Source organism: Pseudomonas sp. Pseusp21, from assembly GCF_059492145.1.
This window is the reverse complement of record NZ_CP168520.1, coordinates 690434-747057: the sequence shown is the minus strand read 5'-3', so window position 1 is coordinate 747057 and position 56624 is coordinate 690434. Positions and strand designations below refer to the sequence as shown.

51 protein-coding genes (2 of these 51 running past the window's edge) are annotated in these 56624 nt (G+C 61.9%); 12 read left to right on the top strand and 39 right to left on the bottom strand.

What is annotated here, in order from left to right; genetic code table 11:
* Positions 1-291, top strand: partial view of an NAD(+) diphosphatase gene (nudC, locus tag ACEN93_RS03220; RefSeq protein ID WP_074690499.1) — the final stretch only. The gene continues 540 nt to the left of window position 1, outside the view; the window shows 291 of its 831 coding nt (coding positions 541-831); the start codon falls outside the window, past its left edge; it ends in the stop codon at positions 289-291.
* Here nudC and ACEN93_RS03215 read toward each other — a convergent pair.
* Positions 259-1038 (bottom strand): TSUP family transporter, encoded by a 780-nt coding sequence (locus ACEN93_RS03215; protein WP_027611974.1) that lies wholly within the window; start codon positions 1036-1038, stop codon positions 259-261. The two genes, nudC and ACEN93_RS03215, sit on opposite strands and share 33 nt — an antisense overlap.
* A 334-nt stretch (positions 1039-1372) precedes the next feature.
* Between ACEN93_RS03215 and sfnG the strand changes: the two genes are divergently transcribed.
* The gene (gene sfnG, locus ACEN93_RS03210; protein ID WP_495611045.1) at positions 1373-2467 is read left to right on the top strand and encodes a dimethylsulfone monooxygenase SfnG; all 1095 of its coding nucleotides are present in this window, start codon (positions 1373-1375) and stop codon (positions 2465-2467) included.
* Positions 2468-2509: 42 nt separating this feature from the next.
* Here the strand turns inward: sfnG and ACEN93_RS03205 are convergent, their stop codons facing one another.
* Both ACEN93_RS03205 and ACEN93_RS03200 read right to left on the bottom strand, forming a co-directional pair.
* Positions 2510-2989, bottom strand: a complete 480-nt coding sequence (locus ACEN93_RS03205; RefSeq protein WP_039768666.1) for a nuclear transport factor 2 family protein — start codon at positions 2987-2989, stop codon at positions 2510-2512.
* A 53-nt stretch (positions 2990-3042) separates the two neighbouring features.
* Positions 3043-3609: a TetR/AcrR family transcriptional regulator gene (locus ACEN93_RS03200; protein WP_103385206.1), complete on the bottom strand. Its 567-nt coding sequence runs from the start codon at positions 3607-3609 to the stop codon at positions 3043-3045.
* A gap of 257 nt (positions 3610-3866) precedes the next feature.
* On the opposite strand from ACEN93_RS03200, the gene pssA reads away from it, so the two are divergent.
* On the top strand, positions 3867-5210 hold the full coding sequence (gene pssA / locus ACEN93_RS03195) for a CDP-diacylglycerol--serine O-phosphatidyltransferase (RefSeq protein WP_039768662.1): 1344 nt from the start codon (positions 3867-3869) through the stop codon (positions 5208-5210).
* Positions 5211-5273: 63 nt separating this feature from the next.
* On the opposite strand, the gene efeO (ACEN93_RS03190) is transcribed toward pssA, so the two are convergent.
* From efeO (ACEN93_RS03190) to efeU, 4 genes are read right to left on the bottom strand one after another with little or no spacing between them, the layout of a single operon-like run.
* Positions 5274-6098 carry an iron uptake system protein EfeO gene (efeO, locus tag ACEN93_RS03190; RefSeq protein ID WP_039768660.1) on the bottom strand — a complete coding sequence of 275 codons (825 nt, stop codon included), beginning with the start codon at positions 6096-6098 and terminating at the stop codon, positions 5274-5276.
* Between the two features lie 21 nt (positions 6099-6119).
* Positions 6120-7418: an iron uptake transporter deferrochelatase/peroxidase subunit gene (gene efeB / locus ACEN93_RS03185; protein ID WP_103385208.1), complete on the bottom strand. Its 1299-nt coding sequence runs from the start codon at positions 7416-7418 to the stop codon at positions 6120-6122.
* Between the two features lie 17 nt (positions 7419-7435).
* Positions 7436-8635 carry an iron uptake system protein EfeO gene (gene efeO / locus ACEN93_RS03180; protein ID WP_103385209.1) on the bottom strand — a complete coding sequence of 400 codons (1200 nt, stop codon included), beginning with the start codon at positions 8633-8635 and terminating at the stop codon, positions 7436-7438.
* An 8-nt stretch (positions 8636-8643) separates the two neighbouring features.
* On the bottom strand, positions 8644-9483 hold the full coding sequence (gene efeU, locus ACEN93_RS03175) for an iron uptake transporter permease EfeU (protein ID WP_495611044.1): 840 nt from the start codon (positions 9481-9483) through the stop codon (positions 8644-8646).
* Between the two features lie 179 nt (positions 9484-9662).
* Here efeU and ACEN93_RS03170 point away from each other — a divergent pair, with 179 nt between their 5' ends.
* The 6 genes from ACEN93_RS03170 (at position 9663) to ACEN93_RS03145 (ending at position 16561) form a co-directional block, all read left to right on the top strand.
* Positions 9663-10679 (top strand): AraC family transcriptional regulator, encoded by a 1017-nt coding sequence (locus ACEN93_RS03170; protein ID WP_495611043.1) that lies wholly within the window; start codon positions 9663-9665, stop codon positions 10677-10679.
* Positions 10680-10980: 301 nt separating this feature from the next.
* A complete protein-coding gene (locus ACEN93_RS03165; RefSeq protein ID WP_039768651.1) occupies positions 10981-12645 on the top strand; it encodes an AMP-binding protein in 1665 nt (554 codons plus the stop codon).
* Between the two features lie 15 nt (positions 12646-12660).
* Positions 12661-13422 carry an SDR family NAD(P)-dependent oxidoreductase gene (locus ACEN93_RS03160; protein ID WP_074690506.1) on the top strand — a complete coding sequence of 254 codons (762 nt, stop codon included), beginning with the start codon at positions 12661-12663 and terminating at the stop codon, positions 13420-13422.
* 12 nt (positions 13423-13434) lie between these two features.
* Positions 13435-14625, top strand: coding sequence for an acetyl-CoA C-acyltransferase (locus ACEN93_RS03155; RefSeq protein WP_495611042.1), 1191 nt, complete (start codon positions 13435-13437; stop codon positions 14623-14625).
* A gap of 20 nt (positions 14626-14645) precedes the next feature.
* On the top strand, positions 14646-15773 hold the full coding sequence (locus ACEN93_RS03150) for an acyl-CoA dehydrogenase (RefSeq protein WP_007951274.1): 1128 nt from the start codon (positions 14646-14648) through the stop codon (positions 15771-15773).
* A 14-nt stretch (positions 15774-15787) separates the two neighbouring features.
* A complete protein-coding gene (locus ACEN93_RS03145; protein WP_064381493.1) occupies positions 15788-16561 on the top strand; it encodes an enoyl-CoA hydratase in 774 nt (257 codons plus the stop codon).
* Between the two features lie 37 nt (positions 16562-16598).
* On the opposite strand, the gene ACEN93_RS03140 is transcribed toward ACEN93_RS03145, so the two are convergent.
* From ACEN93_RS03140 to argH, 11 genes are all read right to left on the bottom strand, one after another.
* Complete coding sequence (locus ACEN93_RS03140) at positions 16599-17750, bottom strand: acyl-CoA dehydrogenase family protein (protein WP_134333539.1); 1152 nt, start codon at positions 17748-17750, stop codon at positions 16599-16601.
* Positions 17751-17753: 3 nt separating this feature from the next.
* A complete protein-coding gene (locus ACEN93_RS03135; protein ID WP_495611041.1) occupies positions 17754-18860 on the bottom strand; it encodes an enoyl-CoA hydratase/isomerase family protein in 1107 nt (368 codons plus the stop codon).
* Positions 18861-19050: 190 nt separating this feature from the next.
* Entirely contained in the window at positions 19051-19737 is a 687-nt protein-coding gene (locus ACEN93_RS03130) for an HPP family protein (RefSeq protein ID WP_495611040.1), read from the bottom strand.
* A gap of 157 nt (positions 19738-19894) precedes the next feature.
* Entirely contained in the window at positions 19895-21073 is a 1179-nt protein-coding gene (locus ACEN93_RS03125; protein WP_207982823.1) for an MFS transporter, read from the bottom strand.
* 16 nt (positions 21074-21089) lie between these two features.
* Positions 21090-22442: an MmgE/PrpD family protein gene (locus ACEN93_RS03120; RefSeq protein WP_495611039.1), complete on the bottom strand. Its 1353-nt coding sequence runs from the start codon at positions 22440-22442 to the stop codon at positions 21090-21092.
* Positions 22439-23329: a polysaccharide deacetylase family protein gene (locus tag ACEN93_RS03115; RefSeq protein ID WP_495611038.1), complete on the bottom strand. Its 891-nt coding sequence runs from the start codon at positions 23327-23329 to the stop codon at positions 22439-22441. Before ACEN93_RS03115 ends, ACEN93_RS03120 begins: the two co-directional genes overlap by 4 nt.
* A complete protein-coding gene (locus ACEN93_RS03110) occupies positions 23322-24170 on the bottom strand; it encodes a polysaccharide deacetylase family protein (RefSeq protein ID WP_495611037.1) in 849 nt (282 codons plus the stop codon). The genes ACEN93_RS03115 and ACEN93_RS03110 overlap by 8 nt, the downstream gene beginning before the upstream one ends.
* A gap of 142 nt (positions 24171-24312) precedes the next feature.
* Positions 24313-25137 (bottom strand): ABC transporter substrate-binding protein, encoded by an 825-nt coding sequence (locus tag ACEN93_RS03105; RefSeq protein ID WP_074690517.1) that lies wholly within the window; start codon positions 25135-25137, stop codon positions 24313-24315.
* A gap of 39 nt (positions 25138-25176) precedes the next feature.
* The gene (locus tag ACEN93_RS03100) at positions 25177-25941 is read right to left on the bottom strand and encodes an amino acid ABC transporter ATP-binding protein (RefSeq protein WP_039768627.1); all 765 of its coding nucleotides are present in this window, start codon (positions 25939-25941) and stop codon (positions 25177-25179) included.
* A gap of 10 nt (positions 25942-25951) precedes the next feature.
* A complete protein-coding gene (locus ACEN93_RS03095; RefSeq protein WP_011334265.1) occupies positions 25952-26830 on the bottom strand; it encodes an amino acid ABC transporter permease in 879 nt (292 codons plus the stop codon).
* Between the two features lie 61 nt (positions 26831-26891).
* The gene (argH, locus tag ACEN93_RS03090; protein ID WP_039768624.1) at positions 26892-28319 is read right to left on the bottom strand and encodes an argininosuccinate lyase; all 1428 of its coding nucleotides are present in this window, start codon (positions 28317-28319) and stop codon (positions 26892-26894) included.
* A 310-nt stretch (positions 28320-28629) separates the two neighbouring features.
* Between argH and ACEN93_RS03085 the strand changes: the two genes are divergently transcribed.
* Complete coding sequence (locus ACEN93_RS03085; protein WP_414881785.1) at positions 28630-29595, top strand: LysR family transcriptional regulator; 966 nt, start codon at positions 28630-28632, stop codon at positions 29593-29595.
* Here the strand turns inward: ACEN93_RS03085 and ACEN93_RS03080 are convergent.
* From ACEN93_RS03080 to arnB, 10 genes are read right to left on the bottom strand one after another with little or no spacing between them, the layout of a single operon-like run.
* Positions 29579-30106: a GNAT family N-acetyltransferase gene (locus ACEN93_RS03080; RefSeq protein ID WP_085666998.1), complete on the bottom strand. Its 528-nt coding sequence runs from the start codon at positions 30104-30106 to the stop codon at positions 29579-29581. The two genes, ACEN93_RS03085 and ACEN93_RS03080, sit on opposite strands and share 17 nt — an antisense overlap.
* A 36-nt stretch (positions 30107-30142) precedes the next feature.
* Complete coding sequence (locus tag ACEN93_RS03075) at positions 30143-31735, bottom strand: ArnT family glycosyltransferase (RefSeq protein WP_495611036.1); 1593 nt, start codon at positions 31733-31735, stop codon at positions 30143-30145.
* A complete protein-coding gene (locus ACEN93_RS03070) occupies positions 31735-33114 on the bottom strand; it encodes a UDP-glucose dehydrogenase family protein (RefSeq protein ID WP_064596803.1) in 1380 nt (459 codons plus the stop codon). Before ACEN93_RS03070 ends, ACEN93_RS03075 begins: the two co-directional genes overlap by 1 nt.
* Positions 33111-33515, bottom strand: coding sequence for a 4-amino-4-deoxy-L-arabinose-phosphoundecaprenol flippase subunit ArnF (gene arnF / locus ACEN93_RS03065; RefSeq protein WP_495611035.1), 405 nt, complete (start codon positions 33513-33515; stop codon positions 33111-33113). The genes ACEN93_RS03070 and arnF overlap by 4 nt, the downstream gene beginning before the upstream one ends.
* A complete protein-coding gene (gene arnE, locus ACEN93_RS03060; RefSeq protein ID WP_495611034.1) occupies positions 33512-33856 on the bottom strand; it encodes a 4-amino-4-deoxy-L-arabinose-phosphoundecaprenol flippase subunit ArnE in 345 nt (114 codons plus the stop codon). Before arnE ends, arnF begins: the two co-directional genes overlap by 4 nt.
* Positions 33853-35502, bottom strand: coding sequence for a lipid IV(A) 4-amino-4-deoxy-L-arabinosyltransferase (gene arnT, locus ACEN93_RS03055; protein ID WP_495611033.1), 1650 nt, complete (start codon positions 35500-35502; stop codon positions 33853-33855). Before arnT (ACEN93_RS03055) ends, arnE begins: the two co-directional genes overlap by 4 nt.
* Positions 35499-36383, bottom strand: a complete 885-nt coding sequence (gene arnD, locus ACEN93_RS03050; RefSeq protein WP_210710650.1) for a 4-deoxy-4-formamido-L-arabinose-phosphoundecaprenol deformylase — start codon at positions 36381-36383, stop codon at positions 35499-35501. The genes arnT (ACEN93_RS03055) and arnD overlap by 4 nt, the downstream gene beginning before the upstream one ends.
* Positions 36383-38374, bottom strand: a complete 1992-nt coding sequence (gene arnA / locus ACEN93_RS03045) for a bifunctional UDP-4-amino-4-deoxy-L-arabinose formyltransferase/UDP-glucuronic acid oxidase ArnA (protein WP_495611032.1) — start codon at positions 38372-38374, stop codon at positions 36383-36385. The genes arnD and arnA overlap by 1 nt, the downstream gene beginning before the upstream one ends.
* On the bottom strand, positions 38371-39393 hold the full coding sequence (arnC, locus tag ACEN93_RS03040; protein WP_103385223.1) for an undecaprenyl-phosphate 4-deoxy-4-formamido-L-arabinose transferase: 1023 nt from the start codon (positions 39391-39393) through the stop codon (positions 38371-38373). Before arnC ends, arnA begins: the two co-directional genes overlap by 4 nt.
* Positions 39390-40538, bottom strand: coding sequence for a UDP-4-amino-4-deoxy-L-arabinose aminotransferase (gene arnB / locus ACEN93_RS03035; protein WP_495611031.1), 1149 nt, complete (start codon positions 40536-40538; stop codon positions 39390-39392). The genes arnC and arnB overlap by 4 nt, the downstream gene beginning before the upstream one ends.
* Before the next feature lie 431 nt (positions 40539-40969).
* Between arnB and ACEN93_RS03030 the strand changes: the two genes are divergently transcribed.
* Positions 40970-41860 (top strand): site-specific integrase, encoded by an 891-nt coding sequence (locus ACEN93_RS03030; protein ID WP_139834466.1) that lies wholly within the window; start codon positions 40970-40972, stop codon positions 41858-41860.
* On the opposite strand, the gene ACEN93_RS03025 is transcribed toward ACEN93_RS03030, so the two are convergent.
* From ACEN93_RS03025 to pmrG, 6 genes are all read right to left on the bottom strand, one after another.
* Positions 41861-42913 carry an ABC transporter ATP-binding protein gene (locus ACEN93_RS03025; protein ID WP_495611030.1) on the bottom strand — a complete coding sequence of 351 codons (1053 nt, stop codon included), beginning with the start codon at positions 42911-42913 and terminating at the stop codon, positions 41861-41863.
* Positions 42910-44505, bottom strand: coding sequence for an ABC transporter permease (locus ACEN93_RS03020; protein ID WP_495611029.1), 1596 nt, complete (start codon positions 44503-44505; stop codon positions 42910-42912). Before ACEN93_RS03020 ends, ACEN93_RS03025 begins: the two co-directional genes overlap by 4 nt.
* A 3-nt stretch (positions 44506-44508) precedes the next feature.
* Positions 44509-45522, bottom strand: coding sequence for an iron ABC transporter substrate-binding protein (locus ACEN93_RS03015; protein WP_495611028.1), 1014 nt, complete (start codon positions 45520-45522; stop codon positions 44509-44511).
* 200 nt (positions 45523-45722) lie between these two features.
* Entirely contained in the window at positions 45723-47252 is a 1530-nt protein-coding gene (locus tag ACEN93_RS03010) for an ArnT family glycosyltransferase (RefSeq protein WP_495611027.1), read from the bottom strand.
* Positions 47249-48958 (bottom strand): lipid IV(A) 4-amino-4-deoxy-L-arabinosyltransferase, encoded by a 1710-nt coding sequence (gene arnT, locus ACEN93_RS03005; protein ID WP_495611026.1) that lies wholly within the window; start codon positions 48956-48958, stop codon positions 47249-47251. The genes ACEN93_RS03010 and arnT (ACEN93_RS03005) overlap by 4 nt, the downstream gene beginning before the upstream one ends.
* A gap of 281 nt (positions 48959-49239) precedes the next feature.
* Positions 49240-49893, bottom strand: coding sequence for a lipopolysaccharide core heptose(II)-phosphate phosphatase PmrG (gene pmrG / locus ACEN93_RS03000; protein ID WP_495611541.1), 654 nt, complete (start codon positions 49891-49893; stop codon positions 49240-49242).
* A 326-nt stretch (positions 49894-50219) separates the two neighbouring features.
* Between pmrG and ACEN93_RS02995 the strand changes: the two genes are divergently transcribed.
* Positions 50220-51533, top strand: coding sequence for a sensor histidine kinase (locus ACEN93_RS02995; RefSeq protein ID WP_414881773.1), 1314 nt, complete (start codon positions 50220-50222; stop codon positions 51531-51533).
* On the opposite strand, the gene ACEN93_RS02990 is transcribed toward ACEN93_RS02995, so the two are convergent.
* The 5 genes from ACEN93_RS02990 to ACEN93_RS02970 form a co-directional block, all read right to left on the bottom strand.
* Positions 51491-52042, bottom strand: coding sequence for a PqiC family protein (locus ACEN93_RS02990; RefSeq protein WP_414881772.1), 552 nt, complete (start codon positions 52040-52042; stop codon positions 51491-51493). The genes ACEN93_RS02995 and ACEN93_RS02990 overlap by 43 nt on opposite strands.
* Before the next feature lie 16 nt (positions 52043-52058).
* A complete protein-coding gene (locus ACEN93_RS02985; RefSeq protein WP_495611025.1) occupies positions 52059-53714 on the bottom strand; it encodes a PqiB family protein in 1656 nt (551 codons plus the stop codon).
* A gap of 113 nt (positions 53715-53827) precedes the next feature.
* Positions 53828-55129 carry an NAD(P)/FAD-dependent oxidoreductase gene (locus tag ACEN93_RS02980; RefSeq protein WP_085646636.1) on the bottom strand — a complete coding sequence of 434 codons (1302 nt, stop codon included), beginning with the start codon at positions 55127-55129 and terminating at the stop codon, positions 53828-53830.
* On the bottom strand, positions 55126-56214 hold the full coding sequence (locus ACEN93_RS02975; protein WP_495611024.1) for a polyamine ABC transporter substrate-binding protein: 1089 nt from the start codon (positions 56212-56214) through the stop codon (positions 55126-55128). Before ACEN93_RS02975 ends, ACEN93_RS02980 begins: the two co-directional genes overlap by 4 nt.
* Positions 56215-56378: 164 nt before the next feature.
* Positions 56379-56624, bottom strand: the 3' portion of a protein-coding gene (locus ACEN93_RS02970) for a glutamine synthetase family protein (RefSeq protein WP_074690683.1). 1113 nt of this gene lie beyond the right edge of the window; 246 of the gene's 1359 nt are visible here — the last part of the coding sequence; its start codon lies beyond the right edge, outside the window — the gene reads right to left on this strand; it ends in the stop codon at positions 56379-56381.

Genomic DNA, 56624 nt, shown 5'->3' with positions numbered 1-56624 from the left:
GCCGAGGATTGCCTGATCCGCGAAGTGCGCGAGGAAGTGCAGATCGAGGTGAAGAACATTCAGTACATGGGCAGCCAGTGCTGGCCGTTCCCGCACTCGATGATGCTCGGCTTCCATGCCGAATATGCCGGTGGCGAGATTGTCTGCCAGGAAGACGAGATCGAAGACGCCCAGTGGTTCAACGTGCACGCTCTGCCGCCGTTGCCGGCGTCCAAATCGATTGCCCGTTACCTGATCGACGTCTACGTGGCGCGGCGCTTAGGCCACGCTGAACCAGTGCTGCCAGGCTAGGCGCACGGTCAACCCCAGCACCACGGTGATGAACACCGGACGAATGAACTTGGCGCCGCCGCTGATCGCGGTGCGCGCCCCGAAGAATGCGCCGACCATCACCGACAGGCCCATGCTCAGGCCGATGATCCAGTCCACCTGCCCGGAAAACACGAACACCGACAGCGCCGCAATGTTGCTGACGAAGTTCATGCTGCGTGCCACGCCGCTGGCCTTGACCAGATCGATCGGGTAGAGCAGCAGGCTGCTGACGGTCCAGAACGCGCCAGTGCCGGGACCGGCTACGCCGTCGTAGAAACCGAGGCTGAAGCCTTGGGTCGATTGCCACTTTTTCTTGATCGGTGCGTCGCTGTCCAGCGGCGCTTTCGGCGTGCCGCCAAACAACAGGTACAGGCCGCAGGCGAAGACGATCACCGGCAGCATCTTGTTCAGCCATTCGGCGGGCAGGTAATGCGCGACGATGGCGCCGGTCAGCGCACCGACCAGCGTGCCGACGATAGCGTGCATCCACTGCCGTGGGTGAAACAGCTTGCGTCGGTAGAAGGTGAAACTGGCGGTGGCCGAGCCGAAGGTCGAACTCAACTTGTTGGTGCCCAGCACCAGATGCGGCGGCAGGCCGGCGGTGAGCAACGCAGGCGTGGTCAACAGACCGCCACCGCCGGCGATGGCGTCGATGAATCCGGCAATGAAAGCGACAAGGGCCAGAACGGCCAAGGTGGTGAGGTCAACGCTGAGTTCGAAAGGCATGGAATCGGCTTATTCGGCAGGTTGCAGAGCTGGGCTGCGGGGAGGGCAGTCATGTTACTCATTTCCAAGTGTTGCGGCGACCCATAAGGCCTTGGCGCGAGCAGGCTTGCTCCCACATTGGAATGCATTCCCACTGTGGGAGCGAGCCTGCTCGCGATAGCTTGGCTCCAGCCACTTCAAATCCCAACTGTTGCCCACCCAACACGCTAACAACAAATCAACCTCTCTCAGTGCACGCCGATTGCCGGAAGCCCCAATAAAACCGGGCTTCAGGGGCTGGCACGCTTGCTGCTCTACCTCTCTCACCTTCATCAACTGTCCCGAGGACACGCCAATGAGTCAGCAAGCCGTGAAATTTGCCTACTGGGTGCCGAACGTCAGCGGTGGGCTGGTGGTCAGCAAGATCGAGCAGCGCACCGATTGGGGCATCGACTACAACCGCAAGCTGGCGCAACTGGCCGAGGCGGCGGGTTTCGAATACGCCCTGACGCAAATCCGCTTCACCGCCGGTTACGGCGCCGAATTTCAGCATGAATCGGTAGCCTTCAGCCACGCGCTGCTAGCCGCCACCAGCAAACTCAAAGTCATCGCCGCCATTCTGCCTGGCCCGTGGCAACCGGCGCTGGCGGCCAAACAGTTGGCGACCATTGATCAACTCACCAACGGCCGGATTGCGGTGAATATCGTCAGTGGCTGGTTCAAGGGTGAATTTCAGGCGATTGGCGAGCATTGGCTGGAGCACGACGAGCGCTATCGTCGCTCGGAAGAGTTCATCCGTTCGTTGCAAGGGATCTGGAGCCAGGACAACTTCACCTTCCGTGGCGATTTCTATCGCTTCGACAACTACAGCCTCAAACCGAAACCGCTGGGTCGCCCGGAAATCTTTCAGGGCGGTAGCTCTCGTGCCGCGCGGGACATGGCGGCGCGGGTATCGGACTGGTATTTCACCAACGGTAACAGCGTCGAGGGCATCAAGGCGCAGGTCGACGATATTCGCGCCAAAGCGGCGGCGAACCAGCATTCGGTGAAGGTCGGGGTGAATGCGTTTGTCATCGCCCGGGATACCGAAGAAGAAGCCAAAGCGGTGCTCGCGCAGATCATCGATCAGGCTGACCCGGAAGCGGTGAATGCTTTTGGTGATGCGGCGAAACAGGCAGGCAGGGCGTCGCCGGAAGGTGAGGGTAACTGGGCCAAATCGACCTTTGAAGATCTGGTGCAATACAACGACGGCTTCAAGACCAACCTGATCGGCACGCCGCAGCAGATTGCCGAGCGGATCGTGGCGCTGAAAGCGGTGGGGGTGGACCTGGTATTGGCGGGATTCCTGCATTTTCAGGAAGAGGTGGAGTATTTCGGCCAGCGGGTGTTGCCGTTGGTGCGGGAACTGGAAGCCAAAGCGCAATCGATCCAGACCGCCGAAGTAGCCTGAAAATCCCTCCTGCACAGTGTGCAGGAGGGATCGGCCGCTGAATTACAGACCCAGCTCGGACAACCCCGGATGATCATCCGGGCGCCGGCCCAGCGGCCAGTGGAACTTGCGTTCGCTTTCCTTGATCGGCATGTCGTTGATGCAGGCGTAACGCTGGAACATCAGGCCGTTGTCGTCGAATTCCCAGTTCTCGTTGCCGTAGGAGCGAAACCAGTTGCCCGAGTCGTCGTGCCACTCGTAGGCGTAGCGCACGGCGATGCGGGTGTCGGAGTAAGCCCAGAGCTCCTTGATCAGGCGGTAATCCAGCTCCTTGGCCCATTTGCGAGTGAGGAAACCCTTGGCTTCTTCGCGGTTGTTGGCGAATTCGGCGCGGTTACGCCATTTGGTGTCCAGGGTGTAAGCCAGCGACACGCGTTCCGGGTCGCGGGAGTTCCAGCCATCCTCGGCCAGACGAACTTTTTCAATGGCCGATTCACGGTTGAACGGTGGCAATGGCGGACGAACTTCGGCTGCAGTAGACATGTTTGTCTCCCGATCTGTTAACAGTTAAACAACTTGTCAGGCTTATTAAGGCGTTACAGGTCCAATAACTTTCGCGCCATGCATTGCGCATTATCGGCGGCACTGTGATCACCCATCACAAGCGCTACGGTAATGGCGCCGTCAATCAGGATCAGCAACTGTTTGGCCAGCAGTTGCGGGTCCTCGGCCCCATGTTCGGTACACAGCTCGCACAGGTAGTCGAGCAGTTTCTGTTTGTGGTCTTTGGCGACCTGGCGAACCGGATCCTGCGGATCGCCGGTCTCACCGCTGGTGTTGATAAAGGCGCAGCCCCGGAAACCTTCAGAGGCGAACCAGCCCTTGAGCACGGTAAACAGGTTGAGCAGGCGGTCGACCGGGGTCTCGGCCTGGTCGACGGCGCTTCTGTACCAGTGCATCCAGCGCACGTCGCGGCGTTGCAGGGCGGCGACGGTCAGCTCCTCCTTGTTGGCGAAGTAGCGGTAGATACTCTTTCTGGAAACGCCGGCGGTTTTCACCAGTAGATCCATGCCGGTGGCCGCGATGCCACTTTTGTAGATCAACTTTTCGGTGACATCCAGAATGATGTCTCGGGTTGTGTCGTTGCGTGTGATTTCGTTCATGTGGCGAACAGTAGAACGATCGTTCTCCTTGGTCAAGCAGTTATTTTATGATCGCTCTCGCGTTCTGCTTGATCGTTCCCACGCTCTGCGTGGGAATGCCTCAAGGGACGCTCTGCGTTCCAGCTCTGGAAGGGACGCGGAGCGTCCCGGGCTGCGTTCCCACGCAGAGCGTGGGAACGATCAATCAGGCGGGAAGACCCGAAGGAGTTGATGGTGTAAGCTCTCGGGTTCTTCGGATTCGACCCATTGCGAGCCCTATGCCGTTGCTTTTCAAACGCTCTCTGCTGCCCAAACTGCGCAGCTTTCCGCTGACCGCCGAGGCCGTGACAATCCTGCCCGGCGCCGCCGATTTCCGTCGTTGCCTGCTGGAGAAAATCGCCCAGGCGACCCGGCGCATCTACCTCGTCGCGCTTTATCTGCAAAACGATGAAGCCGGCCAGGAAATTCTCGATGCCTTGCACGCCGCCAAACTCAAGCGTCCCGAGCTTGAAATCGCGGTGGTCGTCGACTGGCTGCGGGCCCAGCGTGGCTTGATCGGTGCCGGCAAACAGCCGGGCAACTCGGCGTGGTATCAGGAGATGACCCGCACCCACCAGAGCGTGGTGCCGGTCTATGGCGTGCCGGTGCAGACCCGCGAGCTGTTCGGCGTGCTGCACCTCAAAGGCTTCGTGATCGACGATTGCGTGGTCTACAGCGGTGCGAGCCTGAACAACGTCTACCTGCACAAATTCGACAAGTACCGCTTCGACCGTTATCACGTGCTGCAAAGCCGCGAACTGGCGGACTCGATGCACCATCTGGTCAAGCACGGCCTGATCGAATCGAAAGCGGTGCATCGCCTCGACCTGCCGAACCTGCCGACCACCCGCAGTCTGCGCAACGACATCGGCGACCTGCGCAGCCGCCTCAAATATGCGGCGTACGACACCAGCGCCGGCAGCACGGCGCATACCGGTCTGTCGGTGAGTCCGTTGCTCGGCGTGGGCAAGAACAACCCGCTGAACCGGGTGATTCTGGAGCTGATCGCCAGCGCCCAGAAGCAACTGACCATCTGCACGCCGTACTTCAACCTGCCGCTGGGGGTGATCCGCGAGATCAACCGGGCGCTGGCGCGCGGCGTGAAGATCGACATCGTGGTCGGCGACAAGACCGCCAACGACTTCTACATTCCGCCGACCGAGCCGTTCAAGGTGATCGCTGCGCTGCCGTATCTCTACGAGATCAGCCTGCGCCGTTTCGCCAAGCGGCATCAGCGCAACATCGACAGCGGCCAGTTGAACCTGCATCTGTGGCGTGAAGGCGACAACAGCTATCACCTCAAGGGCATGTGGATCGACCAGCGCTACACGCTGCTGACCGGCAACAACCTGAACCCGCGGGCGTTCCGGCTCGATCTGGAAAACGCCTTGCTGATCGATGACCCGAAAGGCGAGTGGCTGGAGCCGCGCCGCGTGGAGCTGGAAAACATCTTCGAACACACCACGCGGATCGAGCGATTCCAGGACCTGGAAGCCTTGCCGGACTACCCGGCGGGCGTGGCCAAGTTCCTCAAGCGCGTGAGTCGGGTGCGGGTCGAGCGGCTGCTGTATCGCATTCTCTAAAACCGGCCCACAAAAAATCCCCCGAACGCAGCACGCGTCCGGGGGATTTTTTTATGCGCGGACTCAGTTCAGACCGAGTTTGCCACGCAATGTCGACAGGTCTTCGGCCAGGGTATTGACCGGGCCGACCAGCGCCTTGCGGTCGTTGTCCTTGACCTTGTCGTAAGTCTCGAAGCCACCGTCCCTGGTCTTGTACTTGGCCAGGATCTTGTCCACGGTGGCGAAGTTCTTGTCGACTTTGGCGACGAAGGCTTTGTCCTGTTTCTCAATCTGCGGACGGAACAGGTCGACGATTTTCTTCGCGCCGTCGATATTGCCCTGGAAGTCGTAGAGGTCGGTGTGGCTGTAACGGTCTTCTTCACCGGAAATCTTGGTCGCGGCAACTTCTTCAAGCAGCGCAGCGGCGCCGCCGACGACTTTTTCCGGCGGGAACGTCAGGCCGGCGACGCGGGTCTGCAGGTCCTTCACGTCCTTGTTCAGGCCATCGGCCAGGGCGTCCAGATCCTTGGTGCTTTTTTCCGAGAACAGCGAGTATTCGATGCGGTGGAAGCCGGTGAAGTCTTCGGCTTTCACGCCTTGCTCGTGGTCATCGACGCGGGAGTCGATGGACGCGTCGAGGTCACTGAACAGTTCGGCGATCGGCTCGATCGACTCGTAATAAACGCGGGTCGGCGCATAGAGCTTTTGCGCGGTGGCCAGGTCGCCTTTTTTCACTGCGTCGGTGAACTGCTGGGTGTGGCTGGCCAGTTCATCCAATTGTTCGGTGACATAGATCTTGTAGTCCGACACCGGCCCCACCAGATCCAGAGGCGCGGTCGCGGCGAACGCCGACAGCGGGGTGTTGAGCAAACCAAGGGTCAGCAATAACGCGAGTGGCGTCTTTTTCATGGGGGCGGCTCCTGTTGAATGCTATGCAGTTGTTTTTGGTTGAGTAGCGTTGAGCAGCGAGCGACCGATGAAGTCCTTGTCGCCCGTGACACCCGGCAGGGTGAAGAAGTAACCGCCGCCGACCGGCTTGAGGTATTCCTCCAGCGGCTCACCGTTGAGGCGGGTCTGCACGGTGATGAAGCCTTTTTCCAGGTCGGACTGGTAACAGATGAACAGCAGGCCCATGTCGAGCTGACCGTTCTTGTTCACGCCGTTGGAGTAGTTGAACGGCCGGCGCAGGATCAGGTTGGCCTGGCTCGCGGCAGTGCGCGGGTTGGCCAGGCGAATGTGCGCGTCGAGCTTGGTCAGCTTGCCTTCCGGGTCCTTGCTGTAATCCGGGACTTCGGTTTCATGGCTGGCGCCCATCGGCGCGCCGGTGGTTTTCACCCGGCCGATGATGCTTTCCTGTTCCTGCAACGGCGTGCGGTCCCAGCGTTCGACGAAGTTGCGGATGATCCGCACCGCCTGATAACTGCCGTGGGCCGCCCAGGCCGGTTCGTCGCTGCCCGGTTGCACCCAGACAATGCGATCCATGGCTTTGCCGTCGTTGGAATCCGGGTTGGCCGAGCCGTCGCGGAAACCGAGGAAGTTACGCGCCGATTGCGCCGGCACACCGGGCTTGGCCGGCGCTTGCGGCGGCACGCTGCCTTCCTGTTTCCAGCGCACCAGCAGCAGGTCCGGCAGGTTCTTCACGATGTCGCGCAAGGCGTGGATGTTGGTGTCGGCGGTGTTGGAGCAGAACTGCAGGCTCAAATCGCCGTGGCAGCAATCGGCTTCCAGCGCATCGTTGGGGAAACCGACCATGCGCACCAGACGCTTGGGTTTGGCGGACGCGAGGCCGAAGCGCTCATCGAACAACGATTCGCCGACGGACACGGTGATGGTCAGGTTGTCCGGCGTCACCACCGGGCCGAGGATGCCGGAATCCGGCGGCGGCAGCTTCGGATCGATCTGCGCCACCGGGCCGCCCTTCATCAGGAATGCGATGCGCTCGTTGAGGGTGCGAAACAGGCGTTCGAGGTCTTCACGGTCGCTGGCCAGCACATCGAACGCCACCAGCATGCCGGCCGCCGGACGCGGGGTGACGATGCCAGTCTGGTGCACGCCATGGAAATCGTGGTGATCCTGGGTCTTGTCGCTGCTCGGCGCTTCGGTGACTTGCGCAGGCGCGGCGGCCATCGCCGGGCAGCTCAAAGCTGTGCCGGCCAGTGCGACACCGGCGGCACCCATGCCCATCAGTACGCGGCGACGTTGCAGGTTGAAGTGTTCGGAATCGTTCATCGGTATTTGTCTTCTGCTTACAGGCCCGAGAGGCCGAGGGCGGGATCAATGGCGTCGAGGGCGTCGGCCAGAGCCTTGGCCTTGTCGGCGATCTGCTTGCGTTGCTCACCGTTGACGGTGTCGTAACTGGCGTAGCCGTCCTTGACCTTGAAGCCGTTCAGCGTGGTATCGAAATCAGCCAGCGCGCTGTCGATTTTCGGCAGCAGGTCGGCGGCGGATTTGCTCAGCAGCGGGCGCAGCAGTTCGACGACTTTGTGCGCGGTTTCCTGATTGGCCGCGAAGCCGTTGAGATCGCTGTGGCTGTAGCGTTCCTCTTCGCCGCTGGCGGCGCGCACGTCGGCGAGGGTGTTGAGGTTGCGCACGACGATTTCCACCAGTTGCTCCGGCGGCAGCGACTGGGCCAGCAGCTGTTGTTTCAGCGTGGTGACGTTGTCGAGCAAGCCCTGGGCAATCGGTGTCAGCCCGTCGAGTTTGCGTTGCTGGAACAGCGCGTATTCGAGGCGGTGGAAACCGACGAAGGCCGGATCCTGCTCGCGCTTTTCGAAGTAATCGGCGCGGGCGTTGATGCTGTTGTCCAGCTCCGCCAGGCGTTGCGCGGCGGGGGCCAGACGCTGATACGCGGCGCGGGCCGGCAAATACAACGCCTGGGCCTGGGCCAGATCGCCGCTGTCGATGGCTTGATTCAGCGCCGTCACGGCTTTGATCAGCGCGCTGCCCTGGCTGGCCAGGTAGACGCGGAACTCCGACAGCGGCCCGACGAAGGCAACCATCGATGGCTTGGCCTTGGCGGCGGCATCGGAAGCGGCGGTTGGCGTCACGTGCAGGGTGCCGCGCGGGTTGCTCAGCAGGCCACAGGTGATGGCGTAGTCGCCGGGTTGCAGGTTGGCGTTGATCACCTGGCTCAGGCCCGGCGCGATGTTCTCGCGCTCTTCGATCACCAGCACGCCGTCGAGAATTTCCCACTCCACCGCCCGGTCGGAGCGGTTGACGATGCGGAAACTGGCGCGACCGGCCGGCACGGTCAGGGCGTTCGGCTCGCAACTGTGGGGATGGATGTTGACCACCACTTCGTCACGGTTGTGCTGACGTTTGGCGGCGGCCAGTTTCGAGGCGTAGTAGAACAGGCCACCGGCGGCGATCATCACGACCACCGAACCGGCCACCGCCCAGCGCAAGGCGCGGGGAGGCGAGGCCTGAGGAATTTTAGGCTTTGACATGAAGGCCCTTATTGGCTGGAAACGGAAGACGATTGGGCAGCAGGCTTGGGCGCCGGCATGAAGAACATGACCAGAGCCACCAGCAGATAAATCAGGTACGCGCCGAGGGTGCTGACGGTTGGTGCATCCTGATAACCGAACATGCCGGCCAGCACCGAGCCCAGCGGGCCGTCCATCGGCAGCGTCGCGCTGAAGTCGAAGAGCACGGTTTGCAGGTGGTTCCACACCCCGGCTTCATGCAGGGCCTGCACCGAGTTGGCGAGAATCCCGGCGGCGACCACCAGAATGAACAGCCCGGTCCAGCGGAAGAACGCCGACAGGTTCAGGCGCATGCTGCCGCTGTAGATCAGGAAGCCGACGATGATCGCCAGAATCAGGCCGAGCAGGGCGCCGATCGGTGCGGCCGGGCCTTCGCTCTGCTGGAACACGGCCAGCAGGAAGAACACGGTTTCCAGACCTTCCCGGGCCACGGCGAAAAACACCATGGCGATCAGCGCGATGACCTGATGCTTCGATGCGGTCAGCGCGTGATCGAGGGAGGCTTGCAGTGAATGCTTGATCGAACGCGCCACCTTGCGCATCCAGAACACCATCGAACTGAGAATGCCCACGGCCAGCAGCCCGACCACGCCTTCGAACAGTTCCTGCTGCTTTTGCGGGAATTCGGCACTGACCAGTTCCAGGCCACCGCCAACCAGCAACGCCAGCGCGGCGGCGAGAAAAACCCCGATCCACACCGCAGGCATCCACTGGCCACGGCCGGTCTGTTGCAGGTAGCTGGCGATGATGCCAACGATCAGCGCGGCTTCGATGCCTTCGCGCAACATGATCAAAAAGGGAACGAGCATTCGGCGGTCACTGTGTAACGAAATGAGGTTACAAGTTGTAACATAATGAAAGTCATTCTCACATGGCATTCATTGACATTTAGCTGAACCTCAGCTGAACGAGTCTGAACATCCACGCCGCCCAGCCAGCTGCGCTAAGATGCCCGCCACTCGAACAACAATAGGATTGCGCGCGTTCCATGTCGGAAAAAGACACCATCGCCATTCAACTGGTGCGCGAAGCACTGCTGCAAAGTTGTGCCCCTGGCGTGGCCACGAAAGAAGTCTTGAGCAAGGTCGGGATTGATCCGGCGCTGCTGTCCACCGATGACGCCCGCGTGCCGGCCAGCCAGTACGCGCGGTTATGGCGCCTGCTGGCGCGGCGCGGCGATGACGAGTTCTTCGGCATGGACCCGCGCAAGCTGAAATCCGGCAGCCTCGAATTCCTCTGCCGCAGCGCCATGGCCCAGCCGAACCTGGCCGCTGGGTTGAGCACGGGGTTGAATTTCCTGTCGTTGATGCTTGAGCGTATGCCGGCGCAACTGGTGTACCAGCAGAGTCTGGCGGAGATCGTGCTGCTGGAAGACGACCCGGAACCGCGCCGCGCCTTCACCTATTTCACCTACTGGATGATCGTCCACGGCGTGGCGTGCTGGCTGGCGGGGCGGCGAATTCCGATCCTGGCCATCGAGCTGCGCTGCCCGGCGCCGGATTTTTGCGATGACTATCGGGTGATGTTCTCGGAAAACCTGCGTTTCGACCGGCCGCGCACGCGGATGATCTTCGCCGCCGATGTGCTGGATCTGCCGATCAAGCGCAGCGCCGAGGAGTTGAAACGCTTTCTGGCCCATGCCCCGGCCAACATTCTGGTGAAGTATCGCGACCCGGAAAGCCTTGCCAGCCGGATCAAGCAGGATCTGCGGCAGTTGCCCGCCGAACAGTGGCCGGAAACCGACGCGCTGGCCCAGCAGTTGTGCATGTCGGCCTCGACCCTGCGCCGGCGTCTGGCTGAAGAAGGGCAGACCTATCAGGGCCTGAAGGATAGCGTGCGCAAAGAGCTGGCGATCACCTGGCTGGCGGAACCTTCGATCAGTTTTGCCGACATCGCCACCCGCTTGGGGTTTGCCGATGCGAGCTCGTTCTACAAGGCGTTTCGCAAGTGGTCGGGGACCAATCCTGGGCACTATCGCAGCTTGATTCTCAACGAAGCGGTCTGATCCACCGCTGACGCTCGCTGCTCACCACCGACTCTCGTTCCCACGCTCTGCGTGGGAATGCAGCCCGGGACGCTCCGCGTCCCTTCCAGAGCTGGAACGCGGAGCGTCCCTTGAGGCATTCCCACGCAGAGCGTGGGAACGATCATCGCGGCACGGCGTGGGAGCGATCAAAGTCCGGAATCTTGGCCAAACCAGTCATCCACTTTGAGGGCTTTGACCATTGCCGCAGCCGGCGTGCGGCGCGAGTATTCCTCTGTTGTTTACGGTTCCCCAACCTAATAAGAACAGAGGGATTCTGGCAATGCGCGATTACTTGTCTGCCACCGCACAGTTTGATTATCAGCACACCGTGGATGCCGCGCTCAGCGGCACGCTCGAGGCGCTCAACGCCTGCGTCGAATGTTGTGACCGCCATGCTTTGCCGGGGCGCATCGCGCTGTTCTGGGAAGGCCGCGACGGCGCCAGTGCGACGTACACTTTCAGCGACCTGCAGGACAAAGCCGCGCGTTTCGCCAATTTCCTTCTCGCCCAGGGCGTGCAGAAGGGCGACAAGGTCGCCGGCCTGCTGCCGCGCAACATCGAATTGCTGATCACCGTGTTCGCCACCTGGCGCATCGGCGCGGTGTATCAACCGCTGTTCACCGCGTTCGGCCCCAAAGCCCTCGAACATCGCCTGAACTGCTCCGGTGCCAAAGTCGTGGTCACCGATGCAGTCAATCGGCCAAAACTCAGTGAAGTCGCCGACTGCCCGACGCTGGTCACTGTCGGCGGCCCGAAAGGCCAGGGCATCGTCCGTGGCGATTTCAGTTTCTGGGCCGAGCTGCCCAACCATTCCAATGTCTGCGAACCGCTGATGCTGACCGGCGAAGATCCGTTCCTGCTGATGTTCACCTCGGGCACCACCGGCCCGTCGAAAGCGCTGTCGGTGCCGCTCAAGGCCATCGTCGCGTTCCAGAGCTACACCCGCGATGCCGTGGATCTGCGCCCGGAAGATGCGTTCTGGAACGTCGCCGATCCGGGCTGGGCCTACGGCATCTATTTTGGCGTGACCGGCCCGTTGTCGATGGGCCATCCGATCACGTTCTACGATGGCCCGTTCACCCTCGAAAGCACCTGCCGGGTGATCAACAAGTACGGGATCACCAACCTCACCGGTTCGCCGACGGCGTATCGTCTGCTGATTGCCGGCGGCGATGAGTTCGCCAGGTCGATCAAGGGCAAGCTGCGCATCGTCAGCAGCGCCGGTGAGCCGTTGAACCCGGAAGTGATTCGCTGGTTCGCCGACAACCTCGGCGTGGTCATTCACGACCACTACGGCCAGACCGAACTGGGCATGGTCCTGTGCAACCACCACGGCCTCGAACACCCGATCCACCTCGGCGCTGCCGGTTTTGCTTCGCCGGGCCATCGCATCGTGGTGCTCGACGAGCAGAATAATGAACTCGGCGTCGGCCAGCCCGGCATCCTCGCCATCGACCGCACACAGTCGCCGATGTGCTGGTTCGCCGGTTACGAAGGCGCGCCGACCAAAGCCTTCGTCGGCAATTACTACCTGAGCGGCGACACCGTCGAGTGGAACCCGGACGGCAGCATCAGCTTCGTCGGCCGCAGCGACGACGTCATCACCACTTCCGGCTATCGCGTCGGCCCGTTCGACGTGGAAAGTGCACTGATCGAACACCCAGCCGTCGTTGAAGCGGCAGTGGTCGGCAAGCCCGATCCGGAGCGTACTGAACTGGTCAAAGCCTTCGTCGTGCTCAACCCGCAATACCGTGCCGAACCGGCGCTGGCCGAAGAACTGCGGCAACACGTGCGCAAACGTCTGGCCGCGCATTCGTACCCCCGTGAAATCGAATTTGTCAGCGAGTTGCCGAAAACCCCGAGCGGCAAATTGCAGCGCTTTATCTTGCGCAACCAGGAAATCGCCAAGGCTCAAGAGGCCGCGGCGCACAACGTTTCAGCTTGAATCAGGAAGTCAGTCATGCAGATCGAGAACAAGGTTTTTATCGTCACCGGCGGCGCATCCGGCCTGGGTGCCGCCACCGCTGAATTGCTGGTGAGCGCCGGCGCCAAAGTGATGCTGGTGGACATGAACGCCGATGCCGTCGCTGCTCAGGCCCAGCGCCTGGGGGCGCAGAGCGTGGTGGCCGACATCAGCAACGAAGCCGCCGCCGAAGCCGCCGTGCAGGCGACCGTTAAAGCCTTCGGCAGCCTGAATGGTCTGGTGAACTGCGCCGGCATCGTTCGCGGCGAGAAAATCCTCGGCAAGAACGGCCCGCACGCATTGTCCAGTTTCGCGCAGGTGATCAACGTCAACCTGATCGGCAGCTTCAACATGTTGCGTCTGGCGGCAGCCGCGATTGCTGAAAGCCAAGCCAACGCTGACGGCGAGCGCGGTGTGATCATCAACACCGCCTCGGTCGCTGCGTTCGACGGCCAGATCGGTCAGGCCGCGTATTCGGCGTCCAAAGGCGCCATCGCCAGCCTGACCCTGCCTGCGGCCCGTGAGCTGGCGCGCTTCGGCATTCGCGTGATGACCATCGCCCCGGGCATTTTCGAAACCCCGATGATGGCCGGCATGACCCCGGAAGTGCGCGACTCGCTGGCCGCCGGCGTACCGTTCCCGCCGCGTCTGGGCAAACCTGCCGAATACGCCGCGCTGGTGCGGCATATCATTGAAAACAGCATGCTCAACGGCGAGGTGATCCGTCTCGACGGTGCCTTGCGCATGGCCGCCAAGTAAGGAGGATTTCCCATGACCATCTCCAATGATCCGATTGTCATCGTCAGCGCCGTCCGCACCCCGATGGGCGGTTTTCAGGGCGAACTGAAAAGCTTGACCGCGCCGCAACTGGGCGCAGCTGCAATCAAGGCTGCGGTTGAACGCGCCGGTGTCGCCGCCGATGCGGTCGATGAAGTGCTGTTCGGCTGCGTGTTGCCGGCCGGTCTCGGTCAGGCACCTGCGCGTCAGGCTGCGCTGGGCGCCGGACTGGACAAGTCCACCCGCTGCACCACCGTCAACAAGATGTGCGGCTCGGGCATGGAAACCACCATCCTGGCCCACGACATGCTGCTGGCCGGCAGTGCCGATGTGGTGATCGCCGGCGGCATGGAAAGCATGTCCAACGCGCCGTACCTGCTGGATCGCGCCCGCGCCGGTTACCGCATGGGCCACGGCCGGGTGCTGGATTCGATGTTCCTCGACGGCCTCGAAGACGCCTACGACAAGGGCCGCCTGATGGGCACCTTCGCCGAGGATTGCGCCGAAACCAATCACTTCAGCCGCGAGGCTCAGGATGCTTTCGCCATCGCCTCGACCACCCGCGCCCAGCAGGCAATCAAGGACGGCAGCTTCAAGGCCGAGATCGTTCCGCTGACCGTCACCGTCGGCAAAGAACAAGTGATCATCAGCAACGACGAGCAGCCGCCAAAAGCCAAACTGGACAAGATCGCTTCGCTGAAACCGGCGTTCCGCGAGGGCGGTACGGTAACTGCGGCCAACTCCAGCTCGATCTCCGACGGCGCCGCCGCACTGGTGCTGATGCGTCAGTCGCAAGCGCAGCAACAAGGTCTGAAACCGCTGGCGGTGATTCACGGTCACGCCGCGTTTGCCGATACTCCGGGCCTGTTCCCGGTGGCGCCGATTGGGGCGATCAAGAAGCTGATGAAGAAAACCGGCTGGTCGCTGGATCAGGTCGATCTGTTCGAGGTCAACGAAGCGTTCGCCGTGGTCGGCATGGCGGCGATGACCCACCTGGAAATCCCCCACGACAAGCTCAACATCCACGGCGGCGCCTGCGCCCTGGGTCATCCGATCGGTGCCTCCGGCGCGCGGATTCTGGTGACCTTGCTCTCGGCCCTGCGCCAGAAAGGCCTGAAACGCGGCGTCGCGGCGATCTGTATCGGTGGCGGTGAGGCCACGGCGATGGCTGTCGAGTGCGTCTGAACCCGAGTTAAGGATTTGCCATGATTCCCAATGACGACCAACAACAAATCCGCGACATGGCCCGGCAGTTTGCCGAGGAACGGCTCAAACCGTTTGCCGCCGAGTGGGATCGCGAGCACCGCTTTCCGAAAGAAGCCATCGGTGAAATGGCCGGGCTGGGCTTCTTCGGCATGCTGGTGCCGGAGCAGTGGGGCGGTTGCGACACCGGTTACCTGGCTTACGCCATGGCCCTGGAAGAAATCGCCGCCGGCGACGGCGCCTGCTCGACGATCATGAGCGTGCACAACTCGGTGGGTTGCGTGCCGATCCTCAAGTTCGGCAACGACGACCAGCGCGAGCGATTCCTCAAACCGCTGGCCAGCGGCGAGATGCTCGGTGCGTTCGCGTTGACCGAACCGCAAGCTGGCTCCGACGCCAGCAGCCTGAAAACCCGTGCACGCCTTGAAGGCGATCACTACGTGCTCAACGGCTGCAAACAGTTCATCACCTCCGGACAGAACGCCGGGATCGTGATCGTGTTTGCCGTGACTGATCCGAGTGCCGGCAAGCGCGGGATCAGCGCCTTCATCGTGCCGACCGACTCGCCGGGCTATAAAGTCGCCCGCATCGAAGACAAGCTCGGCCAGCACGCCTCGGACACCTGCCAGATTCTGTTCGAAGACGTGAAAGTGCCGGTGGCCAACCGGTTGGGCGAGGAGGGCGAGGGCTACAAGATCGCTCTGGCCAACCTCGAAGGTGGCCGCGTCGGCATCGCTTCGCAATCGGTGGGCATGGCCCGCGCTGCGTTCGAGGCGGCCCGTGATTACGCCCGCGAACGCGACACCTTCGGCAAGCCGATCATCGAGCATCAGGCCGTGGCCTTCCGCCTGGCGGACATGGCCACCCAGATCGCCGTGGCGCGGCAGATGGTGCATTACGCCGCCGCCCTTCGCGACAGCGGTCAGCCGGCGTTGGTCGAGGCGTCGATGGCCAAACTGTTCGCCTCGGAAATGGCCGAGAAGGTCTGCTCCATGGCCTTGCAAACCCTCGGCGGTTACGGTTACCTCAACGACTTCCCGCTGGAGCGCATCTACCGCGACGTGCGGGTCTGCCAGATCTACGAAGGCACCAGCGACATTCAGCGCATGGTCATTTCGCGCAATCTTTGAGAAGGAATCTGCACATGAGTTACGAAACGATTTTGCTGGAAACCCATGGCCGCGTCGGCCTGATCACCCTCAATCGCCCGCAGGCGCTGAATGCCCTGAATGCGCAACTGGTCAGCGAAGTGAACCGCGCGCTCGATGGTTTTGAAGCTGACGCGAACATTGGCTGCATCGTCATCACCGGCTCGACCAAAGCCTTTGCCGCCGGCGCCGACATCAAGGAAATGGCCGATCTGACCTACCCGCAGATCTACATGGACGACCTGTTCAGCGACAGCGATCGCGTGGCCAACCGCCGTAAGCCGATCATCGCGGCGGTCAACGGTTTTGCCCTCGGCGGTGGCTGTGAACTGGCGCTGATGTGCGACTTCATCCTGGCCGGCGACAACGCCAAATTCGGCCAGCCGGAAATCAACCTCGGCGTGCTGCCGGGCATGGGCGGCACCCAGCGCCTGACCCGTGCGGTGGGCAAGGCCAAGGCCATGGAAATGTGCCTGAGCGGTCGCATGATCGACGCGGTGGAAGCCGAGCGCTGCGGCATCGTCGCGCGGATCGTGCCGAGTGCCGAGTTGCTGGATGAGGCGCTGAAAGTCGCTGCAGTGATCGCCAGCAAATCGCTGCCGATTACGATGATGGTCAAGGAAAGCGTGAATCGTGCATTCGAAGTGAACCTGACTGAAGGCGTGCGCTTCGAGCGCCGGGTGTTCCATGCGGCGTTTGCGACGCAGGATCAGAAGGAAGGGATGGCGGCGTTTGTGGCCAAGCGACCTGCCGAGTTCCAGGGCAAGTAATAGCGTTCGCCCCCACGCATTGCGTGGGGGCGATCAGTCAGAGCTGATAGTTCTTCAACTCCCGAGCAATCACCATCCGCTGTATCTCGCTCGACCCCTCATAAATCTGGGTAATCCGCGCATCCCGGTAGTACTTCTCAACCGGGTAATCCTCCAGATACCCATACCCGCCATGAATCTGAATCGCTGACGAACACACCTTTTCAGCCATCTCCGACGCAAACAGCTTGGCCTGCGAAGCCTCCGACAGACACGGTTTGCCCGCCGTGCGCAGCCGCGCCGCGTGCAGGATCATCAAGCGGGCCGCGTTGATCTGCATCTGCATGTCCGCCAGCAGGTTGGCGATGCTCTGGTGCTCGACAATCGCCTTGCCAAACTGCACCCGATCACGGGCATAACCCAGCGCCGCCTCGAACGCCGCACGGGCGATGCCCAATGCTTGCGCGGCGATACCGATACGTCCGCCTTCCAGGTTGGAAAGGGCAATCGCCAGACCTTTGCCGCGTTCACCCAGCAGATTGGCTTCGGGAATGCTGCAGTTGTTCAAGGTCACCGCGCAGGTGTCGGAAGCGCGGATGCCCATCTTGTGTTCGGTGCGATCGACGATGAAGCCCGGCGTGTCGGTCGGCACCAGAAACGCCGAGATGCCACGCTTGCCCAGATCCGGATCGGTCACCGCAAACACGATCGCCAGTTTCGCCCGCTTGCCATTGCTGACAAATTGCTTGGCGCCGTTGATCACCCATTGCCCGTCGCGCAGTTCGGCGCGGGTGCGCAGGTTGTGCGCTTCGGAGCCGGCCTGGGGTTCGGTCAGGCAGAAGCAGCCGATCACCGCGCCGCTGGCCAGGTCCGCCAGCCAGGTCTGTTTCTGTTCTTTGCTGCCGTAGTTGAGCACCGGCCCGCAGCCCACCGAGTTGTGGATGCTCATGAACGCGCCGGTGGCACCGTCACCGGCGGAAATCTCTTCCACCGCCAGCGCATAGGCCACGTAGTCGACGTAGGTGCCGCCCCATTCTTCCGGCACTACCATGCCCAGCAAGCCGAGTTCGCCCATCTTTGCCACCAGAGCGTCATCGATCCAGCCGGCCTTTTCCCAGGCTTGTGCGTGGGGCGCGATTTCGCCACGGGCAAAGTCCCGGGCCATGTCGCGGATCATGACCTGGTCTTCAGTCAATTCGAGATCGTGCATGGCTCAGCTCCCGCTCTCAGCGAAACCGTGGAAGAAACTCGCGACCTGCTCGGCGTGCAGCGCAGCCAGGGTCGGCGGGTTCCAGCGTGGTGATTTGTCTTTGTCGATCAGCAGGGCGCGCACGCCTTCGATCAGGTCGCCGCGTTCGAACCACTGGCGATCCACATGCAGTTCGAGGGCGAAGCAGTGTTCCAGGCTCAGATGGCGGCCGCGACGGAGCATTTCCAGGGTCACACCCATGGCCAGCGGCGAGCGGGTTTCCAGCAGGTCGGCGGTGGTGGTCGCCCATTCGTGGCTGTCGGCGACGGTCACGGCGCGCAGTTGCTCGACGATGCTCGGCACATCAGGCAAGGCGAAGAAGTGGTCGATGGCCGGGCGCAAGGCTTCGAGCGGCGCATCCGGCAGGGTTTGCACGGCGTGGCGGGCCAGCAGGTTTTGCAGGTCTTTAAGCGGCGTGTCGTGCCACTCCAGGTGATCGAGCTGTTCGTCGAGGATGCCGAGTTTGCTGCTGTCCAGATACCAGTCGGCCAACCCGCAATACAGCGCATCCGCTGCACGGATCTGCACGCCGCTGACGCCCAGATAAATCCCCAGTTCACCGGGAATGCGTGGCAGGAAATAACTGCCGCCGACATCCGGGAAATAGCCGATCGCCACTTCCGGCATCGCCAGACGGCTCTTCTCGGTGACCACCCGCAGATCGGCGCCTTGCACCAGGCCCATGCCGCCGCCGAGGACGAAACCGTCCATCAGCGCCAGCACCGGTTTGCGGTAGTGGTGGATCGTCAGGTCGAGGGCGTATTCCTCGACGAAGAAATCTTCGTGCAGCGTGTCGCCGCTTTTGAAACTGTCGTAGAGCGAGCGAATGTCGCCACCGGCGCAAAAGGCTTTTTCGCCGGCACCGCGCAGCACCACCGCGTGGATATCGGCATCGGCGGCCCAGGCGTCCAGATGCTGCTGGAGCTGGCGCACCATGTCGAGGGTCAGGGCATTGAGGCCGGCGGGGCGGTTGAGGGTCAGATGACCGATGTGATTGCGAACCTCGGCCAGCACTTCGTGCGGCGTGGCATCCATGGACGAAGTCCGCGGGGATGAAGCCTGAGCAGTCATCACTAACTCCCTGCTTTTATTGTCTTTATTCGAGAAGCTCGCGCGCGAGCGTTAGCGGATCGTAACAGTGCAAATTTGCCGTGTACAACGGGGATATGTGCACGGGCTGTCTGCATTTTTACCTTAGGCCAAATGCACGGGATCGCGGCTTCTTTTCAATCGACAACGCTGACAGGTACAGGCTCCGGACTCAGCGGAACACCTGGCCAATGCTGCGCCGCTTGGCGTGCAGTTCACTGTTATGAATCAACTGTTCCAGATCCTCCGGCGTGACATCGATGAACGCCTCCATATCGGCCAGTGCCAGTTTCAGATCCTCGGCCGTGATGGCCTGAATATCCACCGGCGCCACGGCCGGCGCCGGTTCTGCGGGGCGTTTCGGATAGCGAATGCGGGTGAGGTTGTTGTAGGCCAGTGCGGCGAGCAGCAGGCACGCGGCGCTGAGCATCGCCGGTTCCAGGGCTTTCCAGTCCATGGCGATGGTCATCGGGTCGGCCAGCACCATGGTCAACGCGACGGCGCCGGCCGGCGGGTGCAGGCAGCGCAGCCAGCACATCAGGATCAGCGCCATGCCTGCGGCGAGGCACGCACTGCCGAGGGTTCGGCCGAGGACGTGGGCCACCAGCAACGCGACGACGCCCGCGCACAGGTAACCGCCGATGATCGACCACGGCTGGGCGAGGGCGCCGGACGATACGGCGAACAACAGCACCGCCGAAGCGCCCAGAGGGCCGATCAGGTGGTAGGCCACTTCAATGCCGAACACCTGACTGCACGCCCAAACACTGAACAACGTGCCCAGGGCCATGCCGATGGCGGCGCGGCTCCATTCGGTGGGGCGGGTGTTGATGGCGGCGGGCAACCAGCGAGCGAGCATGCAGAATCGATCCTTTGCGAAATTCAGGGCAAAAAAAAGGACTTGTCCGTAAACGCGGAAAGTCCTTCGAAGTGTTCCAACTATTGGGGGAGGAACGCGCACAGTGTGCCAAGCAATCTCGATGCTGACAAATTCATATAAATGCAGTTTCAGTGCATTATTTGTGAAGTAAAGCCACGCGCCGCCCACTCATGAAACACAGAAACCCGCCCATCGCCGTCAGTGCGCTGAGGGCGTAGAACATGGTCGGCGCCGGCGTGTGCATCAGCAGGAAACCGCAAATCACCGGGCTCAACGCGCCACCCAGCGCCGCGAGGTTCTGCGCGCCGTAATAGCTGCCGCGCAGTTCTTCCGGGGCCAGGGTGTCGACGAACAGAAATTCCGACGGGTAAATGATCATCTCGCCGAGAGTGAAAATGAACATTGCGATGCACCAGGTCACCAGGCTGTCGGCCAGGCTGAAGCCGATCAATCCAACGATGAACAGGCTGGTGCCGGCGGCGATCCAGTAGCGCAGTTTTTCCCGGTTGAGGAAGCGGCCGATCTGGTATTGCAGCAGGATCACCGCGATGGCGTTGCAGGCGAGCAGGGCGGCCATGGTTTGCAACGCCCGCTGCGAATCCTCGACCACCAGCAGGTATTGCGACAGGTACAGGGTGAAGCGGCCGTGAACCACGGTGCTGAGCAGACAGCCGCAGGTGAACATGATCAGCGTGCGGTCGTTTTTCAGGGTGATGAGGGTTTTCAGGAAGCTTTGCGGTTGGCCGATGGCGGCGACCGGGCTGGCATCCTTGGGAATCCCGATCATCAGGAAGATGCTGCCGAAAGCGATGCCGGCGGCAATCAAGAAGGGCGCAATCGGGTAGACCCCGGCGATTACCACGCCGAGCATCGGGCCGGTGGCGTAGCCGATGTTGGTCAGCGTATAGCGCAGGGAAAACGCCTTGGCCCGCTGGCCCATGGGCAGGTTTTCACTGAGGATCGCCTTGGAGCCGATCAGGAACAGCGCCGAAGCGGTTTCGGTGATGACCAGCGTCAGGGTCGTCAGATACAGGTCTTTGGCGAAGGTCAGCAGCACGAAGCCGATGGCGCTGGAAAGCATCGCCAGAATCAGCAACCGGCGCTTTTCCAGCCGGTCGATGATGTAGCCACCGTACAGCGCGAGCAGGGTGGCGATGAACACCGCGATGCCCAGCAACAACCCGACGTCCTGTTGGTTGAGGCCGAGCTTGTTGCTCAAAAACAGGGTGAGCAGCGGACTGGTGATGGCGCGGCTGACGACGATGGTCAGCGAAACGATCATCAGGCGGCGGATAACGAGCGAGTAGGTGGCCACGGAAAATCAAATGTCCTTATTCGGTTAACAGGTGCTCGAGATCGCGCACGGAATCCAGCGTTTGCAGTTGCCGCAGCTGCGCCAGTAACGGCTCGGCCTTGACCGGTGAAATGACTCGCAGCGCCAGACTGAAAAACTTCTCCTCCAGCGCCGCCTCGCTCAGCGGATTGCCCGGCGCGCCCAGCGGCACCTCGACACACAGACTCGTCTGACGCCCGTCGCGGGTTCGAAGAATGACCAGCGGCTCGCCATCCTCCGACAGTCGCTCATCCACTTCAAGGCGAATGCGCGTCAGCCAGTGGGTGATTTGCGGATCGTTGCGCGGCTGCTCATCGTAAGCCTCGAGGCGGCAATGACCATGCACCAGTCGCGCGGCGAGGGCGTAGGGCAGACTCATTTGCGCGGCGGCCAGACTGCGGGTGTCGCGGCCGCCGCACATGTCGAGCAGAAACCCGCACAGGTTCACCTGCACGTCTTCCACCTGATCGGCGCCGACCTGCAATTGCTCCAGCAACAAGCCGAGTGCATCGATGGCCGAATGGGTGCCACGACACGCGGCATAGGGTTTGATCGAACAGCGCGCGAGTTTCCAGACCTGTCCCAAATCAGCATCCAGCGCGTCCGGCTGCGCGCTGCACGGTGCCAGGGTCTTGAGAAATCCACCCCAGACATCCTCGAACAATACCGACGGCCCGCTGACGCCTTCGCGAGCAAAACGCGCGGCGAGCAATCCACCCTCGGCCGCACGGCCGCTGTGCAGTTTCTTGCTTTGCGAGCCGTCATGAATGAACGCCCACAACCCGCCGCTGAAACTGCCGGCGATGCCCAGCGCCGACACGGTTTGCCCGAAATCCAGCGCAAAGATCCGCGCACAGGCCGCCGCCGCGCCGAACACGCCGCAAGTGGCGGTCGAATGCCAGCCGGCGCCGTTGTGCGCCGAATAACTGCCGCAGGCCTCCAGCACCCGCCGGCCGATTTCGTAGCCGATCACCACGGCGGTGATGAACTCGCGACCGTCCACCGGCCGATCCACCAATGACAAAGCCGCCATCACCGCCGGCAACACCACCGCGCCGGAATGATCACAACCGCCGGTGTCGTCCAGTTCCAGCGCATGGGCGGCGATGCCGTTGAGCAACGCCGCATGTCCCGCGCCGACGCGCAGTGACGAACCCCAGACCAGCGCGTTGCCCGGCTCCGCACCGAACACCTGCCGCGCCTGAAGCGCCACCGCGCTGTCGGCCCCGGCCAGTGCTGCGCCGAAGGTGTCGAGAATGTGCCGCTTGGCCTGTTCCACCAACGCTGGCGGCAGGTCTTCAAAGCGGGTCTCGACGCAAAACCGCGCCAGCCGCTGCATGCGTTCGGTCATACGAGGTAGTCCCGATAATGGCGCTCATACACCGACGCCGGATGATCCTGCGCGACCGGCGCCGCCGTTTGCGCCCACCACTGCGCGACTTCGGCGCCGGTGGCGATCCACACGTCGTCATGCTGCTGAATGCCTTGCAGCAATTCGCGCAGCACGCCGATGCGTCCTGGCGTGGCGATGATTTCCGGGTGCAGGCGCAGCACGTAGCACAGGCCGAAGCGGTGGAAGCCGGCGAAGTCCATTTGCAGGTTGCCCAGGGTGTGGCTGTAAGAGGCGATCCGCGATTGCGCCGGCGGTACGGCCGGGCTCAGGTTGAAGGCGAAGTAGGGTTCGTCTTCCAGTTCGTAATGCAGCGGCAACTCGACCACTTCGGGCGCGGTCGGGTGCAAGAACGGCAGGTCATCGCCACGCCATGAGGAAGACCAGAGAATGCCGTGATCTTTCAAGGCTTCGATGAAGCCCGGCGCGCCGTTACCCGCCGGAATCCGGAAGCCGGTTGGATGCACGCCGGTAAGTGCTTCCAGCGCCGCACAGCCCTTGGCGACTTCCGCGCTTTGCGCCGCCAGATCCAGCGTGTCGTAATCCTGATGGCGGTAGCCGGCGCTGGCGACTTCATGGCCGTCAGCCAGGATCGCGGCGATGTGCTGCGGGTTTTCTTCGGCAACGATGCCGGGCACGAACCAGCTGCTGCGCACCCCGAGTTCCCTGAACAGGCCGAGCAAACGCTCGACGCCGCGTTGCGTGCCGTAGCGCCACACCGACAGCGTCTTGTCGCGCCCGACGACTTCCGGGGCCTGGGTGAGAATGCCGTGGATGTCGTTGTAATCGACGGTCAGCACCACCGCGCAGCGTTTGCCGGCGGGCCAGAGTTTGCTGGAGTCAGCCATGGTGATGCTCCTTCAGCCACCAGCGGGCGACGTCGCGGCAGGTGGCGAACCACACGTCATCGCGTTGGCGCATGTGTTCGAAGAGTTTCTCCAGCAACAGGATGCGCCCCGGTTTGCCGGTGATTTTCGGGTGGAACAGGGTGGTCAGGCACAGGCCTTCGTCCATTGCGCCGTCGTATTCGCGTTGCCAGTTGTCGAGGGTCAGCTCGTAGCTGGCGGTGCGATCGAGCCCGGACGGGAAGTTCGGGGCGCGGGTGTAAGCGAGGGCGGCGTAGTCGTCCATTTCCCAGCGGCCGGGGATCTCCACCAGCGGCGTGTCGTGGCCGGGGACGTTGACCAGATACGGGCGATCGTCGCCGCGCATGCTGCTGGAATAGATGACGCCGTTGTCGGCCAGCATCGCCGGGGTTTCGGCGCGCCAGTCGCCGGACGGGGTGCGAAAGCCCTCGGCGCGGATGTGCAGGTATTGCCAGAACACGTCGCGGGACTTGTTCATCACGGCCTGCTGCTGGTCCAGCGTCAGGGCGTAGAAGGATTCGTGTTTGTAGCCGTGGTAGGCGACTTCATGACCGCGCTCGACGATGGCCTGGCATTGTTTCGGCCAGTTTTCCACGACCCAGGCGGGGACGAAGAAGGTGGTCGGGATCTTGAAGGCATCGAGCAGATCCAGCAGGCGTGGCAGGGCGCGATACGGGCCGTAGCCGCCGAAGCCGAAGTATTCGGGTTTGTGCCAGATCGAGTTGTTGAGCATGGCATCGCCGGTCGGGCCGTCGAGGTCGAAGGCCAGGGCGAGGCAGGCTTTGTGCTGGTCGGGCCAGGTGGGTTGGGGTGAGGAGGACATCACAGCGCTCCGATACTCATCTGTAGGAACTGCCGAAGGCTGCGATCTTTGTTCGGGACGCAGAGCGTCCCCGGCTGCATTCCCACGCAGAGCGTGGGAACGATCAATCAAAAGATCGCAGCCGGGCATCCGTGGCGAAGGTTTACTTGCCCGCGTTAATGGTCACATCCTTGATCGCACCCAGCTCCAGATCCCACTTCTTCAGAATCGCGTTGTAGCTGCCGTCATCCACCATGCTCTGCAGCGCCACTTTTACCGCTTCACTGAGCTCAGGCTTCTTCTTGCTCACACCCAACCCGGTGAACTGCACGGAGATCGGCTGGCCGACCGTTTTGTACATGTCCTTTTCCTGGGTCTTGAGGTACGACAGGGTTTCGCTGCCCTGCATTGCCGCATCGATGCGGCTCTGGCGCAGTTGCGCACGGGCGTCAGCCGAGCCTTCGGTGCCGATCACGTTGATCGCAGGTTTCCCGGCGGCTTCACAGTTGGCCTTGCTCCACTCGGCGATTTCCGCCGGGAAGGTGGTGCGGCGGCTGGTGCCGACTTTCTTGCCGCACAGGTCGATGATCTCGTTGGTCGCGGCGTTCTTCTGCAAGGTGTAGAACTGCGGGCCGCTGGTGAAGTAGTCGACGAAGGTCACGCTGGCCTGACGCTCGGCGGTGTCGGTCATGCCCGACAGGACCATGTCCACGCGGTCGGTGGTCAGGGCGTTGATCATTTGCTCGAAGCCGGTCTCCTGCCACTTGATCTTCACCCCGAGGCGTTCGGCCAGGGCGTTGCCCAGGTCGTAGTCAAGGCCGGTGAGCTTGTTGGTGGCCGGGTCCTTGAAATCCATCGGCGGATAGTTGGGCATGATCGCGACGACGATCTCGCCTTTTTCCTTGATGCTGGCCGGCAACTCGGCGGCCACGGCGACACCGCAAGACATGAGGGAGGTGAGTACTGCTGGAATGACGAAGTTCTTCATGGACGTTCTCTTATGAGTGTTGTGAAGGCCAAAGGGGCCTCAGGTTCGAACGGCAGAAATGAAGCTTTGGGTGCGCGGGTTTTGCGGACTTATTAGTATTTCTTCGGGGCTTCCAGCCTCCACGATCTGCCCGCCGTCCATGAACACCATGCGGTTGGAAACCTCCCGGGCGAAGCCCAGTTCATGGGTGACGACGATCATGGTCATGCCGGTCTGCGCCAGATCGCGCATCACCGACAGCACCTCACCGACCAGTTCCGGGTCGAGTGCCGAAGTGGGTTCATCGAAAAGCATCAGCTTGGGTCGCATGGCCAGCGCGCGGGCAATCGCCACCCGTTGCTGCTGACCGCCCGACAGTTCAATCGGGTAGCTGTTGCGTTTGTCGGCCAGGCCGACCCGGGCCAGCAGCTCCAGGGCTTCTTCGTGCGCCTCCTTGGGCGAACGCTTGAGCACCTGGCACGGGCCTTCGATGATGTTTTGCAGCACGGTCATGTGCGGGAACAGGTTGAAGCGCTGGAACACCATGCCGGTGGCCAGGCGCTGGCGGGCGATCTGCGACTCGTTGAGTTCGTGCAGCTTGTGCCCGACCACGCGGTAGCCGACCAGTTCGCCATCGACCCAGAGGCCGCCCTTGTCGATCTTTTCCAACTGGTTGACGCAGCGCAGCAGGGTGCTCTTGCCCGAGCCCGACGGGCCGATGATGCACAGCACTTCGCCTTGCTCGACCTCGATGTTGATGTCCTTGAGCGCGTGGTACTGGTCGTAATATTTGTTCAGGCTCACGGCCTTGACGATGTTTCTCATGTTCGACTCCTCAAGAACGCTTGCCGGCGCCGCGAGCGAAACGACGCTCCAGACGGCTTTGACCAAAGGACAGGACGGTGACGGTGGCCAGGTACCAGATACCGGCGACGATCAGCAGCTCCATGACCCGGGCGTTGGCGTAGTAAATGTTCTGGGCGTTGTAGAGCAGTTCCGAGTACTGGATGACGCTCGCCAGCGAGGTCATTTTCACCATGCCGATGAATTCGTTGCCGACCGGCGGAATGATGATCCGCATGGCCTGCGGCAGGATGATCCGGCGCAGCGCTTGCAGGCGCGGCATGCCGATCGACTTGGCGGCTTCGTACTGGCCGGTGTCCACCGAGAGCAGGCCGGCGCGCACCACTTCAGCGGTGTAGGCGCCCTGGTTAATGCTCAAGCCGAGCAGGGCGGCCACGAACGGGGTCATCAGGCTCACGGTGTCGAGTTCGAACAGGCCGGGAATGCCGATGGTGGGGAAGATCAGCGCCAGGTTGAACCACAACAGCAGTTGCAGAATCAGCGGCGTACCGCGAAACAGCCAGGTGTAGGTCACGGCCACGTAACGCAGGATCGGATTGGCCGACATGCGCATGATCGCGGTGATCACCCCGAACACGATGCCCAGCGCCATGGCCAGCACGGCCATGATGATCGTGTTGAACAGGCCCCACATGATCGCTTCGGAGGTGAGGAACTGGCCGATGTACGACCATTCGATCTTGCCTTCGGCGAAGGCCCGCACCAGGCCGATGATGGCGATGACGATCACGGTGGCGAAGAAGATCCGCCCGTAATAACGCCGTGGCACATGCTGGTACTGGGTAATGTCGAACTGGTTTTCCGCCAGTTTGCGCTCCGCCTGGAGTCGTTCTGCCTGAGTCTGGCTCATGGTGTTTCTCCGTACACTGTACTTGTCGATCAACCCCCTCCCGATGGGAGGGGGACCCGGCTTAGAGGCGGAAGCCCTGGTAGTTTTCGGTCCACTGTTGCTGCGCGGCGAGGGCGGTTTTCAGGCGGCCGATCTGCTCGCGCACCTGTTGCGGCGCGGTGCCGCCCCAGCCGCTGCGTGCTGCGATGGCGGCTTCCAGGGTCAGGCTGTCACGCACGTCTGCCGTGAGGCGCGGGTCGATCTCGGCCAGCAGCGCCGGCGAGGCTTCCCACAATTCGAGGTCGTGTTTTTCGCAGGCCTGAACCAGTGCGCCGGTGATTTCGTGAGCTTCCTTGAACGGCACGCCGCGCACGGCCAGCCAGTCGGCGACTTCGGTGGCGAGGGTGAAACCCAGCGGTGCCTGACGCCGCAGTTCCTCGACGTTGACGGTCATGGTCGCGACCATCCCGGCCATGGCCGGCAGCACCAGCAGCAAGGTGTCGACGCTGTCGAGCACGCCGTTCTTGTCTTCGCTCAGGTCGCGGTTGTACGACAGCGGCAGGGATTTGAGCGTCGACAGCAGGCCGGTCAGGTTGCCGATCAGACGCCCAGCCTTGCCCCGCGCCAGTTCGGCGATGTCCGGGTTTTTCTTCTGCGGCATGATCGAGCTGCCGGTGGCGTAGGCGTCGTCCAGATCGACCCAGCGGAACTGGCGCGACGACCACAGGCAGAACTCTTCGGCCAGACGCGAGATGTTGATCCCGAGCATGCTGGCGATGAACAGGAATTCGGCGACGTGATCACGGCTGGCCACGGCGTCGATGGAGTTTTCGCAGACCCCGGCGTAGCCCATTTCCCTGGCCGACTGTTGCGGCTGGCGAGCGATCGCGGAACCGGCCATGGCCGCAGCACCGAGGGGCGACAGCGAAGTGCGCGCGTCCCAGTCCACCAGGCGTTGCACGTCGCGCAGCATCGATTGCGCGTGGGCCAGCAGGTGATGGGCGAACACGATCGGTTGCGCCTGCTGCAAGTGGGTGAAGCCCGGGCAGATGCTTTCGACATGCTGCTCGGCCTGATCCACCAGCGCCGTTTGCAGGGCCAGCACTTCCACGGCCAGGGTGCGGACGTGATCACGCAGGAACAGGCGCAGGTCGTTGGCGGTCTGGTCGTTGCGTGAACGGCCGGCGCGCAGCTTGCCGCCCAGTGCGCCGAGGCGTTCGGTCAGCAGGCGCTCGATGAAGGTGTGAACGTCTTCGTCGTCCAGGGTCGGGGCGATGCGCCCGGCAGAAAAATCGGCACCGATGCCGTCCAGGGCTTCGATCATCGTGCGGGTTTCCTGCTCGTCGAGCAGGCCGGCACGTTGCAGTTCCCCGGCGTGGGCCTTGGAGCCGGCCAGATCGTACGGCGTCAGGCGGAAATAGCGCTCGGGGCAACGGGACAGGGCCGCCAGGGCTGCGGACGGGCCGCTTTTGAAACGGGCACCCCAGAGACGGTCGGTGGTTTGAGACATTTGTTGTTTTCCTCGTCGGTAACGCGAACTGAAATCGATGTGCCGGGCCCTGAAATCGCGCTGGCTATTCAGCGAACAGCAGCAGCGGACAGAATCAGGCCAAAGCAGTTTTCAAGAGGGCAGTTGCAAAGAGACAAGAGCTGATCGAAGTGTCAGCTTTTAATGTTTGGCGATCAGTGAGTTGGCACTGATGTTCGGGATTTTCTGGCGGTTGCCAAGGCTGGTTTTCTGTGATCATTATTATTAGCCGGCGATGTTTTTGTTGTTGGACACAGATTGTTGAACATTGCGCCAGAGGTAAATCAGCATTATGGAAACCCCACTTTCCAATTCCGGAAACCCACCGGTCAAAACCGCTCACCGGGCACCTTTGGCCCTCAGCGGACTGGATTTCAAACTGCTCAAGGTGTTCAAGGCGGTGGTCGAGGCCGGCGGCTTCAGCGCGGCGCAAAACGAGCTGAACGTGGGCCTGGCCGCGATCAGCAAACAGATCTCCGACCTGGAAATCCGCATCGGCATGCGCCTGTGTACCCGGGGGCGCGAAGGGTTTCACCTGACCGAAGAAGGGCGTCTGGTGTATCAGGCGTCGATTGATCTGTTTGCTTCGGTCGACAACTTTCGTGACCGGCTTAGTTCAGCGCAGAATGAACTTATCGGCGATCTAGGAGTGGGGGTGATCGATAATACGATCAGCGACGATAATTCGCCGTTAGTTGCCGCGCTTAAAAAGATAAATGAACATTCACCGAAAGTAAGGTTTCAACTTCAGGCGACTCAGTTGGATGAAGTAGAAAGAGGCGTGGTCGAGGGTCGCTTAGTTGCCGGAATAGTCCCGGTTTATCAAAAGCGTGAAGAGTTCGATTATTACCCGCTCTATGAAGAACGCTCGCAGGCTTACTGCGCTGTCGGCCACCCGTTGTTCGAGATGCCGGCGGAGCAGATGGGCGGCAACGTGCTGCAGGATTACGAGTGCATCAACCACCGCTACGCGATCCATCGCGACAAGCTCAACTTCGCCCGCTACGACAGTTTTTCCGCCTCGGCGACCCAGGTCGAAGCGGTGGCATTGTTGATCAAGACCGGGCGTTTCGTGGGCTTTCTGCCCCAGCACTACGCCGCCACGCTGGTTGCCGCCGGGCAGTTTCGCGCGGTGTGCCCGGAGCTGATCCACTTCGACACGCCGTTCAATCTGATCCTGCGGCACAACACCGTGCGCAGTCCGTTGGTCAAGGCGTTCGCCCAGGCGCTGGGGGTCGATCTCAAGGCGACGGCGTAAGGATCAGACGCATGGCGCAACGTCGCTCGCCGGGCAATCCGTGAGCGATTTCATCGCGCAATACATGGTTCAGACGTGCGTCGCTGTCGTCGGCGTTCAATAGCGCAAAACCCATGCGTTGATAGAACGGCGCATTCCACGGCAGATCGCGAAACGTCGTCAGCGTCACCGCCCGAAGTTGCCACAGACGCGCCTGTTCAATCGCCGCCAACAGCAACTTGCGACCGACGCCCCGGCCCTGAAAGTGTTGGCTGACGGACAGTTCCTCAATGTGCAACTGTTGGTCGACAGTCACCGCCCTTAAAAAACCTGCAAGTTGCCCGTCGTTGTTTTGCGCGACCCACAGTGCGCCCTGTTCAATGGCCGGTAAATGCGCCGAGGCCTGCGGCACGGTGGCATCCGCCAGCCAGGCCAGTGAAGGGTCGAGGCGAAACAGCGCGGCGGCCGAACGCTCGATGGTGGGGAGGGCGATGGCATCGGCTGCAAGGGCCTGTCGCACGGTAAAGGTCATCAGTCAGCGGTCCCTGTGGAAATCACGTCGCGCAGGTTAAGGCGCCAGCCCCAGCAACACATAATCGTTTTTGTCGAAACGCCCGCTCAGCACCGGTTGCAGCGCAGCGAGCGGCGTGCCTTGCAGGGCCTGATAGTCGCTGCGATCCATCATCAGCCACGCCGGTCCCTTGAGCGCTTCGAGCGCTTGCGCGGTTTCAGTGAACAGCGGTTGCAGATCCTGATCGACGTTGACCATGAACTTGATTGCCTTGGCGTCCTTGCCCATGCCGTGCAGCACCAGCGGCGCGGGTTGCTCGTGGATCCGCGCGAGTGCCGCCTGGCTGAAGGTTCGCGTGTCATACAGCTGGCGCTCCACCGGCTCGAACACCAGCGCGTACGCCGACCAGACCGCCAAAACAGCGCTGAATGCGAGGATTTCGGTTCGCCAGCGCGACCGCCACAACCGCGACAACGCGGCCAGTTGCAGCAATGCCAGCACGATCATTATCAGCGTCAGATCGGTCAACGACTCGGGAAACCGTCGCTGCGCCACCCACAACAAGACGATCAACAATCCAGGAATCAACAACCACAATCCCTGCATGCCGACGCGCAGCCAGGCAAACACCCGACCATGCAACACCTGAAACGGATACGCCGCAATAATCGCCGCCATGGGCAGCATCGGCAGCAGATAGCGGGCCTTTTTCGCCTGGGGAATCGACAGCCCGACCATCACGATCAATCCCGCCGCGGCGCAATACTGCACCAGGCGCAAGGCCGGGCCGCGTTGCCGGGGCTTGCTCAGCCACACCGCCGCCAGCGCGAGCAAGGCCAGCGGATACGCCAGCGCATAGTTGCCCAGAGAACTGGTGAAGTAATACAGCGAACCGCTGACGCCTTCGCTGCCGTCCATGCGCCCCATGAACTGCATGCGGATCACGTCCTGCCGAAACGCCGGCCCGCCGCTGACCTCCGCCAGCCACAACAGCAGCCCCACGCAGGCCGCCAGCAGCAGCGAAGCCAGCACGCCGAAGGTCAACAGACGCGACCACTGGCGATCCAGCAGGTAGTAACTGCAGAGCATGCCGCTCGGCACCACCAGCCCGATCGGCCCCCGAATGCCGAACCCCAGCAGCAACAGAAGGAACACCAGCGGCCAGCGCCGACCGGCAGCGAAATGGTCGTGGGCATAGCCGAGGTAGAACACCGAAAACGCCACGGCGGCGAGCATCAGGTCCTGCGACACCGCCCGAGTCTCGGTGATGAAGGTGCTGGTGAGCATCAGCAATGCGATGCTCACCACCGCCCAACGCACGGATGAGGGCGCGAGCAAGCGATACATCAACGTCACGATCACCGCGCCGGCGAAAGCGCTCGGCAGCCACGCCGTCAAGCTGTTGACCGTCCCGAGCGGCAGCGACAACAGCCAGATGAACAAGGTCGAGAGCGCCGAATAATCGGCGTACGGCTCACCGTAAGTGGTGGGAAATACACTGGGCCCGTGGCGCAGCATTTCCTGGGCGAACAGCACGAAGCGCGAGTCGAAACCGATGGGCGCTTGCCCGTACACGCCGGCAATGAACAACACAAACGCCAGCAGCCCTGCGATCAGGGACTGCCGGCGCAGGGCGGGGGATAACCCCATCAAGCCACGTCCGAGGCGTGCGGCCACTGCTGCAAAGGAATCGGCAGGGAGCGCGATTCGCCACGGCCCATCGGGAAATAATGGAAGCCGTTTCGGGCCAGGCGTTCAGCGTCGTACAGATTGCGACCGTCGAAGATCACCGGGGCCTTGAGGCGTTGCTGGATCAGGTCGAAATCCGGCGCCTTGAACTGCTGCCATTCGGTGCAGATGATCAGCGCATCGGAACCGGCGAGAACCGATTCCGGGGTGCCCATCAGCATCAGTTTTGATTCGTCCGGGTACAGATGCTGGGTTTCCTGCATCGCTTCCGGGTCGAATGCCCGAACATTGGCGCCAGCGGCCCACAGCGATTCGAGCAAGACCCGGCTTGGCGCGTCGCGCATGTCGTCGGTGTTCGGTTTGAAGGCCAGGCCCCAGACGGCGAAGGTCTTGCCGCGCAGTTCGCCCTTGTAGAACGCGTTGATGCGTTCAAACAGCTTGTGTTTTTGCCGCTGGTTGATCGCTTCCACCGCTTGCAGCAGATCGCTGGAGCAATGCGCTTCTTCGGCGCTATGGATCAGCGCGCGCATGTCTTTGGGGAAGCACGAGCCGCCGTAACCGCAACCGGGGTAGATGAAGTGATAGCCGATACGGCTGTCGGCGCCGATGCCCTGGCGCACCGATTCGATGTCCGCGCCCAGGTGTTCGGCCAGTTCGGCGATCTGGTTGATGAAGCTGATCTTGGTCGCCAGCATGCAGTTGGCGGCGTACTTGGTCAGTTCGGCGCTGCGCAGGTCCATGAACATGATGCGATCGTGGTTGCGGTTGAACGGCGAGTACAGGTCACGCATCACGTCGCGCACTTCTTCGCGTTCGCAACCGATGACGATCCGGTCCGGCCGGCGGCAATCGGCGACGGCCGAACCTTCCTTGAGAAATTCCGGGTTGGACACAATATCGAACTGCAACAGGCGCCCGGCCTTGACCAGGGCTTTGTCCAGGTGCGTGCGCAAGGTATCGCCGGTGCCCACGGGTACGGTGGATTTCTCCACCAGAATCAGTGGCTGCTCACGATGCCGGGCCACGGCGTCGCCCACCGACAGCACGTAACGCAGGTCGGCCGAACCGTCTTCTTTCGACGGAGTGCCAACGGCAATGAACGCGACCTTGCCGTGCTGTACCGCGAGTTTTTCATCGCAGGTGAATTGCAGGCGCCCGGCATCCAGGCCTTCGCGGACCAGACTGGCCAGCCCCGGCTCAAAGATGCTGACGTGACCCTGGCGCAACAGTTCGACTTTTTTCTCATCGATGTCCATGCACACCACGTCATGGCCGACTTCGGCCAGCACGGCGGCCTGCACCAGGCCGACATAACCGCTACCAAACACTGTGATTTTCATGGCGAACTCCTCAATTCGGGCGCACGGGCCGGACGAGTGTTGATGGTGATGACCCCGAGCATGACCAGCGCCACGCCCAGTGATTTGGAGAAACTGAAGGATTCGTTGAACAGCGGCAGGCTGGCCGCCAGCAGGTACACCAGCGCATAGCTGATGCTCAGCAGCGAATAGGCCCGGCCCAGCGGCAGATCGCGCAGGGCGGCGAGCCAGCAGAGCATCGACAGCGCATAGGCGAAGATCGCCGCGAGCACCACGGCCAGCGCGATTGAATCGACGCTGGGCACGGACAGCCACTGATCCGGCCGGGGCAGGCGCGTCATGCTCCAGCGCATGCTCAGTTGCGCCACGCTGACCAGCAACACACTGGCCAGGGCAAAGAAGATTCCACGACCCTGGTTCATGACTGTTGCCCCAACAGCGCCACGCCACCAATCACCAGCAACACGCCGAACCAGTGCTGAACGTCGACGGGCTCCTTGAATGCGAAGCGGGCGATCAGGGTGATGATCACGAAATTGAGGCTGAGCATCGGGTAGGCAATGCCAACGGGCAGGCGCTGCAACACCAGCAGCCACACCAGCAGGCCGACGCCGAGGGCAAACAGAGCCAGCCACAGCCACGGCGAGCGCACTTTGCGCGACCACGACAGGCTTGCGCCGCGCCAGCGCTCGACGGCGAATTTCTGCGCGACCTGGCCCAGGCAGGTCAGCAGGCAGGCGAGCAACAGCAGCCACAGGCTCATGACGCCTCCTGCGGCAGGATCATGATCACCAGGTTGCCTTGCTCATAACGAACGCCGTCCTTGGGCAATCTGTCGAGTTCGTCCAGTTCGTCTTGCCCCTTGACCCGCATCACCACGCCGACCGAACCGGTCTTGCGGGCTTCGCGCATCCACTGTTGCACCTGATCGGGGTCGACCCGTTGGTGAATGCCGTCAGGATAGGCAAGGCCATATTTCAATTCGCCTATCGTGTTGTACAGCGCCACCTGCGGGCGTTTGAGGCGCCAGGACAGGGCCGACGCGGCGCCCAGGTCGTTACTCAACAAGTGCGTGGTGGCCGCCAGTTCCGTCTGGTGGGCGAGGACGAACTGGTCGGGCATCTTGTTCGCCACCACCGATTTGGGCAGCGCCGCCGGCAGCAGCGCGATCAGCAGCAGACTGCCCACTGCCGGCGCCGCCCAGCATTGCAACGGGCGGAAGGCCTGCAGCAGGTTGCTGATGATCCAGCCGGTCAGGGCGATGAACACCAGCACCAGACTGTGTAATTCGTGGTCGTACAGCGGACGTTTGAGCTGCACGTAAACCAGCCCGATCAGCGTGACGATGCCCAGCAACAGGTTCAGCAGGCCATTGAGGCCCAGCGCCCGGCCGTGCTCCAGACGCAAGCGATCGGCCAGCGCGTGGCCCAGCAGCAACGCCAGCGGCAGCAGGCACGGCAGAATGTAGGTCGGCAGCTTGCCGTTGCTCAGGCTGAAGAACAGCAGCGGCATCAGCAGCCACAGGCCGAGAAACGCGATGCCGGTGTCGCGGCGGGTCTGCCATGCCTGCTTGAATGCGACCGGCAACATCCCGACCCACGGCAGACTGAAGGCCACCAGCAGCGGCAGGTAGAACCACCACGGCGCGTCATGCTGGGCATCGTCACCGGCAAAGCGGCGGATGTGCTCATGCCAGAAGAAGAACCGCCAGTAATCCGGTTCCTGACCGTGCACCGCCACCACCCACGGCAGGCTGACGATGATCGCCACCGCGATGGCCACCGGGCCGTACAGCAGCAATTCCTTCCAGCGTTTTTGCCAGAGCATCCACGGCAACGCGATCAGCACCGGCAGCAACCAGGCGAGAAAACCCTTGGTCATGAACCCCATGCCGCAGGCCAGACCCAGCACCGCCCAGCCGGCGATCCGCTGACCATTGGAACGGCTGTCGAGGGCAAACCACAGCGCTACCAGACTCAGGTTGACCCAGAAGGTGAATTGCGGATCGAGGTTGGCGTAACCGGCCTGGCCGGCGACGATGACGAAACTCATGTAGAGCAGGGCGCAGACGAAGCTTTTGCGCGGTTCTTTCCACAAACGGCGGGCGATGAGGAAGCACAGCAGCACGCTCAGCCCGGTGCTCAGGGCTGAAGCAAACCGCACGCCGAACAGGTTCTGGCCGAACAAGGCCTGCCCGAGGGCGATCATCCAGTAACCGGCCGCCGGTTTTTCGAAGTAACGCAGGTTCATGAAATGCGGCGACACCCAGTTGCCGCTCAGCAGCATTTCCTGGCTGATTTGCGCATAACGGGTTTCATCGGGAATCCACAGACCATGACTGCCCAGCGGCAGCAGATACGCCAGCAGGAAAATCCCCAGCAACAGCGGCAATGCCCAGCGTTTGCTCATGCGCCTTGCACTCCCAACCAGCCTTCGCGGCCTTCGAGGGCACCGCGTTGCACACGGCCGACGGGCAGGGTGTTGAGAAACTCGGGCAGCAAGTCGCCCAGCGGTTGAAAGTTGATGTTTCGCTGGCGTGCGTCGGCCAGCAGTCGACGAAAATCTTCGGCCATCAGAATCCCTTCTACTTCGGCGTGAATGGTGTAGACGTTGAGGTTGTCCGGGCGGAACCGGTCGAGGATGAAGGCGTTGAAATCCTTCGCCGCCACACTCGGCCCGACCACTTCATCGAAGGTCGGCAAGTCCACCGGAATCTGCGGCGCACCGACCGAACCGTCAGACAGCAACGGTCGGAACAACCGCTGCCCACGGCAATCGCTGTTGTAGCGAAAGCCGAAGGCCTGTTTGGCTTCGATCACACGTTCGTCCGCACGCCAACCGGCGGCGGCTGAACACGTGACCTTTTCGCCAAGGATGTCGCTCAAGGTGTCGACGCCCTGACGGATCTGCTCGACCAGTTGCGCATCGCTCCAGCGCCCGGCATTGGCCTGCCAGCCGTGGTGATCCCAGGCGTGCAGGCCGACCTCGTGGCCGGCGGCCCGGGCCTGACGCATCAGGTGCCCGAGGTCGCGACCGATCGGTTTGCCCGGCCACGCTGTGCCGGCCAGCAGGATGTCCCAGCCGTACAGGCCGGCGGCGTTGGAGCGCAGCATCTTCCACAGGAACTGCGGACGGATCAGGCGCCACAGATGCCGGCCCATGTTGTCCGGGCCGACACTGAAGAAAAACGTCGCCTTGATCTGCGCCTCGTCGAGCATGTCGAGCAGACGCGGCACGCCCTCACGGGTGCCGCGAAAGGTGTCGACATCGATGCGCAAGCCGGCCTGCATCAACGCTTGCTCTCGATTTCGGCCATGGCCTCACGCAGGAAGAAGTCCAGCGTGTTGCCGATGGTCTCGCGCATTTCCACGGTCGGCGTCCAGTCCAGCAGGCGCTTGGCGTTGGCGATGCTCGGTTTGCGGTGCTCGACGTCCTGGTAACCGGCGCCGTAGAACGCCTTGCTTTCCACGTCGCGGAAACCGGCGAACGGCGGGAAGTTGGAACGCAGCGGATGAGCCTCGAACTGGCGCAGCAGTTCTTCGCCCAACTGGCGAATGCTCGCTTCGTTGTCCGGGTTGCCGATGTTGATGATCTGGCCGTTGCAGACGTCGTTGTCGTTATCGATGATCCGCGCCAGCGCCTCGACGCCATCGGCGATGTCGGTGAAGCAGCGTTTCTGCTCGCCGCCGTCGAACAGACGAATCGGCGTGCCTTCCACCAGATTGAGGATCAACTGGGTGATGGCGCGCGAGCTACCGATGCGCGCCGAATCGAGGCGATCCAGGCGTGGGCCCATCCAGTTGAAGGGACGGAACAGGGTGAAGTTCAGGCCCTTGGCGCCGTAGGCCCAGATCACCCGGTCCAGCAGTTGCTTGGACACCGAGTAGATCCAGCGCTGCTTGTTGATCGGGCCGACGATCAGGTTCGAGCGGTCCTCGTCAAAGTGCTTGTCCTGGCACATGCCATAGACTTCCGAGGTCGACGGGAAGATCACGCGCTTGTTGTATTTGACGCAGTAGCGCACCAGTTTCAGGTTCTCTTCGAAGTCGAGCTCGAACACCCGCAGCGGATTGCGCGTGTATTCGATCGGTGTGGCGATGGCCACCAGCGGCAGGACCACGTCGCATTTCTTGATGTGGTACTCGATCCACTCCGAGTGAATGCTGATGTCACCTTCGACGAAGTGAAAACGCGGATGGCTGCGCAGACGGTCGATGGCGTCGGAGCCGATGTCCAGGCCATAGACTTCGTAGCGCTCGTCACGCAGCAGGCGCTCGGACAAATGGTTGCCGATGAAGCCGTTGACGCCAAGGATCAGCACCCGCGTGCGACGCGGGCCACGACCGGACTCGGCACCGCGCAGCAGCGAACCGTCCACCAGACCGAGTTCATTGGCCAGTTGCGGGCCGCTGAGGTACAGGCCGTTGTCGTTGCGCTGGCCGGCGTTGATCACCAGCGAATCTTCACCGCAGGCGATGCGCAGCGGATCGACACTGATGACCCGGCCCGGCGCCTGGCCTTCGTTGCCCTTGACCACGTCGGCGCTCCAGACGATCAGCTTGTGCTCGCCCACGGCGCAGAAGGCGCCGGGGTAGGGCTGAGTCACGGCCCGCACCAGGTTGAACAGTTGCTCGGCCGGTTGCGCCCAGACCAGTTTGCCGTCCGCCGGGGTACGGCGACCGAACACGGTGGCTTTGGATTCGTCTTGCGGGGTTTCGGTGATTTTGCCCTGAAGCATCGCTGGCAGCGCGTCGCGCAGCAGGTCGCTGGCGGCCGTGCGCAGTTTGCCGTGCAGGCTCAGCGCGGTGTCGCTGCGTTCGATGGCTACACGTTGTTGGGCGACGATGGCGCCGGCGTCGGCGCGTTTGACCATGCGGTGCAGGGTGACACCGGTTTCGGTTTCGCCGTTGACCAGCACCCAGTTGGCCGGCGCGCGGCCACGGTAGCGCGGCAACAAGGAGCCGTGCAGGTTGAACGCGCCTTTTTTGGCCAGCGCCAGCAGCGGCTCGCTCAGCAGGTTGCGGTAGTAGAACGAGAAGATGTAATCCGGGTCGAGCTTGGCGATCCGCTCGATCCACAGCGGATGGTTGGCGTCTTCCGGTGCATGAACCGCGATGCCTTTGTTGGCGCACAGTTGTGCAACCGAGGCGTAGAAGGTGTTCTCCTTCGGGTCATCGGCATGGGTAAATACCGCCGCAATGTCATAGCCACTGTCGAGCAGGGCTTGAATGCCGGCGCAGCCAATATCGTGGTAAGCGAAGACAACGGTTTTTGCGCTCATGAGAGAACCTGATCGGACGTGGAGTTGGAAGTGAGGCCGTCAACGGTGATGGCGGGGGCCGGCGTGGCGGGATGGCCGCGCAGGACTTTTTCAATGAAGAAACGTGGACGAGCGCGCACGTCGCTGTACATGCGGCCCAGGTATTCGCCCAGCAGGCCCATGCCGATGAACTGGCCGCCAGTGAACACGAACAGCACGGCGAACAGTACGAACAGGCCATCGCCGGCCCATCCGGCGCCAAACGCCAGGCGCATGAAGATCAGCGCCGCCGCGAACAGCACGCCGAGCCCGGCCATGGCGAAACCGACGATGCTCAGCAGGCGCAGGGGCGTGGTGGTCATGCAAGTGATCAGGTCGAACATCAGGTTGATCAAACGCATCGGGCTGTATTTCGAATCGCCGTGTTCGCGCTCGGCGTGGGCCACGGTGATTTCCGTTGTGTGGCGGGCGAAGCTGTTGGCGAGGATCGGAATGAACGTGCTGCGTTCGCGACAGGCGAGCATCGCGTCGATGATCGTGCGGCGGTAGGCGCGCAGCATGCAGCCGTAGTCGCTCATGGCAACGCCGGTGGAGCGCTGCACCGCGAGGTTGATCAGTTTCGACGGATAACGGCGCAGGGCCGAATCCTGGCGATTGCCGCGAACGGTGCCGACCACGTCAAAGCCTTTTTCAGCCTCGGCCACCAGGCGCGGGATTTCTTCCGGCGGGTTCTGCAGGTCGGCGTCGAGAGTGATCACCACGTCGCCCTTGCACTGCTCGAAACCGGCCATGATCGCCGCGTGCTGGCCGTAGTTGCGGTTGAGGATGACGGCCACAAACGGGCTGTCATCGACCGAGGCAGCGTCCTCGAGCAGTTGCGCGGAGGCGTCGCGGCTGCCGTCGTCGACCAGCACGATTTCGTAATCATGATGCAGTTGCTGGCAGGCGGCCTGGGTGCGGCGCAGCAGTTCCGGCAGGCTGTCTTCTTCGTTGTAGACCGGGATGACGATCGACACACAATGAATCGGATAAGGTCTCACGGGCGTTTCCCCATCAGGTGTTCAATGGCCCCGACGACCCGGTCCAGATCCTGGTCGGTCATGTCGGGAAACAAGGGAATCGAGCACAGCCGCGCCGAGTTCCACTCGGTATCGGGCAGGGACAGGTGCGGATCACGCTGGCGATACCAGGTGTGCAGGTGGGTGGCGATGAAGTGGATGCCGGTGCCGATACCTTGCTCCTGCAAACCCTTCATGAAGGTTTCGCGGTCGATGCCGCAGCGTTCGCTGTCGATACGCAGGATGAACAGGTGCCAGGCGTGGGTTTGCGCGTAGGCAGGCACCGCCAGCGGTTGCACCGGCAGGCCTTCGAGTTTTTGCAGGTATTGCGTGGCCAGTTCGGTGCGACGGGCGTTGATCGCGTCCAGACGCTCGAGCTGCACCAGGGCAATCGCGGCGTTGATGTCGGCCAGGTTGTATTTGAATCCGGGCTCGATCACCTGGGCCTGGGGTTTGCGGCCATGGGTCAGGCGGTCGTAGGCATCGACACCGAGGCCATGAAACTTGAGCATGCGCACGCGGTTGGCCAGGGCTTCGTCCTCGGTGACGAACATCGCGCCTTCGGCGCAGGTCATGTTCTTGATCGCATGGAACGAGAAAATCGCGGTGCCTTGCGAACCCACGGGGCGGCCCTTGTAGCGGGTGCCGGCGGCGTGGGCGGCGTCTTCGATCACGGCGATGCCGTGTTTGTCGGCCAGCGCGTAGAGCGGATCGAGATCGAACGCGGCGCCGGCGTAATGCACGGGAATGATCGCTTTGGTGCGCGGCGTGATGGCGGTTTCGATACGCGCGGCGTCGGTCATCAGGGTGTCGCGGTCGACATCGACGAACACCGGCGTGGCGCCGAGCAGGGAAATCATGTTGGCGGTGGACACCCAGGTCTGCGACGGGGTGATGACTTCATCGCCGGGGCCGATTCCCAATGCCAGCAACGTTACATGCATGGCACCGGTGGCCGAGGAAAGTGCCACGGCGTGACGACTACCGACGTACTGGGCAAACTGTTCTTCGAGGGCCTGGTTTTTCGGCCCGGTGGTGATCCAGCCGGAGCGCAGGACTTGCTCCACGGCGGCAATTTCTTCATCACCGATACTGGGGCGGGAGAAGGGGAGAAACGCCTGACTCATGCACACCTCATTGCAAAGAAAAAAGAAATAGATCCACAGAGAAATCGGATCCAATCAAAGCGTAGACGCGAAAAAATCCTTTGCATCAATAAGTTGCCAAGACGACATAACGTCGGGTTCGGTTGACTTTTCAGGCATTGCCCGGCAGCTTGGGCGGCGCCGGCACAGGACTCAGTGGAATTAAGGTTATGCCCGTTTTTGTGAAAGGAACATGAAAAACCGGTCGGCGAATCGTTTATCTGAAACCCATACAGCCACTGTTCAGACTTCTACCGTTTATCGCGGTTTTTAGTAGAAAAGTCCTACGGAAGTGTTCCCCTTATATTAAGAATGTTGCAGTTGTTAGTTGCTGTGTTGAACTGTTTTTACTCAAGGCCCGACGTTTGATTGACTTACCCGTTGCATCCCCCGACCCCCTGAAAACCAACCCGATGACCGTGTATCTGGCGCGTCTGGCTCCCTCCAGCCAACTCACCATGCGTTACGTTTTACAAGATGCCGCCGACCGTCTCGGTTTCGAAGACATGAACGTCGAAGAAATTCCCTGGCATGCGCTGCAACCGGAAGATGTGGTTGCATTAGTCGCTGCATTGCGCGCCGACAATTACGCACCGAATACTTCTTCGCTGTATGTAAACGCCATTCGCGGTGTAATGAATGAAGCCTGGCGCATGAGCCTGATCAGCCAGGAACATCTATTGAAAATGCGCTCGGTCAAAGGCATTGCCGGCACACGACTGTCTCAGGGGCGCAATCTGAAGCGCACGCTGATTCATGAATTGATGGAAGTCTGCGCCGCCGATCCACGGCCACAAGGTTTGCGCGATGCGGCGGTGATTGCGCTGTTGTACGGCACCGGCATGCGCAAGTCGGAGTCGGTGGATCTGGACCTCAATCAGGTGGACTTCACCGAGCGCAGCTTGTGTGTCACCGCTAAGGGCAATAAGCAACTGATCAAGTACGCGCCGGCCTGGGCGTTCGCCAAACTCAATGCCTGGCTGGAGTTTCGTCGTTCGGAACTCAAGGAAGGCGAGAGCGACGACGCGTTTCTGTTCAACCGCATTCGCCGTGGCAGCCACATCACCCGCGAGCGCATCACCAAGCACGCGATCTATTACATCGCTCGCCAGCGCGGCACTCAGGTCGGGGTGAAGATCATGCCCCATGATTTCCGGCGTTCGTTCATCACCCGGGTGATCGAAGAACACGACCTGTCGATTGCCCAGAAGCTCGCCCACCACAGCAATATCCAGACGACCGCCAACTACGACGTGCGCGACGACAACGAGCGGCGCCGCGCGGTGGATCGCTTCGACCTCTAATCAGGGCGTTGCAAAGACGTGGGCCGCCCCCAGAATGGACAATTGCACGGCGCTGCCGGCCGGTGGCGCGTGCATGCCGGAGCTGCGCACCAGCAGTGAGCGACCGGGGCTGGCTTGCGTGCGCAGCTCCACCGTCAGGGTGCAGACGTTGCCGCCAAAGTCCCGATCCGTCACCACTGCGTGGCAGCCCTCAAGATTGGCGGGAATGTCCGACAGTTGCAGTTGTTCGGGCCGCAGCATGATCTGCGCGGCGCCGGAAAACCCGTTGCTGTTGACCATCACCCGGCCCAGGTCGCAGTGCGCCCAGCCGGCTTCGATCCGGGCGGGCATGACCACGGCTTCGCCGAGAAAATGCGCAGTTTGCTCATCGTTGGGGTAGCGGTAGAGGTCCATCGGATGGCCTGACTGCACCAGCCGACCGTCGCGCATGACCGCCAACTGATCGGCGAACGACAGCGCTTCGCCCTGATCGTGGGTCACCAGAATCGTGGTCACGCCAGCCTCTTCCAGCAGGCGCGCGACCATTTTGCGCATGGCGCCGCGCAGGCCGGTGTCGAGGGCGGAGAAGGGTTCGTCGAGCAGCATCAGGCGTGGACGTTGGGCCAGTGCCCGGGCGAGGGACACCCGCTGCTGTTGGCCGCCGGACAACTCGTGGGGCCAGCGTGTGGCCATGTCGGCGTTCAGGGCGACGTTGTCCATCAGCGCCTGAATACGTTCGGCTCTGGCGCTGCCGGTTTCTGCCAAGCCGAAACCGATGTTGTCGGCCACGGTCATGTGCGGGAACAGCGCGCCGTCCTGCGGCACGTAGCCGATCTGTCGTTGGTACGCGGGCACGGCGTGGGTGCTGTCGACCAGGGTCTGGCCGTTGAGCGTCAGGCTGCCGGCGTCGGGGAATTCGAACCCGGCGATCATCCGCAACAGGGTGGTCTTGCCGGAGCCCGAAGGGCCGACGATTACCGTGCGGCTGCCGGTCGGGACGGACAGGTTGATGGAGTCCAGCGCCGTCTGTGCGCCGAAGGATTTGCTGAGATTGATGATGTCGAGAGCGTTCATCGGCCGGCACTGCGCCTGGATTGGTGATAGAGGATGGCCGTGAGCGGCAGCGACAGCAGCACCATCAGCAGGGCGTAAGGCGCTGCGGCGGCGTAGTCGATTTCGCTGGTCATGGCCCAGAAACCGGTGGCCAGGGTGCGCGTGCCGTTAGGCGCCAGCAACAGGGTTGCGGTCAGTTCATTGGTGATCGCCAGAAACACCAGCGCCGCGCCCGCCGCCGCACCGGGTGCAGCAAGGCGCAAGGTAATCAGCCACAGGGCGCGCAACGGTGAACGGCCGAGGCTTTGTGCGATGTTTTCCAGCTCCACCGGTGCCTGTGCAAACCCGGCGCGCAGGCTGACCAGCGCGCGGGGCAGGAACATCAGCAGGTAGGCCAGCAGCACGGTAATGGTGGTCTGGTAGATCGGTCGGGCGAAATGGATGGTCACGGTGACCAGCGCCAGCGCCACGACAATTCCAGGTAATGCGCTGGTGATGTAATTGCAGCCCTCAAGCAGGCGTTGCAGCTTGCCGGGCGCGCGGATCGACAGCCAGGCAATCGGGATTGCCGCCAGACTGGTCAACAGCGCGCCGGCCACGCCGAATGACAGGGTCTGAAGCAATGCAGGCAGCAGTTCTTCGCCTTCCCAGACCTCGGCACCGCCGGCGATCAGCCATTTGCCCAACGTCAGCATCGGCACGCCGAGGGCCAGCAGGCAGGTCACGCCTTGCAGGCACAATCCCAGCGCGGTAGTGCGTCGTTGCAGGCGCACGGTGCGTTGTTCGCGAGCGCTACCGGAGCCGACGCGGGCGTATCGCGCATGACCACGGGCGCCGGATTCCACCACCAGCATCGCCAGGCAGCACAACGCCAGAACGCTGGCGAGCATGTTGGCGGCCGGGCCGTTAAAGGTCGATTTGAACTGGTCGAAGATCGCCGTGGTGAAGGTGTCGAAACGGATCATTGCGTACAGGCCATATTCGGCCAGCAGATGCAGGCCGACGAGCAACGCACCGCCACAGATCGCCAGCCGTAATTGCGGCAGCACCACCCGGAAGAACACGGCCCACGGTTTCAGGCCGAGGGATTCGGCCACGTCTTCAATCGCCGGATCGAGACGACGTAACGTCGCCGCAATCGGCAGATAGAGGAACGGAAAATAGGCGATCACCGACACCAGCACCCCGGCCGGTAATCCATTGATCGACGGAATCAGGCTGACCCACGCGTAGCTGTGCACGAACGCCGGTACCGCCAGCGGCGCCACCGCCAGCAATGACCAAAGCCGTCGCCCCGGCAGATCGGTGCGCTCGGTCAGCCAGGCCAGGGTGGTGCCGAGCACGATGCAGATCGGCAGCGTGATCAGTACCAGCAACACAGTGTTGATCAGCAACTCGGCGACCCGCGGACGGAAGATCAAGGCTTCAATGGTCGCCCAGCCGGTGTACCACGACACGCCGACCACAAAACCGATCGGCAGCAGCGACAACAGCGACACCGCGATGGCCAGCACGACCACCCACGGACTCCCGCGCCCATTGAGGGCGCGGGTCCGGCGTGACAAATGGGCGGAGGGCGCCGCAGCGATCTCCGCAGGCAGCATTTCAGGCATCAATTACAGCAGTCCTGCCTGGGTCATCAGTTCGACGGCTTTCTTGCTGTCGAGCTTCGATGCATCGACTTTCGGCGCGTCCAGGTCCTTCAACGGCACCAGTTTTGGGTTGGAAGCAGTGTCCTTGCCCACGGCGTATTCAAAGGAATTGCCGGTGCGCAGCACTTCCTGGCCTTGTTTGCCGGTGATGTACTGGAGGAATTTCTGCGCCTCCTCCTGGTGTTTGCTGGAAGCCAGCACGCCGCCGCCGGAAATGCTCACGAACGCGCCCGGGTCCTGATGCTTGAAGTAGTGCAGGGCAGTGTTCTTGCTGTTTTCGCCGGTCTTGGCCTGATCGACGAACGCGTAATAGTGATAGATCACGCCGCTGTCGACTTGCCCGGCATTCACCGCTTTGAGCACCGAGCTGTTGCCACGATAGGCGGTAAAGTTGGCTTTCATGCCCTTGAGCCATTCGAGGGTGGCGGCTTCGCCTTTCTGTTCCAGCACGGCGGCGGCGATGGCCTGGAAATCCGCACCGGCTGGCGACGCGGCCCAGCGACCTTTCCAGGCTGGGCTCGCGAGGTCCATCAGGGATTTGGGCAGGTCCTTTTCCGGCAGTTTGGCCGGGTTATAGACGAACACCGTGGAGCGCGCGGCGATACCGACCCATTGGCCGTGGGCCGGGCGATAAGCCGCATCGACTTGCTCAAGGGTTGCCGGAGCCACCGGCGCGAACAGCTTGGCGTTGTCCACCAGCACCATGGCCGGGGAGTTTTCCGTCAGGAATACGTCGGCAGGAGAAGACGCGCCTTCCTGGACAATCTGGTTGCCCATTTCCGTGTCGTCGCCGTTGCGCACGGTGACCGGGATCCCGGTTTCCTCGGTGAAGCCGGCGACCCATGCCTTGGTCAGGGTTTCGTGCTGGGCGTTGTAGACCACAAGGCCGACGGAGTCGGCGGCAAACACCTGACCGGCCGCGAGCAGCGCAGTCGCCAGCGCGGCCTGTTTCAGAAAGGACGGAAGGGATGGACTCATGGCGGGGGCAGCTCCTGTTTTTAGACGTTATGGGCAAGCATTCGCGGGAGTTTCAATGCGAATGATTTGCATATGTTGGATGGCTGGCAATGTAGAGAGGCAAATGAGAAAAAAACGTCAAAACAACCGTTAATACATGTCATTGCCATTCAGGTTAGCAGTCACTTGGCGGGGACGCCGGGAGGACCCGGCGCCGTCTTTCAGGAGCCTTGGGGCAGGTAGGCGACGCTTTGATCCTCGCGACCGTGGAACAGCTGTTCGCCGCGGGTGGGCGTGGTGGTAATGACCTGATGATCGCGGCTGAGGTGACTCAGCGGAACGGGATCGCCGGTGCGGTACTGGGCGATAAAGAGGGTCCGTTGCGGATCCCAGTGCTGGCCGCTGGTGCGTTCCAGCCAGGCGATCATGGCGGCGGTATCGCCGTCGCGCGGGAAATCCCGGCTCTGCGGCACGTAGTAGAACGGCGCACCGCCGGTCTGCAGGTACATCGGCACTTTATTGTCGACCTCGACCATGACGACGTGCCATTGACTCAAGGGGGCGCGTTGGCTGGCTTGCAGGCGCACGGTTTCGCCGAAACGGATTGCACCGCCTCCGCTGTTGGTCCACGGGTAAAGCACACCGAGTATGCCGAGCAGCAGGACGGTGGCCACGCCGAAACCGATTTTCAAACCACGCCCGCCGAACGGGCCTGCGGCATTTCGAGCCGCCAGGCGCCGGGTGATCCACCACGCCCCGAGCAGTTGCGCGAACGGCACCAGTGGCAGCACGTAATAACTGCGTCGGCTGCCGCTGGCCGTGAAGAACAGCATTAATAACCCCAGGCCCTGAATCAGCCAGCGGGTGTCCGGTTCGATGTGTTTCCAGTTCCGCGCCGCGACCCACAGGGCAATGATCCAGCACGGTGCCCAGGGCAGGGTGTAGATCGGCAGGTACAGCAAATAGGTGTAGATCGGGCCAATGTTGTCGAATGGCTGGAAAAACCGCACGACGTTTTCCCGCAACACCAGCCCGAGGCCGCTTTCCCCGTAATTTGGCGCGCCGTAGAGGTGGGACAGCAGGAACGGCGTCATGTAGAACGCCCCGGCAATCACCAGCGCTGCCAGCAGACGTAGATTGAGATGACGCTTCCAGCGGCCTTCATGCAACAGGTGCGGCAGCAGCACCAGCCCCGGCAGGATAAAGCCGATCAGCCCCTTGAACAGTGAGGTCAGGGCCAGCAAACCGCAGAACACCACGTAGCGCGAAAACCGGGTGTCTTCAGGACCGCGCCAATACCACCAGACCGCTGCCAGCACCCCGCACACGGTCAGAATGTCGGCCGTGGCGACCCGCGCCCAGAACACGAAATAGAAGGTGGTCGCCAGCATCCAGCCGGCGATCAGTCCCGTGCCCTTGCGAAACCGCTGCTCGCCCAGTTGATACACCAGCCACACGCTCAACCATGCGGACACCACCGAAGACAGGCGCAGCGACCAGTGATCGAGACTGCCGGTCAGCCAGGCGGTCGCGGTGATCAGCCAGTACGACAAAAGCGGCTTGTCGTAGTAGGGATCACCCTTGAGGTACGGGTCGAAGTAATCGCCGCTTTGCAGCATCTGCAACGCGATGTTCGCCCAGCGGGTTTCCGCGCCCCACAGTTCGCGACTGCCCAGGCCGAGCAGCAACATCAGGGCGCTGGCCGCCAGCAGGAGCAACAGGGCGACGCGGTCGTTGTTGCGCACCGTCATGGCTGTTTCTGCGCAAAGATGAAAATGTGCAGATTGCCGCGCCGATAATGCTTGCCGTCCACGGGCAGCAATTCGACTTCCTGTTCTTCCTGCGTACTGTTGACGCGCAAGACCACACCGACGGCGCCTTTTTTCCGCGCGTCAGTCATCCACTGGCCGACGCTGTCCAGGGTGACTTTGCGTGCCGCCATGGCCGGGTCTTCGAGGCCGTACTTCAGTTCGCCAATGGTGTTGAACAGGTCCACTTGCGGGCGTTTCAAGCGCCATGCCAGCGCGGAGGCCGCCCCCAGGTCGTTGCTCAGCAGGGACGCGGTTTCACTCAGTTCCCGTTGATGCTCGGCGATGAACTGATCCGGCATCTTGCTGTTGACGATCTGCGCCGGCATGGCGGCGGGCAGCAACGCCACAAGCAGGCCGATGCCCAGCGCCGGCATTGCCCACAATGTCAGTGGCCGCAGCACTTGCAAGGCGTTGGCGATGATCCAGCCCACCAGCACGATATAGGCCAGCGACAGGCTGAACATCTCGGTGTTTTCGTAGATTTCCTTCGTGGCCTGAAGATAGAGCAGGGCCACCAGCGCAGCACTGGCGAGCACCGTGTTGATCACACCGTTCAGACGCAAGAGCCGGCCATTGCGTTGATCCAGCCACTTGACCACGGTCTGCCCCATCAACAGCGCGACGGGCAGCAGGCACGGCATGATGTACGTAGGAAGTTTGCCGCTGCTCAGACTGAAAAAGGCCAGTGGCAGCAGGAACCACAGTGCCAGGTACGCGGTTTTTACCTCACGCTTTTCGCGCCACATGCGCAGCAGGGTCGAAGGCAGAAGCAGCGCCCAGGGCAGGGTCGAGGCAAACAGCAACGGCAGGTAGAACCACCACGGGCGGGCATGTTGCGCGTCGTCACCGGCGGCGAAACGACGGATGTGTTCGTGCCAGAAGAAGAACCGCCAGAAGTCCGGTTCCCGGTAATGGACCGCCAATACCCATGGCAGGCTGACGAGGGCGCAGACCACCACGGCGACCAGTCCGTAACGCACCAGCTCACCGAACCGTCGTTGCCAGACCATGTAGGGCAGGGCGATCAGCACGGGCAACAGCAGGGCCAGGAACCCTTTGGTCATCAGACCCATGCCGCACGCAACACCCAGCAGTGCCCAGCCACCCAGGCGAGCGCGGGGCGTGCGGCTGTCGATGGCAAACCACGCAGCCACCATGCTCAGGTTGACCCACAAGGTGAATTGCGGATCGAGGTTGGCATAGCCGGCTTGACCTGCGATCAGCCCGAAACTCATGTACAGCAGGGCGCTTGCGAGGCTGATGCGCGGGTTGTTCCAGAGTCGACGGGCCATCAGGTAGGTCAGCCAGACGCTGGCGCCGGTACTCAGCGCCGAAGCGATACGCACGCCGAACAGGTTGTCACCGAAAATTGCCTGGCCGATGGCAATCATCCAGTAGCCGGCAATCGGTTTCTCGAAATAACGGATGCCCATGAAGTGCGGGGCGACCCAATTGCCACTCAGCAGCATTTCCTGGCTGATCTGGCCGTAGCGGGTTTCATCGGGGATCCACAGGCCATGGGTCATCAGCGGCAGCAAGTAAAACACCACGAAAGCCAGAATCAGGCCGGGGATGGCCCAGCGTTCGACCGCAGTCGTCGAAGGGAAAAGTGTAGTGTGTCGCAGCGGGTTGTTTTCAGACGTCATGACAAAGCCTTGGTACCGTACGAAGTTCTGATGTCGATGACCTGCCCGGCGTGTTCCTGAGCGGGCGAGTCATCATGTTGAATGAATGCAGGTGTCGGGCATTTCCTGTATCCAGAGAACTGTCGTACCTCCAGGCCGAAGTTCTCGCGATATAGCCAAGCATGAAAAAACCAGCTGTCCAGCAAGTTGGGGGGTAGATACATTTCTCATTACAATTTAATGAAGTGTGCTTTGTTTAATTAAAAACAGCTCAGAACTGTCAATTAGCTGTAACCAGGACGTTAATCGCTATTGAGTCGTGACCAGGCCTCGGCATTCAGAATGCCCAGCACTTCAAGTTGCCCCTTGGCATCAATGCGAACAAACAGCGTGCTTCCATAATCAGCGGCGATCGCATGGGGAAAACCGGTCTGTTTTTCAAAGTCGCTGATGCAGCCGCTGTGGGTGACCAGCACCAGATTGCGCTGTGCAACTTTGTGCGCCACCACCTCGTTACGCAGCGACGAACCGCAGGATTCAAGCCAGGTCTGTGCAGTAGCGTCCTGCCCGAACATGGCACGCGCCGTTTGCACGGTCCGGGTCAGCGGGCTGGTGAATACCTGTGCCTGCTGCATGCCCAGGCTCGTGAAACCCTTGCCCACTCGCACAGCCGAGTCATTGCCTACCTGAGTGATGCCGTCTTCCGGGCCCAGACAAAGATGGTCGGAGCGGTCGCAACGTTCAGCATGGCGCACCAGTGCCACCACTTCGCCCGCCTGCCAGGCCCTGGTCCAATCAGCCCTTGAGGCCTGCCCCGCGTGGCCCAGATCAATGGGGGAGCGGGTGACCCAGACAAAGCCGCTGACCAGTGCAATCGCCACCCCTGCACCGATGACTGTCAGCAGTTTTCCAGGTCGCAATATTCGACGTTGTTTATAGACTGCTGTTAATAGCATCTGTCGCTCCACGCCATGCCCCTTAACTTCGCAGGCGCAACTGGCCTGCGATTTAATCAACTTTATGGTTGCGTACTTGAATGCTGGCTGAATGTTGGGACTATTCACGTCGTGCCGCAGTGAAGAACATGTGAAAAATTTGCGGGAGTTGAAAATGTGCAATTAATCAAGTTTCTGATAACCAGACTCAAATACGCTTTTTTTACCGGGCTGGCTTAACAACTGTTGCTGTTTGAGGTGAAGCTGAATCTGTTCGGTCCATCTATTGAGTACACACCTGATGTTGACCGCTGAGTCTGATAACCGAAGTGGAGTCCTCCAGCCGAATGGATTTCAAGCAAAGCCTGACGAAACGGATCGTCATCGTATTCGCCTCGATGAGTGCGCTGGTGGCCGGCGTATTTGCGCTGGGAATCGTAGCCACCGTGCATGTGGTGGAACACAAGTTGACGGCCACGACCTTGATGGGCGGACTGCATCGTCTGCTGGCAATGGATGACATCAGTCGCTGGAGCCATCGACCGGAAAAGAGCGAGCTGTTTTTCTTCGAAGGCGGGCCGGGCGCCATGGCGCTGGTCCCGTCACTGGCGGCGCTGTCGCCGGGGTTTCAGGAGGTCATGTTCGAGGGCGATGGCTTTTTCGCCATGGTCGAGATGGTGGGCGGACGCAAGTACGTGCTGTTGCGTGACCAGGAAAGTCTCGAACAGCGTGAGCGTCTGTTGTTCATTGTGGTGGCGGTCGGGTTCATCCTGAGCATTCTGCTGGCGATTGTGCTGGGCCGATTGCTGGCACGACGGGTAATGGCTCCGGTCATCCGTCTGGCGCGCCAGGTGCGTCACCGCGACCAGTTACTGGTGCTGGCGCCGCCTCTGCATCCGGACTACGCGGCGGACGAAGTCGGAGAACTGGCACTGTCGTTCGATCAGACACTGGGCCGGCTGCGCGAAACACTGAGCCGGGAAAAACTGTTCACCAGCGACGTGAGCCATGAACTTCGCACACCGTTGATGGTGCTCGGCGGCGCCTGCGAGTTGCTGCTCGCCAATCCGTCGCTCGATACCCGCTCGGCCGCGCAGGTCAACCGCATCGCACGGGCCAGTCACGAAATGCGTCAATTGGTGGATACCTTCCTGATGCTCGCCCGCGCCCAGGAAGATACCGGTGGCGACATTTGCGTTTCCCTCGGGGAGGTTGCACGCGTTCAGGCGGAGATCTGGGGAAGGCTGATCCGCGAAAAAGGGCTGGAATTTTTCTGCGACATCAATCCGGCCGGCACGGCTCGTTACAACCAGACCTTTTTGCAGTCAGTGATGGGTAACCTGCTGCGCAATGCCTGGCATTACACCGATCAGGGTTTTGTGAGGCTGACCGTCGGGGAATGCGGGTTTGTGGTTGAAGACAGTGGCATCGGCATTCCCGAAGAACGCCGACAAGCGATGTTCCAGCCATTCGTGCGGGGTGACGAGCGTCGAGGCGAGGGGCTTGGGCTGGGGTTGTCACTGGTGCAGCGGATTTGCAATCGCGAGCACTGGCAGGTCGAGCTGACAACCCGTGAGCCCCACGGTTGTCGCTTTACCGTCCTTTTGAAGACGGACGCTCAGGACGCCGGTGGACAGCCCCGCGCAGTGCCCGCCGCCTGACCGATCAACGCGGCCAGACGCTTGACGTTGTTCTGCTGGGCCGCCACCAGATCGTCAATGCTCGGCCCGGACGGGGTTTGCAGCAGCGAGCGACAGGCGAGCAGCGCGTCGTCGCCGGTGTTGGCCTGGCGCAGGCGCCATTTGACGTCGATCAGCCCGTATTGCCCGGGAATCGAATCGAAGCGTTGCACATCGATGCGCACCGAGGTTTTGCGTGGGCCGCCGGCATTACTGAGCTGATCCACCAGTGCGCTGCGCAATTCATCGCTGAGGCTGGCGCCCCACCATTCGGTCTCGAGAATCGCCAGGCCGCTGTTGCCTTGGCGGATCACGATTTGTGGCCGGTCGACCTGCGGCGGCACGCTGATGCCTTCGATGGCGATTTCCGAACCGGCGCGGCCGGCCATCGGTTGCGTCGGCGTCAGGGTGTGAAAGCTGATCGGGGCGCTTTTGCAGGCGCCGAGCAGCAGGCCGATCGCGAGCACGGTGAACTTCAGCTTTAAAGCCATGGGACAGCTCCTGTGCTCAGTTGCGCGGCGGCCCTTTGAGGTCCAGCGGCGCGGCGTTGTCGGGACGGCCGCGAATCAACGATTCCGGATGACGGCCCAGGTAATCGGACAGTTCACGCAACGAACGCGACATGCGCCCAAGCTCGTCGAGGGTCTCGGTCAGTTGTTCGCGTTGCGGCGAATCTTCGGCCAGGGTCGAGCTGGCCGACTGCAGGGTCTTGCTCAGGTCGGCGAGGGTGTTCTGTACGCCGGGCAGGGTCCTGGCATTGAACTGGGTCAGGCCTTTGCGCAATTCCACAAGGTTGCTGTCGAGGTTGCCGGCAATCCGTTCCACCGGCAGCTTGTTGAGCTTGTCGATCATCGCTTCGAGTTTTTCCTGCAACTGTTCGAGACTGCCGGGGACGGTCGGAACGCTGATCGGGCGAGCGGTGGGGTCAAACGCGACTTTTTCGGCTTTGGGGAAGAAATCCAGCGCGATATACAGCTGCCCGGTCAGCAGGTTGCCGCTGCGGGCCTGGGCGCGCAGGCCGTTGTCGATAAAGGTGCCGATCAGGCGCACGGCGGCGGCTTCGTCGTCCGGATTGTGCTCGAGTACCTTGAGCATCTTGACGTGAGCCTGGCCGAGGCGTTGCGGGTAGATCACGATGCCGACGTTGAGCGGGAAGCTGCGTTTTTTCGGATCGAAGTCCAGGTTGACGCTCACTACCCGGCCGATTTCGATGCCGAGAAACTCCACCGGTGCGCCGACTTTCAACCCGCGCAGGGCCTGATCGAAACGCAGGGTCAGGTATTGCGCCTTGCCGTTGGGCGGGGCGAGGGCGGTTTGCTGGTCGTCGAACAGGTCGTAAGTTCTTTCTTCGGCGGCGGCGACATCATTGGGGCTGTATTCCGGCGCGCGAAAAGCGATGCCGCCGACCAGCAAGGTCGACAACGATTCGGTTTTCACCGCAAAACCGTTGGCGCCGACATTGACGTCAATCCCGCTGGCGTTCCAGAACCGGGTGTTTTCCGTGACGTAGGCGTCGTTCGGCGCATGGATGAACACCTCGATGTTGACCCCTTTGCCATCGGCGTCCAGTGCGTAGGCCACCACCTGGCCCACCGGGATCTTGCGGTAATAGACCGGCGAGCCGATGTCCAGCGAGCCGAGGTCCGAGGCGTGCAGATTGAAGCGTTTACCCGGCTCGCCGTAGGTAATCGGCGGCGGGTTTTCAAGGCCTTTGAAATGTTTGGCGCGCGAATTGGACTGACCGATGTCGGCGCCGATGTAGTCACCGGACAACAACGTGTCGATGCCCGAGACACCGCCCGCACCGATGCGCGGCCGGACGACCCAGAACTGCGAGTCTTCGCGGGTGAATGTCTCGGCCTGCTTGGCCAGTTTGATCGTGGCGTTGACGCTTTTCTGGTCGTCGCTCAGCTCGACGTCCGTGACCTGGCCGATCACCACGTTGCGGTATTTGACTTCGGTCTTGTTGGCGGTCAGGCCGCTGCCGGTCTTGAAGGTGACGGTGATGGTGGGGCCTTCCTGCATCAGGTTGTGCACCACCAGCGACAGGCCCACCAGCACCGCGACGATCGGCACGATCCACACCAGCGAAATGCTGAAACGCCGGGTCTTGATCGGCGCCTGGCCGGGCGCTCGCGGTTGATCGGCGGCTGACGACTCCATCCATGACCTCCAGGGTGTGTTGGGCACTGAGCGTCAGGAACGCAAAAGCACTTCATCAATATAGAAGTGCTTCGCGATAGAGCAAATGCGCAGGCCGCTTTAACCGGGAAGCGTCATCCCAGCAGTTCCCTCAGGCGATACCAGAACATGCCCAGTGCCAGCAGTGGCGAACGCAGCGCCGGGCCGCCGGGGAAGGTCATGTGCGGCACGCTGCTGAACACATCCATGCCCTGACTGTGACCGGCATGAATTGCTTCGCCCAGCAGCTTGGCGCACCAGTGGGTGACGTTCAGGCCATGGCCGGAATAGCCCTGGGCGTAGAACACATTCGGGTGCTGTTTCAATCGACCGACCTGCGGGAAGCGGTTGGCGGTGATGCCGATCTTGCCGCCCCACTGATAGTCGATGCGCACATCCGCCAGTTGCGGGAACACCTTGAGCATCTTTGGTCGCATGTAGGCGGCGATGTCCGTCGGATCCCGCCCCGAATAATGGCAGGCGCCACCGAACAGCAAGCGTCGGTCCGCCGAGAGCCGGTAGTAATCGAGGCCGACTTTCTGGTCGCACAGCGCCAGGTTCTGCGGAATCAGCTCGGCGGCGCGTTCCGCCGGCAGCGGTTCAGTGGCGATGATGTAGCTGCCGGCGGGCAGGACCTTGCCGCTGAGTTGCTGTTCGAGTTCGTCCAGATGCGCGTTGCAGCCGAGTACCAGACTGCCGGCGCGCACGCTGCCGCTCTGGGTGCGGACTTGAACGGTCGGGCCGTGGAGAATTTCCAGCACCGGGCTCTGCTCGAAAATCCTCACCCCGAGGGATGCCGCCAGCCGCGCTTCACCCTGCACCAGATCCAGCGGATGTAGATGGCCTGAGCCCATGTCGATCAGGCCGCCCTTGTAGACCCCCGCGTTCACCACTTGCTGACGAATCAGCTCAGGTGCAACCAGCCGCGTTTCATGGCGGTAGCCCAACTGCGCCAGGCTGTCCTGCTCGGCCTTGAAGGCGTCGAACTGCGCTGGCGTGTTGGCCAGTTCGCAGAAGCCCCAGCGCAGGTCGCACTCGATGGCGTTGTCGGTGATGCGCTGGCGCACCAGTTCCACCGAGTCGATCCCGGCTCGGTGCAGGTAGCGCACACCTTCGCTGCCGACATGCCGGGCGAAGCCTTCGACGTCATGACCGATCCCGCGAATCAACTGCCCGCCATTGCGCCCGCTGGCGCCCCAGCCGATGCGCCGGGCTTCGAGCAGAATCACCGAGAGTCCGCGCTGCGCCAGTTCAATCGCCGTGTTGACGCCGGTGAACCCGCCACCGATCACGCAGACATCGGCAATCAAGTCACCCGTCAGTTCCGGATAGGGTGTGCTGGCCCGGGCCGACGCGGCGTAATAGGAGCGGGCGTGTTCCTGGGTGTACTGATTCATTTGTTCGACTTCACTTTGCTCCAGGACCGGGTCATCAGACGCATGATCGACTGGGGCGGGGTAGAGGAGATGTAGAGCTTGTCGAGGACTTCCTGAGACGGATAGACCTCGGGATTGTTGACCAGCTCCGGATCCATGTATTGCTTGGCCGCCGGGTTCGGGTTGGCGTAGCCGACCGAGGCGCTGACCTTGGCGATCACTTGCGGATCGAGCAGGTAATTGATGAAGGCGTGAGCTTCCCTGGTGTTGCCGGCGTCGGCGGGAATCGCCAGCAGGTCGAACCACAGGTTCGCGCCTTCCTTGGGAATCGAGTACGCGATGTTCACGCCGTTCTTGGCTTCCTTGGCGCGGTTGGCGGCCTGGAACACGTCGCCGGAATAACCGAAGGCCACGCAGATGTCGCCGTTGGCCAGGTCGGACACGTATTTCGAGGAATGGAAATAGGTAATGTACGGCCGGATGCTCAGCAGTTTCTCTTCGGCCTTCTTGTAGTCCTCGGGTTTCTCGCTGCGCGGATCCATGCCCATGTAGTTGAGGATCGCCGGGAACACTTCATCGGCCGAGTCCATCATCGACACGCCACACTGGCTGAGCTTTTTCAGGTTCTCCGGTTCGAACAGCACGGCCCAGGAATCGATGTGATCGATGCCCAGCACTTGCTTGACCTTGTCGACGTTGTAGCCGATGCCGTTGGTGCCCCACAGGTACGGTACCGAGTGCTCGTTGCCCGGATCGTTTTTCTCAAGCAGGGCCAGCAGTTTCGGGTCGAGGTTTTTCCAGTTCGGCAGTTGCGCGCGGTCCAGTTTGAGGAACGCACCGGCTTTTACCTGACGGGCGAGGAAGTGGTTGGACGGCACCACCACGTCATAGCCGGTGCGGCCGGCGAGCAGTTTACCTTCGAGGGTTTCATTGGAGTCGAAGACGTCATAAATCACCTTGATCCCGCTGGTGGACTGGAAGTCGGCGAGGGTGGTTTCGCCAATGTAATCGGTCCAGTTGTAGACGCTGACCTGGGGTTGGGCGAAGGCACCGGCACTGCATGCCAATGCCAGGGTGGCGGGAATCAGGGATTTCAACAGACGCATATCGACACCTCTTCGATTGATCTTCCCATGCTGATCGTTCCCACGCTCCGCGTGGGAATGCAGCCCGGGACGCTCTGCGTCCCAAAGCGGACGCTGAGCGTCCATTGAGGCATTCCCACGCAGAGCGTGGGAACGATCGTTGGGTTGGGTTGTTTTTATTTTGGTTAAACGCTCAGCAACAGGAACTCCCGCTCCCAGGAACTGATCACGCGCTTGAAGTTTTCATGCTCGGCGCGTTTCACCGCGACGTAGCCGCGCACGAACTTGCTGCCCAGGTATTGCGCGACGGTGTCGCACTCTTCCATCTGGGTCAGGGCTTCTTCGATGGTGATCGGCAGGCGCAGGTTGCGGCGCTCGTAAGCCCGGCCTTCGACGGCGGCGCTCGGTTCGATGCCTTCGACCATGCCGAT

Bases quoted from the DNA above. Each gene is read 5' to 3' on its own strand.
- efeU (WP_495611044.1), bottom strand. From the start codon at position 9,483: ATGCTCGTTCCCTTTTTGATCATGTTGCGCGAAGGCATCGAAGCCGCG.
- arnB (WP_495611031.1), bottom strand. From the start codon at position 40,538: ATGAGTCAGGCGTTTCTCCCCTTCTCCCGCCCCAGTATCGGTGATGAA.
- ACEN93_RS03135 (WP_495611041.1), bottom strand. From the start codon at position 18,860: ATGACTGCTCAGGCTTCATCCCCGCGGACTTCGTCCATGGATGCCACG.
- ACEN93_RS03165 (WP_039768651.1), top strand. From the start codon at position 10,981: ATGCGCGATTACTTGTCTGCCACCGCACAGTTTGATTATCAGCACACC.
- ACEN93_RS02980 (WP_085646636.1), bottom strand. From the start codon at position 55,129: ATGAATCAGTACACCCAGGAACACGCCCGCTCCTATTACGCCGCGTCG.
- arnD (WP_210710650.1), bottom strand. From the start codon at position 36,383: ATGCAGGCCGGCTTGCGCATCGATGTCGACACCTTTCGCGGCACCCGT.
- ACEN93_RS03100 (WP_039768627.1), bottom strand. From the start codon at position 25,941: ATGAGAAACATCGTCAAGGCCGTGAGCCTGAACAAATATTACGACCAG.
- ACEN93_RS03145 (WP_064381493.1), top strand. From the start codon at position 15,788: ATGAGTTACGAAACGATTTTGCTGGAAACCCATGGCCGCGTCGGCCTG.
- arnA (WP_495611032.1), bottom strand. From the start codon at position 38,374: ATGAGCGCAAAAACCGTTGTCTTCGCTTACCACGATATTGGCTGCGCC.
- argH (WP_039768624.1), bottom strand. From the start codon at position 28,319: ATGTCTCAAACCACCGACCGTCTCTGGGGTGCCCGTTTCAAAAGCGGC.
- ACEN93_RS03075 (WP_495611036.1), bottom strand. From the start codon at position 31,735: ATGGGGTTATCCCCCGCCCTGCGCCGGCAGTCCCTGATCGCAGGGCTG.
- efeO (WP_039768660.1), bottom strand. From the start codon at position 6,098: ATGAAAAAGACGCCACTCGCGTTATTGCTGACCCTTGGTTTGCTCAAC.
- ACEN93_RS03085 (WP_414881785.1), top strand. From the start codon at position 28,630: ATGGAAACCCCACTTTCCAATTCCGGAAACCCACCGGTCAAAACCGCT.
- ACEN93_RS03155 (WP_495611042.1), top strand. From the start codon at position 13,435: ATGACCATCTCCAATGATCCGATTGTCATCGTCAGCGCCGTCCGCACC.
- ACEN93_RS03020 (WP_495611029.1), bottom strand. From the start codon at position 44,505: ATGCCTGAAATGCTGCCTGCGGAGATCGCTGCGGCGCCCTCCGCCCAT.
- ACEN93_RS03205 (WP_039768666.1), bottom strand. From the start codon at position 2,989: ATGTCTACTGCAGCCGAAGTTCGTCCGCCATTGCCACCGTTCAACCGT.
- ACEN93_RS03070 (WP_064596803.1), bottom strand. From the start codon at position 33,114: ATGAAAATCACAGTGTTTGGTAGCGGTTATGTCGGCCTGGTGCAGGCC.
- ACEN93_RS03140 (WP_134333539.1), bottom strand. From the start codon at position 17,750: ATGCACGATCTCGAATTGACTGAAGACCAGGTCATGATCCGCGACATG.
- efeB (WP_103385208.1), bottom strand. From the start codon at position 7,418: ATGAACGATTCCGAACACTTCAACCTGCAACGTCGCCGCGTACTGATG.
- ACEN93_RS03130 (WP_495611040.1), bottom strand. From the start codon at position 19,737: ATGCTCGCTCGCTGGTTGCCCGCCGCCATCAACACCCGCCCCACCGAA.
- ACEN93_RS03080 (WP_085666998.1), bottom strand. From the start codon at position 30,106: ATGACCTTTACCGTGCGACAGGCCCTTGCAGCCGATGCCATCGCCCTC.
- ACEN93_RS03120 (WP_495611039.1), bottom strand. From the start codon at position 22,442: ATGACCGAACGCATGCAGCGGCTGGCGCGGTTTTGCGTCGAGACCCGC.
- ACEN93_RS03030 (WP_139834466.1), top strand. From the start codon at position 40,970: ATGACCGTGTATCTGGCGCGTCTGGCTCCCTCCAGCCAACTCACCATG.
- arnE (WP_495611034.1), bottom strand. From the start codon at position 33,856: ATGAGCCTGTGGCTGCTGTTGCTCGCCTGCCTGCTGACCTGCCTGGGC.
- ACEN93_RS02975 (WP_495611024.1), bottom strand. From the start codon at position 56,214: ATGCGTCTGTTGAAATCCCTGATTCCCGCCACCCTGGCATTGGCATGC.
- ACEN93_RS03105 (WP_074690517.1), bottom strand. From the start codon at position 25,137: ATGAAGAACTTCGTCATTCCAGCAGTACTCACCTCCCTCATGTCTTGC.
- pssA (WP_039768662.1), top strand. From the start codon at position 3,867: ATGCCGTTGCTTTTCAAACGCTCTCTGCTGCCCAAACTGCGCAGCTTT.
- ACEN93_RS03110 (WP_495611037.1), bottom strand. From the start codon at position 24,170: ATGTCCTCCTCACCCCAACCCACCTGGCCCGACCAGCACAAAGCCTGC.
- ACEN93_RS03115 (WP_495611038.1), bottom strand. From the start codon at position 23,329: ATGGCTGACTCCAGCAAACTCTGGCCCGCCGGCAAACGCTGCGCGGTG.
- ACEN93_RS03010 (WP_495611027.1), bottom strand. From the start codon at position 47,252: ATGACGGTGCGCAACAACGACCGCGTCGCCCTGTTGCTCCTGCTGGCG.
- ACEN93_RS03095 (WP_011334265.1), bottom strand. From the start codon at position 26,830: ATGAGCCAGACTCAGGCAGAACGACTCCAGGCGGAGCGCAAACTGGCG.
- ACEN93_RS02985 (WP_495611025.1), bottom strand. From the start codon at position 53,714: ATGGAGTCGTCAGCCGCCGATCAACCGCGAGCGCCCGGCCAGGCGCCG.
- efeO (WP_103385209.1), bottom strand. From the start codon at position 8,635: ATGTCAAAGCCTAAAATTCCTCAGGCCTCGCCTCCCCGCGCCTTGCGC.
- arnF (WP_495611035.1), bottom strand. From the start codon at position 33,515: ATGAACCAGGGTCGTGGAATCTTCTTTGCCCTGGCCAGTGTGTTGCTG.
- ACEN93_RS02995 (WP_414881773.1), top strand. From the start codon at position 50,220: ATGGATTTCAAGCAAAGCCTGACGAAACGGATCGTCATCGTATTCGCC.
- ACEN93_RS03150 (WP_007951274.1), top strand. From the start codon at position 14,646: ATGATTCCCAATGACGACCAACAACAAATCCGCGACATGGCCCGGCAG.
- ACEN93_RS03160 (WP_074690506.1), top strand. From the start codon at position 12,661: ATGCAGATCGAGAACAAGGTTTTTATCGTCACCGGCGGCGCATCCGGC.
- ACEN93_RS03200 (WP_103385206.1), bottom strand. From the start codon at position 3,609: ATGAACGAAATCACACGCAACGACACAACCCGAGACATCATTCTGGAT.
- ACEN93_RS03215 (WP_027611974.1), bottom strand. From the start codon at position 1,038: ATGCCTTTCGAACTCAGCGTTGACCTCACCACCTTGGCCGTTCTGGCC.
- ACEN93_RS03015 (WP_495611028.1), bottom strand. From the start codon at position 45,522: ATGAGTCCATCCCTTCCGTCCTTTCTGAAACAGGCCGCGCTGGCGACT.
- sfnG (WP_495611045.1), top strand. From the start codon at position 1,373: ATGAGTCAGCAAGCCGTGAAATTTGCCTACTGGGTGCCGAACGTCAGC.
- ACEN93_RS03025 (WP_495611030.1), bottom strand. From the start codon at position 42,913: ATGAACGCTCTCGACATCATCAATCTCAGCAAATCCTTCGGCGCACAG.
- arnT (WP_495611033.1), bottom strand. From the start codon at position 35,502: ATGAGCAAACGCTGGGCATTGCCGCTGTTGCTGGGGATTTTCCTGCTG.
- pmrG (WP_495611541.1), bottom strand. From the start codon at position 49,893: ATGCTATTAACAGCAGTCTATAAACAACGTCGAATATTGCGACCTGGA.
- arnT (WP_495611026.1), bottom strand. From the start codon at position 48,958: ATGACGTCTGAAAACAACCCGCTGCGACACACTACACTTTTCCCTTCG.
- ACEN93_RS03170 (WP_495611043.1), top strand. From the start codon at position 9,663: ATGTCGGAAAAAGACACCATCGCCATTCAACTGGTGCGCGAAGCACTG.
- ACEN93_RS02990 (WP_414881772.1), bottom strand. From the start codon at position 52,042: ATGGCTTTAAAGCTGAAGTTCACCGTGCTCGCGATCGGCCTGCTGCTC.